This window comes from Afipia birgiae 34632 (genome assembly GCF_000308295.2).
Classification (GTDB): Bacteria; Pseudomonadota; Alphaproteobacteria; order Rhizobiales; family Xanthobacteraceae; genus Afipia; species Afipia birgiae.
Genome location: NZ_HG326652.1, coordinates 93,440 through 151,110, shown reverse-complemented (window position 1 = coordinate 151,110; position 57,671 = coordinate 93,440). Strand labels below are relative to the sequence as shown.

At 60.5% G+C, this 57,671-nt stretch carries 51 protein-coding genes, 2 tRNA genes and 3 pseudogenes (1 of these 56 cut by a window edge); 30 read left to right on the top strand and 26 right to left on the bottom strand.

What is annotated here, in order from left to right:
• Positions 1-407: 407 nt before the first annotated feature.
• Positions 408-1,994, top strand: a complete 1,587-nt coding sequence (locus tag BN32_RS00690) for a DUF3987 domain-containing protein (RefSeq protein ID WP_019195308.1) — start codon at positions 408-410, stop codon at positions 1,992-1,994.
• 583 nt (positions 1,995-2,577) lie between these two features.
• Here BN32_RS00690 and BN32_RS00685 read toward each other — a convergent pair.
• On the bottom strand, positions 2,578-2,889 hold the full coding sequence (locus BN32_RS00685) for a DUF736 domain-containing protein (RefSeq protein WP_019195306.1): 312 nt from the start codon (positions 2,887-2,889) through the stop codon (positions 2,578-2,580).
• A gap of 449 nt (positions 2,890-3,338) precedes the next feature.
• Here BN32_RS00685 and BN32_RS00675 point away from each other — a divergent pair, with 449 nt between their 5' ends.
• A complete protein-coding gene (locus tag BN32_RS00675) occupies positions 3,339-3,644 on the top strand; it encodes a hypothetical protein (protein ID WP_019195304.1) in 306 nt (101 codons plus the stop codon).
• 19 nt (positions 3,645-3,663) lie between these two features.
• Here BN32_RS00675 and BN32_RS00670 read toward each other — a convergent pair whose 3' ends face one another.
• Positions 3,664-5,643, bottom strand: a complete 1,980-nt coding sequence (locus BN32_RS00670) for a ParB/RepB/Spo0J family partition protein (RefSeq protein ID WP_019195303.1) — start codon at positions 5,641-5,643, stop codon at positions 3,664-3,666.
• Between the two features lie 1,020 nt (positions 5,644-6,663).
• Between BN32_RS00670 and BN32_RS00665 the strand changes: the two genes are divergently transcribed.
• The 8 genes and pseudogenes from BN32_RS00665 to BN32_RS28180 form a co-directional block, all read left to right on the top strand.
• Positions 6,664-7,122: a hypothetical protein gene (locus BN32_RS00665; RefSeq protein WP_019195302.1), complete on the top strand. Its 459-nt coding sequence runs from the start codon at positions 6,664-6,666 to the stop codon at positions 7,120-7,122.
• 80 nt (positions 7,123-7,202) lie between these two features.
• Positions 7,203-8,870: a hypothetical protein gene (locus BN32_RS00660; protein ID WP_019195301.1), complete on the top strand. Its 1,668-nt coding sequence runs from the start codon at positions 7,203-7,205 to the stop codon at positions 8,868-8,870.
• 241 nt (positions 8,871-9,111) lie between these two features.
• Entirely contained in the window at positions 9,112-9,900 is a 789-nt protein-coding gene (locus BN32_RS00655; protein WP_156946929.1) for a hypothetical protein, read from the top strand.
• Complete coding sequence (locus BN32_RS00650) at positions 9,887-10,486, top strand: hypothetical protein (RefSeq protein WP_019195299.1); 600 nt, start codon at positions 9,887-9,889, stop codon at positions 10,484-10,486. Before BN32_RS00655 ends, BN32_RS00650 begins: the two co-directional genes overlap by 14 nt.
• Positions 10,487-10,492: 6 nt before the next feature.
• Positions 10,493-12,256 (top strand): type IV secretion system DNA-binding domain-containing protein, encoded by a 1,764-nt coding sequence (locus BN32_RS00645; RefSeq protein ID WP_019195298.1) that lies wholly within the window; start codon positions 10,493-10,495, stop codon positions 12,254-12,256.
• 133 nt (positions 12,257-12,389) lie between these two features.
• Complete coding sequence (gene mobF / locus BN32_RS00640; protein WP_019195297.1) at positions 12,390-15,155, top strand: MobF family relaxase; 2,766 nt, start codon at positions 12,390-12,392, stop codon at positions 15,153-15,155.
• Positions 15,156-15,353: 198 nt separating this feature from the next.
• Positions 15,354-15,788: a hypothetical protein gene (locus BN32_RS00635; RefSeq protein WP_019195296.1), complete on the top strand. Its 435-nt coding sequence runs from the start codon at positions 15,354-15,356 to the stop codon at positions 15,786-15,788.
• A 34-nt stretch (positions 15,789-15,822) separates the two neighbouring features.
• Positions 15,823-16,932 (top strand): annotated as a pseudogene (locus BN32_RS28180) (recombinase family protein); the annotation flags it as partial.
• A 561-nt stretch (positions 16,933-17,493) separates the two neighbouring features.
• On the opposite strand, the gene BN32_RS00620 reads toward BN32_RS28180, so the two are convergent.
• The 14 genes from BN32_RS00620 to BN32_RS00555 form a co-directional block, all read right to left on the bottom strand.
• Positions 17,494-17,569: transfer RNA gene (locus tag BN32_RS00620), tRNA-Phe, on the bottom strand.
• A 164-nt stretch (positions 17,570-17,733) separates the two neighbouring features.
• The gene (gene yacG / locus BN32_RS00615) at positions 17,734-17,928 is read right to left on the bottom strand and encodes a DNA gyrase inhibitor YacG (RefSeq protein WP_019195295.1); all 195 of its coding nucleotides are present in this window, start codon (positions 17,926-17,928) and stop codon (positions 17,734-17,736) included.
• On the bottom strand, positions 17,918-18,541 hold the full coding sequence (locus tag BN32_RS00610) for a Maf-like protein (protein WP_019195294.1): 624 nt from the start codon (positions 18,539-18,541) through the stop codon (positions 17,918-17,920). The genes yacG and BN32_RS00610 overlap by 11 nt, the downstream gene beginning before the upstream one ends.
• A 110-nt stretch (positions 18,542-18,651) precedes the next feature.
• The gene (locus BN32_RS00605) at positions 18,652-19,104 is read right to left on the bottom strand and encodes an arsenate-mycothiol transferase ArsC (protein ID WP_019195293.1); all 453 of its coding nucleotides are present in this window, start codon (positions 19,102-19,104) and stop codon (positions 18,652-18,654) included.
• 95 nt (positions 19,105-19,199) lie between these two features.
• Positions 19,200-19,709, bottom strand: coding sequence for a UPF0262 family protein (locus BN32_RS00600; protein WP_019195292.1), 510 nt, complete (start codon positions 19,707-19,709; stop codon positions 19,200-19,202).
• On the bottom strand, positions 19,706-21,001 hold the full coding sequence (gene hisD / locus BN32_RS00595; RefSeq protein ID WP_019195291.1) for a histidinol dehydrogenase: 1,296 nt from the start codon (positions 20,999-21,001) through the stop codon (positions 19,706-19,708). Before hisD ends, BN32_RS00600 begins: the two co-directional genes overlap by 4 nt.
• Before the next feature lie 311 nt (positions 21,002-21,312).
• Positions 21,313-21,780, bottom strand: a complete 468-nt coding sequence (locus BN32_RS00590; protein WP_019195290.1) for a DUF2948 family protein — start codon at positions 21,778-21,780, stop codon at positions 21,313-21,315.
• Between the two features lie 75 nt (positions 21,781-21,855).
• Positions 21,856-23,145 (bottom strand): UDP-N-acetylglucosamine 1-carboxyvinyltransferase, encoded by a 1,290-nt coding sequence (gene murA / locus BN32_RS00585; protein WP_019195289.1) that lies wholly within the window; start codon positions 23,143-23,145, stop codon positions 21,856-21,858.
• Positions 23,146-23,316: 171 nt separating this feature from the next.
• Positions 23,317-23,982, bottom strand: a complete 666-nt coding sequence (locus BN32_RS00580) for an NAD-dependent epimerase/dehydratase family protein (protein WP_040425768.1) — start codon at positions 23,980-23,982, stop codon at positions 23,317-23,319.
• Between the two features lie 24 nt (positions 23,983-24,006).
• Positions 24,007-24,492, bottom strand: a complete 486-nt coding sequence (locus BN32_RS00575; protein WP_040425278.1) for a hypothetical protein — start codon at positions 24,490-24,492, stop codon at positions 24,007-24,009.
• A 119-nt stretch (positions 24,493-24,611) separates the two neighbouring features.
• On the bottom strand, positions 24,612-25,541 hold the full coding sequence (locus BN32_RS00570) for an alpha/beta fold hydrolase (RefSeq protein WP_040425277.1): 930 nt from the start codon (positions 25,539-25,541) through the stop codon (positions 24,612-24,614).
• Positions 25,542-25,698: 157 nt separating this feature from the next.
• Positions 25,699-26,001 (bottom strand): UBP-type zinc finger domain-containing protein, encoded by a 303-nt coding sequence (locus tag BN32_RS00565; protein ID WP_019195285.1) that lies wholly within the window; start codon positions 25,999-26,001, stop codon positions 25,699-25,701.
• Positions 26,002-26,043: 42 nt separating this feature from the next.
• Entirely contained in the window at positions 26,044-27,756 is a 1,713-nt protein-coding gene (locus BN32_RS00560; RefSeq protein WP_019195284.1) for an FAD-dependent oxidoreductase, read from the bottom strand.
• 118 nt (positions 27,757-27,874) lie between these two features.
• Positions 27,875-28,078, bottom strand: a complete 204-nt coding sequence (locus BN32_RS00555) for a hypothetical protein (RefSeq protein WP_019195283.1) — start codon at positions 28,076-28,078, stop codon at positions 27,875-27,877.
• A gap of 95 nt (positions 28,079-28,173) precedes the next feature.
• Here BN32_RS00555 and BN32_RS00550 point away from each other — a divergent pair, with 95 nt between their 5' ends.
• The 5 genes from BN32_RS00550 (at position 28,174) to BN32_RS00525 (ending at position 33,670) form a co-directional block, all read left to right on the top strand.
• Positions 28,174-28,617: a hypothetical protein gene (locus BN32_RS00550; RefSeq protein WP_019195282.1), complete on the top strand. Its 444-nt coding sequence runs from the start codon at positions 28,174-28,176 to the stop codon at positions 28,615-28,617.
• Positions 28,618-28,757: 140 nt separating this feature from the next.
• Positions 28,758-28,832 (top strand) — tRNA-Thr (locus BN32_RS00545).
• A gap of 80 nt (positions 28,833-28,912) precedes the next feature.
• Positions 28,913-30,514: a DUF6538 domain-containing protein gene (locus BN32_RS25495; protein ID WP_019195281.1), complete on the top strand. Its 1,602-nt coding sequence runs from the start codon at positions 28,913-28,915 to the stop codon at positions 30,512-30,514.
• A 753-nt stretch (positions 30,515-31,267) separates the two neighbouring features.
• Positions 31,268-31,558, top strand: coding sequence for a hypothetical protein (locus tag BN32_RS00535; protein WP_019195280.1), 291 nt, complete (start codon positions 31,268-31,270; stop codon positions 31,556-31,558).
• A 1,359-nt stretch (positions 31,559-32,917) separates the two neighbouring features.
• Complete coding sequence (locus tag BN32_RS00525; RefSeq protein WP_019195278.1) at positions 32,918-33,670, top strand: hypothetical protein; 753 nt, start codon at positions 32,918-32,920, stop codon at positions 33,668-33,670.
• A 142-nt stretch (positions 33,671-33,812) separates the two neighbouring features.
• On the opposite strand, the gene BN32_RS00520 is transcribed toward BN32_RS00525, so the two are convergent.
• Positions 33,813-34,526, bottom strand: coding sequence for a hypothetical protein (locus tag BN32_RS00520; RefSeq protein WP_019195277.1), 714 nt, complete (start codon positions 34,524-34,526; stop codon positions 33,813-33,815).
• 222 nt (positions 34,527-34,748) lie between these two features.
• Here BN32_RS00520 and BN32_RS00515 point away from each other — a divergent pair, with 222 nt between their 5' ends.
• Positions 34,749-35,387 carry a recombinase family protein gene (locus tag BN32_RS00515; protein ID WP_019195276.1) on the top strand — a complete coding sequence of 213 codons (639 nt, stop codon included), beginning with the start codon at positions 34,749-34,751 and terminating at the stop codon, positions 35,385-35,387.
• A gap of 147 nt (positions 35,388-35,534) precedes the next feature.
• Positions 35,535-36,158: a hypothetical protein gene (locus BN32_RS00510; RefSeq protein WP_019195275.1), complete on the top strand. Its 624-nt coding sequence runs from the start codon at positions 35,535-35,537 to the stop codon at positions 36,156-36,158.
• A gap of 1 nt (position 36,159) precedes the next feature.
• Here the strand turns inward: BN32_RS00510 and BN32_RS26615 are convergent, their stop codons facing one another.
• Positions 36,160-36,330 (bottom strand): hypothetical protein, encoded by a 171-nt coding sequence (locus tag BN32_RS26615; protein ID WP_156946928.1) that lies wholly within the window; start codon positions 36,328-36,330, stop codon positions 36,160-36,162.
• Positions 36,331-36,339: 9 nt separating this feature from the next.
• Positions 36,340-36,822: a hypothetical protein gene (locus tag BN32_RS00505; RefSeq protein WP_019195274.1), complete on the bottom strand. Its 483-nt coding sequence runs from the start codon at positions 36,820-36,822 to the stop codon at positions 36,340-36,342.
• Between the two features lie 296 nt (positions 36,823-37,118).
• Here BN32_RS00505 and BN32_RS28175 point away from each other — a divergent pair.
• The 6 genes and pseudogenes from BN32_RS28175 to hemA form a co-directional block, all read left to right on the top strand.
• Positions 37,119-37,343: pseudogene (locus BN32_RS28175) on the top strand (DUF6538 domain-containing protein); the annotation flags it as partial.
• Between the two features lie 515 nt (positions 37,344-37,858).
• A pseudogene (locus BN32_RS27480) lies at positions 37,859-38,013 on the top strand (recombinase family protein); the annotation flags it as partial.
• A gap of 289 nt (positions 38,014-38,302) precedes the next feature.
• The gene (locus BN32_RS00495) at positions 38,303-40,444 is read left to right on the top strand and encodes a methyl-accepting chemotaxis protein (protein ID WP_019195273.1); all 2,142 of its coding nucleotides are present in this window, start codon (positions 38,303-38,305) and stop codon (positions 40,442-40,444) included.
• 366 nt (positions 40,445-40,810) lie between these two features.
• Positions 40,811-41,866, top strand: coding sequence for a biotin synthase BioB (gene bioB, locus BN32_RS00490; protein ID WP_019195272.1), 1,056 nt, complete (start codon positions 40,811-40,813; stop codon positions 41,864-41,866).
• A 146-nt stretch (positions 41,867-42,012) separates the two neighbouring features.
• On the top strand, positions 42,013-43,077 hold the full coding sequence (locus BN32_RS00485) for an MBL fold metallo-hydrolase (protein ID WP_019195271.1): 1,065 nt from the start codon (positions 42,013-42,015) through the stop codon (positions 43,075-43,077).
• Positions 43,078-43,264: 187 nt separating this feature from the next.
• Positions 43,265-44,491 carry a 5-aminolevulinate synthase gene (gene hemA / locus BN32_RS00480; protein WP_019195269.1) on the top strand — a complete coding sequence of 409 codons (1,227 nt, stop codon included), beginning with the start codon at positions 43,265-43,267 and terminating at the stop codon, positions 44,489-44,491.
• Between the two features lie 18 nt (positions 44,492-44,509).
• Here the strand turns inward: hemA and BN32_RS00475 are convergent, their stop codons facing one another.
• A complete protein-coding gene (locus BN32_RS00475; RefSeq protein ID WP_040425273.1) occupies positions 44,510-45,163 on the bottom strand; it encodes a response regulator transcription factor in 654 nt (217 codons plus the stop codon).
• Positions 45,164-45,379: 216 nt separating this feature from the next.
• Between BN32_RS00475 and BN32_RS00470 the strand changes: the two genes are divergently transcribed.
• A complete protein-coding gene (locus tag BN32_RS00470; protein ID WP_019195267.1) occupies positions 45,380-48,889 on the top strand; it encodes a PAS domain-containing hybrid sensor histidine kinase/response regulator in 3,510 nt (1,169 codons plus the stop codon).
• Positions 48,890-48,891: 2 nt separating this feature from the next.
• Here BN32_RS00470 and BN32_RS00465 read toward each other — a convergent pair whose 3' ends face one another.
• Both BN32_RS00465 and BN32_RS00460 read right to left on the bottom strand, forming a co-directional pair.
• Entirely contained in the window at positions 48,892-49,524 is a 633-nt protein-coding gene (locus tag BN32_RS00465) for an HAD-IA family hydrolase (protein ID WP_019195266.1), read from the bottom strand.
• Positions 49,525-49,581: 57 nt separating this feature from the next.
• Positions 49,582-50,256, bottom strand: coding sequence for a response regulator (locus tag BN32_RS00460; RefSeq protein WP_019195265.1), 675 nt, complete (start codon positions 50,254-50,256; stop codon positions 49,582-49,584).
• Between the two features lie 294 nt (positions 50,257-50,550).
• On the opposite strand from BN32_RS00460, the gene BN32_RS00455 reads away from it, so the two are divergent.
• Complete coding sequence (locus tag BN32_RS00455; protein WP_019195264.1) at positions 50,551-52,215, top strand: MFS transporter; 1,665 nt, start codon at positions 50,551-50,553, stop codon at positions 52,213-52,215.
• A gap of 97 nt (positions 52,216-52,312) precedes the next feature.
• Here the strand turns inward: BN32_RS00455 and BN32_RS00450 are convergent, their stop codons facing one another.
• Positions 52,313-52,840, bottom strand: coding sequence for a hypothetical protein (locus tag BN32_RS00450; protein WP_019195263.1), 528 nt, complete (start codon positions 52,838-52,840; stop codon positions 52,313-52,315).
• Positions 52,841-52,892: 52 nt separating this feature from the next.
• The gene (locus tag BN32_RS00445; RefSeq protein WP_019195262.1) at positions 52,893-53,516 is read right to left on the bottom strand and encodes a 2-hydroxychromene-2-carboxylate isomerase; all 624 of its coding nucleotides are present in this window, start codon (positions 53,514-53,516) and stop codon (positions 52,893-52,895) included.
• A gap of 279 nt (positions 53,517-53,795) precedes the next feature.
• On the opposite strand from BN32_RS00445, the gene BN32_RS00440 reads away from it, so the two are divergent.
• From BN32_RS00440 to BN32_RS00420, 5 genes are all read left to right on the top strand, one after another.
• Positions 53,796-54,179: an AtpZ/AtpI family protein gene (locus tag BN32_RS00440; RefSeq protein ID WP_019195261.1), complete on the top strand. Its 384-nt coding sequence runs from the start codon at positions 53,796-53,798 to the stop codon at positions 54,177-54,179.
• Positions 54,180-54,281: 102 nt separating this feature from the next.
• Positions 54,282-55,031, top strand: coding sequence for a F0F1 ATP synthase subunit A (locus BN32_RS00435; protein WP_019195260.1), 750 nt, complete (start codon positions 54,282-54,284; stop codon positions 55,029-55,031).
• 63 nt (positions 55,032-55,094) lie between these two features.
• On the top strand, positions 55,095-55,322 hold the full coding sequence (locus tag BN32_RS00430; protein WP_019195259.1) for a F0F1 ATP synthase subunit C: 228 nt from the start codon (positions 55,095-55,097) through the stop codon (positions 55,320-55,322).
• A gap of 65 nt (positions 55,323-55,387) precedes the next feature.
• Positions 55,388-55,945, top strand: a complete 558-nt coding sequence (locus BN32_RS00425; protein ID WP_019195258.1) for a F0F1 ATP synthase subunit B — start codon at positions 55,388-55,390, stop codon at positions 55,943-55,945.
• Between the two features lie 5 nt (positions 55,946-55,950).
• The gene (locus BN32_RS00420; RefSeq protein WP_019195257.1) at positions 55,951-56,433 is read left to right on the top strand and encodes a F0F1 ATP synthase subunit B family protein; all 483 of its coding nucleotides are present in this window, start codon (positions 55,951-55,953) and stop codon (positions 56,431-56,433) included.
• A 58-nt stretch (positions 56,434-56,491) separates the two neighbouring features.
• Here BN32_RS00420 and BN32_RS00415 read toward each other — a convergent pair whose 3' ends face one another.
• Both BN32_RS00415 and BN32_RS00410 read right to left on the bottom strand, forming a co-directional pair.
• Positions 56,492-57,163, bottom strand: coding sequence for a hypothetical protein (locus tag BN32_RS00415; RefSeq protein WP_173405762.1), 672 nt, complete (start codon positions 57,161-57,163; stop codon positions 56,492-56,494).
• Positions 57,164-57,264: 101 nt separating this feature from the next.
• A protein-coding gene (locus BN32_RS00410; protein WP_040425760.1) for a GNAT family N-acetyltransferase crosses the window boundary here: on the bottom strand, positions 57,265-57,671 show its 3' portion. The gene runs 181 nt beyond the window's last position; only the last 407 of its 588 coding nucleotides appear in the window; its start codon lies off the right edge, out of view; it ends in the stop codon at positions 57,265-57,267.

Sequence of the window (57,671 nt, the reverse complement as noted above, 5' to 3'; positions counted from 1 at the left end):
TTTTGGTCTGATCGAGCTTTGGCATTTTTTGTCATTTTGACAACGTCAACCCAGCTTCGTTGGGGGGCGCCCGCTTGCCTTGAGCAAGAATCCGAATATGCGCCTGGTCCTTTGGAAAAAGTATGCACTCGCCAAAATGCCAATATGCCAGAACCTGCCGGAGGCTGGGCTCAAATCAGTCCCGTTGCTCCACATTAACGGCTTTTGGCATTTTGGCATTTTGGCAGCGGGGGTACCCCTCGGCGATGAAAGAAGGCGAATACAAAATTTTCTCGCCCAATCTTCCTGCCTGAGCCCTTATCTCGGGGTGTTGCCCGGTAGGGTCGGTTTTCAGCCGGGTAGCTGTGAGGTTTGTCGCGCGAACGGCGCGTGACCTCACCAGGGACCGCAGAACTGCGGAAAACAATATGGCCAAACAAGCTACCCCCAAAAAGCAGCAGAAACTCGACCAGGCCAATGTGGACGAATTAGGGGTAGATGACCCCATCGTGATTGGTTCGGCGGAGGCATCGGGCGCGGAGCGTCCCGGTGCCTCCAGCACCGACGAGTGGACGAATTTCGATCCCTCGTTTCTGTTGCCGACGACGTCGCCGGCCCCACGCTTCCCGGTTGACTCATTGCCGGCGAATCTTCGCTCGCTGGTTGTAGATTTCGCGGAGGCCCGCTTGCTCTGCGCCGACTATATCGCTGGCTCCATCTTGACCGCGTGCTCGGGGGCGATCGGCAACCGCGCTCGCCTTCTGACATTCGACGGCGATGCAGAGCCCCTAGCGGTGTTCACCGGCCTTATCGGGCCGCCATCGGTCGGAAAATCGCTGGGGATCAGTGTGGTTGAACGGCCTCTTCTTGCAATCGAGCACGAGATGCAGAAAGCGCACGGGTTGATGCTGAAGGGGGCCGAGCACAAATTCTTGGAGAAATTCGACCAAAAGCTGCGCGAAACCGTCGCGCGGCGCTTGTTGCTCGAAGGCATTCCGCTGGAGAACGAAACTTCCGATGGAGATGGTGTCGTCGCGGCGCCCGGCATCATTCTCTCGGAGTTCAGTGGCGCCGGCCTCCTGGATGAACTTCGCACCGGAATCGATGGCCGCATGATGCTCTCGCACGAACTCAGCGGTGCGCTGGCGTTCGGAGCATCGAATCAAGGTCTCCGGTCGCGCGGCCTCATCCTGAAGGGCTACGATGGCATGCCGCACGTCGTTCGCACCAAGAGCGAAGGAAAGGTTTTCATTCCGGCGCTTCTGGTCTCAATTTTGGGCGCGACGCAGCCGAGCCGTCTTCCTGCGCTGCTGGGCGACGCTCACGATGGATTGGCTGCGCGAACGTGGTGGATCTATCCAGACGTCGAGCCTCGCGTCCAGTTGCCGCGCGCACCCGGGCCTGTCGAACGATTGTCGGCACTCTTGAGCCGTCTTGTCGCGATTGTGCCGGCTTGCACGCAGGAACGCTACTCCGCGCTGGTGCCGATGGCCGCGGAGACGCGCGAGCCGCTGGAAACGGCGGCGCGACGTTGGCTGCAATTGCGGGCCTTGACCGACGGCCTCTACCGCGATTTTGTCGGCCGTGGGGTACAGCATGCAACGCGGCTGGCGGCACTCCTTGCGATCGCCGAGCATATGGCTGCAGGTGGTGAAGGACTGCCGCTGTCTATTGACGCGGGCAGCGTCGAAGCGGCGGTTGACATCGTCGGGAGCTACCTTATGCCGATGGCTGAACGGGTGCTCAACGAAGCGAGCGGGCCGAAAGACGGCGACGCGGCTCGCCTCGCCCGCTTTCTTGCGCGCGGCGGCAAATCCCTTATCAACGTTCGGGCAGACGTTCTGCGGGCGGCCGGCTCGCCCGTGCGGGATGCTCAAACCGCGGTGGAAGCGTTGGAGGAACTCCGCCGGCGCAACGTTATTCGCCCGGTAAAGCGCGGCCCCGCGCAGCTGGGGCGTCCAGCCCAGGTGTTCGAGGTGCATCCCGCTCTGCTGGCCCGCCAGTGGAAGGAGTAGATTTCCGAATTGCCGAGTTTAACACTCGTTGCAGATGCCGAGATAAAGAGAACAAAAGCGCGCCCTTGGGCGCGCTTTTCGTTTGGACGTGCACCACGGCACCGCGGACATCGCGGCTTGCTCGCCACGCATAACACCATGATGATATTTGCCATGCCGAAGGAAAGCCGCTTCAAATTTCTTCCTGTAGTTTGAAGCCTTGAGTTTGGTGATTCTCGCGAGCGGGGCCGAAGGCCCGGCGAGCTCCAGACGCGGATACCCGTCCGCCGCCGACCCGGAAGCCGGATCGGCGGAAATCGAGAAGCCGCGCAACCGGATTTTCGGCCACGCGGCTTCCGTCGTTTAAGCGGCGCGCTCCAGCAACGCTTTGCCTTTAGCTCAAGCCGCGCATCCTGATAAGCCCTACCTCGAGCAGCTTCGCTCCACGCTTCCTCCCCACACTCGGTCGCCCTCATGCAGTTGCACTTCATTTCGCTCGTTGTGGTCAACTCACCTGGGCCTTGCACCCATAAGAGTAGGCCCATGCTGGGCGCTCTGAAGAAGGGCCCCGCCTCCGAAGAGGCGGGGCGGATCGAACTGGCGGCTACTCGCCGTTGCGGCGGGACCAGATCAGTGTGAAGCTGTCGTCGCCCTCACCCTTCACCAGCGAGGCGTAAATCGGGGCGGGGAAGCTCGGATCGTCCAGCTTAACTGAAAGATATTCGCGGTCGCTGTCCCGTGCGGTCTTCTTCCAGGCGGCGCCGAATTCGGTAGAGCCTGCGATGATGCGAAAGTTGGGCGCCTTGTCGTTCTCCGCCTCGGTAGCGACGAACTTCGCCTTGACGTTGAGCGTGAGCGTCTTGACCGATCCGGTGTAGCCGTTGTCCGACGCGGTGAAGGTTCCGATGGTAGCCATGGTGGTCTCCGTTCTGTTGTCGGGCCGCGACCATCGCAGCCTCGATGGCGGTCCTTGGCCCGAGGAGCGATCGGCCCGCAGCCGTCAGGCCCGCAGCGCAGCGAAGGAGGGCGTCAGCCGGCTTATTTGCCTCGCGAGGAATGCCGCTTCCTGGCGGCAGGGGAAATAAGCCGGCGTAGCCCTTGCGGAAAGCGATCGAGGCGCAGCCGTCCCTCGGGCTTGATCCGTCCATTCGAGGTTGCGTGGGACGCGCCCATCAAACTGACCGATGCAGACCACCATGACGATTGGCATCTTCACCGCAAAGGACATGACAGCGCCCGGTCGCAGAAAGACTTGCGCCGCATCAACGGAAGGCGATGGCGCGACCCGAAGAATGACGGCTCACGAATTCGCATTGACGCGCCCGTCCGGGCGAGCTGGACCAAAGACCCACGGAGCCAGTTCGCATGATCGATTTCAGGGATGATCGATACCCGCGCCATCTACGCCTCGCTGGCGGAGGGTGTGGGCATCGACCAACCGGCGCGTATATTGCGACGCCGAGGCACGGTCAGCAGGGACGCGCCGTCCTCCAGGCGGATTTAGCGGTGCTGGCCACGATGCCCTTGCCTGATAGGCTTCAGGTCGGAAAAGTGGACGGCTTTCCAAAAATGAGACCAATCAATGCCGTGTACATCCTGAGATTGGCCGCACGCCATCAGGCGCGCGGCCAAATTTTCGACAGTCGTGCAAAAAAAGCCGGGACCGTGTGAGCGGTCCCGGCCATGCCGATCACTCGGCAGCGACCGAACATACGTCGGGGTCTTTCACTTTCGCTATAGCCGGTTGTTCGGCGGGCTCTCGCTCCGCGTGCGGTGTCCGCATCAACGACGGCAGCCAACCGATCGTTGCGAGCAACTGCTCGGCAGCCTCAGCCATGTCCGGCTTCTTCATGTTCGCCATGCGGTCCGCCGCCTCGGCGCTCACGCTTTCCCGCACCGCTTCGAGAATGCGCGCCTTGGTGATGCGCCCGAAATAGGTTCGAACGGTCGGTCGCCAATAACTGGTCATATCGAGGGAAACGGCTTCGGCCAACCTGTCGGCCGTTGCCAGCGCACGCGGACGATGATCGCGCGGCAATTTGACCGCGTTGATCGTCAGGGCTGTGCAATGGGCGAGGATCGCCATCCGGCTGTTATAGTCGAGAGCGACCACAAAGGCCCAGAGGTCGGCGACATCACGCGGCAACTGGACTGCCCAGCGCGCGTGGCGATCCGACCACGCCCGGCCTGCTTCGGTATCCTCAATCCCGCCCGCATGGGAGCCCAGGAATAAACTTGACGGCCGGATATCGAGGACATTGGCCTCGGCTCCCCGGTAAAAGGTTTGAGCCAGCAATGCATGGGTGATAGCAACCACCGCGACATCGGGTTGCTCGGACAATGCCAGACGGAGGCCAAGGCTACGGTAGGCCGTGAGTTCGGCAACCAGACTGTCCGAAAGTCCGGCATCGGATTCAGTATCGTCGTCTGTGGTGGCCTGATCCTCTCCGTCATCTTGCATGCGGTCCTCGGTCGACACCTTCTGACGATTGTCATCCCCGGGACGAATGAAGCCCCGTTCGACGCGAACTTCACCATCGTGATTGAGAACCACGAATGCGCCGCCGCAAGCGATGTCGTCGGCCTCAAAGGCGTAGCGCAGCGCCTCGTAGCGTTCGATTTCGGTTTCGAGCTCTCCGAAACGGCCATCGACCGCTTCGGTCAGCTCCTCGTCACTTGCATGTTGCTTGGTCAGAATGTCGAACTCCGCCTGCGCGGCTTGGTAAGCAGCTTGATCCTCCGCTGAAAGTTCGACCTCTCGGGGATAGACGCGCCGCAGGCCGTGGCCATGCGGAAAATCAAGGTTGGCTTCCACCCACTTCCAACCCACATCCTTCTGCAACGCCGCCGCAACTTGTTGCAGCTTTTCTATGGCAAGCCGGTCTAGCAGCGTTGCATCCTCGAAATAGCCGCCGCGATCTTCTGTAAAGAGATCGCGCAAAATTGTCCCGCCCGCCTCAGTGTAGGCCTCATGACCGACGAAGATCGCACGACGGTCGGTGGCGGCGACGTTGGTTTCGGTCAGCATCCGGCGGATGGTGACGGGATCGCGGCTGTACGACAGCCGACCATAGATCGTCTCCTGCCGGGCATGATCGTCGATCAGGGCGAACGCGACCAATTGCTCAAAGCCCATCTCGCCACCGCGATAGGCGTCGATCAGGCGGGGTGACACGGTACTGAGCCGCAGCCGTTGCCGTACCACGTGCGGCGTGACGCCGAACCGGGCGGCAATTTCCTCCGCGCCAAAGCCGCGTTCATCGGCGAGCTTCTTGAAGGCCTCGAACTGGTCGGCGGGGTGCATGTTCTCACGCGTGACGTTCTCATCGAGACTGATTTCGAAGGCGTCGTTCGCGGTATCGATGACGCAGCGGATCGGCTCGGTCTTCTTGATCTGCTTGCGCTTGACGCGAAGGAGCTGCGCCAGTCTGCGGCCTTCGCCGATGGTGACAAAATAGAACCCGGTTGCCGCACCATCCGTATCCAGTTCCGGCTCGACGACAAGGTTTTGCAGGACGCCTTTAGTGGCGATGCTGGCCGCGTAGGCTTCGATGGACGCTTCGCTATGCGGCGTCTTGCGGGCATTCTTTGGGGACTTTTTGAGCTTGTTGAGGGGAATTAGAACTTCCGCGCCGCTTGCGGCGGCGGTTTGAACTTTCTTGGCAGACATGATCGATCTCCATTAAGGGCTGGGTGCAGAGCGCACCTCGCGCCTGCAGCCCTGCCCGTCGGCGAGACCGGGGTAGCAAGGGCAGGGGCGGCCGGGGCGGAGGGGGATCACCCGGCCTGCACAAGCGGATTCCGATAGTGGCGGATGTCTGGTCTTGACGTCAGCGCGGAAGGTTGGGGAGACCGCCCCGGCCGGTCCCGAACTTCCGGGACTTCACCCTTGCCCTTGCGAGGGCGGAGCCCTTCCATGTCCTTTTGCAAGTTAAACGACGTGCGAAATCCTCACCGTGCCGGAGGCGCGGCGATTAAGACGATCTATCCCCTGTTGAGTCGAGAGCGAAGCGCCGATGCGACCGTCGATCAATCATCCATTCGCGGATTGGCACCCGGCATGAGCGCTGTTCGTCGCGACCTACCTCTGACTTAGCAGGGGCATCGCATTGACTCGGACCACTGGGCTGTCGTGGATTGCCCGAGCTCTCAAAGAAAGAGAGGGCGTCTGTGCCGAAGCGAAGCGAAGCCCGCAATTCACTCGTTTAGAACTTTCGGATAACCCGGACCGTGCAGTCAAGTGTCTTACGTCGTGCGGCTATCGAGCCCCGACCGGCGAAACCACATGCTTGGGCCGCGCGGGGTGCGTCCGCAAAGGCCCGAACCATCGTAGACCTATGAGGACCCGTTCGGCGGCGCGCGACGCTTCGTGCGGACATCCGAGAGCTTCCTGGACAGCTCCACCAGCTGCGCACGAACGCCGCCCACAACGGGATCTCCAGGCTTTGCCGCTCGATCGGCGACAGTGAAGCAGCGTTGCGCATGATTTTGGCAATTTGGCATTCTGGCGCCGCGCTCAAGCGAAGAGCGCGCTGAACTGATCGCGCGAGTTTACTGATTGAAATCGAAGCGTAGCCACACGAAGCATTTTTCGCGTACTTTGAATCGTGCCAACAACGAGACTGTCAATTGACATCAAATTGATCGTCACTACCTCTGATGCAATCAACGATAGCTGAAGAGCAACATCATGCGCAGCGAGCTACAGCATCTGGTCAAGAACTGGTCGTTCGATATTCCGTTCGAGCGTTCGGTGCGCGCGCACTATTTGGCGCTGCAACAGTTGGAGACGTCCGGATTGACGTGGGTGACCATTGCTGCTGCATTGACGCAGGCAGGAGCACGGCACAAAAATGGTCGACCGATCTCAGCTCGCCAGATGAATTCAGTGTTTCTGCGCATCCGGAAGGCCCACCTAACGAATCTTGCCGGAGCGGCTTGTTTAGAGATCGCGCCTCGTGCGCGATCAATCGAGGACAAGAGCGAGCGTCCCACGCATCAGACGCAAGTCAAATCCGCTGGCGAGACCATCGAGATTGCGACAGCCGCCATCGCGGCGTCGCCTCAGAGCGCTGTGACGGGTTTGGCACAACGGCTGGCCGAAGCTCGCAGGCTGCGTGAGGCGACCCGCATAGAATATGACGACTGATTTCTACTGATCGAAAGTTGCGCGATGAAGAAGGCTAAGTTCGTGTTGCCGCCCAACACCAGCACTTGAATCGGAAGCCCATGACGGACTTTGAAATTCTGCTCCTCATCAACGCGAACGAAACGGCGACGAAGGCCCTGTCTTCCTTTACAGACGCATTCAAGTCTGAATTGACCGACAATGGTTACCGTCCTCACGATAAGGTCGATGGCGTGGCAGCGAACGTGAAACCGTTGATCGCGTTCTATCTGGCGAATGCCCTTGCCTGGGCCACCGATCGTTCCGGCCACGTCAGATATAAGCGGTCGCCCGGCGACGATGCGCAGCCACCTTCGCAGGTCGATAGGAGAGTGATCACGGAGCTGCAATTCCTTGCGGAATTCATGTCCAAGCCCCCGGAGAAATCTCGGGTGAAGGGACGCACCAGCATTTCGCTATATGCCGTCCGCGAACTCCAGAAAGGAGCTGTGCTTGGCTCAGGGGTGGTGTCGCACGCCCAAAAGACTGATCTAGCCGAGCAGATGACTCCCAGCATCACTTCTCTCGGTCTGGGCGGCCAGCTCATGTTGCTGCCTCGCGACGGATCGGTATTCGGCTTCGACGCCCCCGGGATGATCACCGATGACAGTTCCAGTAACGCCCGCCTCGTCGACCGCCTTACGGCCCGCGCAGCGGACGCTGGAGAAACGTCGCTTCTAAAGATTACTCCGGTGAGATGGGAGCTTAGCCCGGCAGTCGCAGAAATATTGCTTAGCAGCACTCGGACTCATCGCGGGAGGCACGTCTGCTTGCGTGATGTGAAACGGCGTCTTGACGACGATGGACGACGAAATCTTGCCTTTTGCGCAGGCCAGGCGATGCAGTTGCTGAAGATTGCATTTCAGATGACGGAGCCCGGCGACGTCCGTCATTCCAACAAGACGGTCGAGCAGTGGCTGCACGCGCCGCCACTGAGCCGATTCATCGTTGGCGTATTCGAGCTTTTGACGCCGACGCTCGGCGTTCCCTTCGATGAGATCAGGCTCGCTCGAAACATTCCACGGACCAAGGATGAGGTCGCGGAAGGGGAAAATTTCGACCGACTCACGAAGTCAGCGTGGGATCTAGCGAGCGCTGGCCATGAGTGCGCCAAGGCGATCGTCAAGGCGATCCCGGAGCTGCACGGAACCGATCTCGATATTGGTGTGGGCCTTATGGAAATCTCCGAAGGGGAGCAAAGAAAGGGTCGCCAGGATCGAAAGGCGAGCGGCCGCCCAGAAACAACCGAAGAGATCGAATCCAGATTGGCGGCTGGACGGGATATCCTCATCGCAAAAATCTGGTCTTTACGACATGACATGCTGACCTTGCGAGGATATGCCGTGTTTTTCGATTGGTATAGCGCCGCTCTGATGGAGCCGCTACCTCCGCTTCTCTTTTGCGAATTTCTGCGTCAGATTTTCAACGAGATTCAGGATTGGCATCGCGAACTCGAGGCGCGCTACAAAGAAGGTATTCTTTACAAGCGCGACATCAAACGTCATGCGGGCGGAATGCCGCTTGACGTTCCCGAACTTGCGCCACTGGTGCAGCGTCACACGCTTGAGATGATGGAATATCCACTTAATCGCGGCTACGGGGCGGCGATGAATCAAGAGATCATTCAATCGCTTTTGACCTCCCTGAGCGCGAAACATCGGAACGTTTTGAACATCTGGGAACAAGTAACAGAACTGGTCGATCCAATTCCGGTGGCTGAGCCAGCATAATTAACTGTTTGGCTGGCCTACGATCTTTTTTGTTTCCTCCGACCTTATCCCGGGATGCTACCCGGTAAGCCCTCCTGCCGATGTTGTTTGCTCCTGATGCGCGCCATTTCCGCGCTTCAGGAGCACAACTATGACGACCAAGACCACTCCCATCATTCAGAGCGGGCCTCGTGCGGACAAGAAGACGATCGCCGCGCATACCGATTTGCTGAAAACCGCTGGTGCGACCGTCATTTATACGATGGGACCGAAGGGCGGTATCGGCAAATCCTTGACTGGACGCCTGGTCATCGACGGCGCGATTGCTGCCGAACAGCAGGTTCGCATCGTCCAGATCGATCGGGCTCCGACCCTGCCGCTTCTCTATCCGGACAAGGCCATCACGATCGAGGCGCCCGGCGTGGAGGAGATGCGGAGCGATTCCCTCGCCGCGATGCGGGTGTTCGAGCCGCTCGAGGAAATGGTGCTGTCGATTGCCAAGTCTGAGGCCGTCGGCGTGATCGACGTCGGCGCCGGCCAGAACCAGCGGGCATTTTTGAATTTCGTTGCCCGGGCCAGGTTCGACCGATTCTTGGTCGACCAGGGCGTCCGTTCGATCGCAATGGTCTTGATGACGGCAGATCCCAGTGCGATGGCGCAGAGCGCGAACCTGATCGGCGAACTTCAGCTGGTCCATCCGGCCGCGGAGATCGTCCCGGTCCTCAACTTGCGTGACGGAGGATTCAAATTCCTCGCGGGCACGCCGGCCCATAAAATCTACAACGATCGAATCGCGCCGCTGTTAAAGGACCGCCGCCGCGTCACGCTGCCCGCCATTGCCGCCGGCGCATGGCCGTTGTTCGAGGCCGCCGGGATGACCTTTACGGAAGCGGTCATGGCGGATGAAGCGGCGCTCATCGCCAGGCTGGGGATGTCCCGCCTGATGGTCACTGCGCTGCAGGGCGACGTCAGCGAATTTCTCTCCGTCGTCTGGCCGCGCCTTGGTGCCATCGTCGGCTTCACCGTGGGAGGGTTCGATGCCGGCCGCTAAGGCAGCGCTCCCGAGCGAGCTCATCAACCGCCTGCGCGAAAACATCGCGCAAGGCAAGGCCTCGCGGGAAACTCTGGGGCTGAAGCTCGCCGAACTGTCGCCGCGCGAGATCTCCAAGCTTCCACGCTCGGTGTTGACGCGGATCGGGCCGGAGGGAGTCGCGACGATGGCACGCGTAGCAGCGGGAACCGACGACGCATTGCCTGCACCAAGGCGGGCTTCGGTACGCATCCAGTCCCGCGAGTCGACCAGCGGGCCGCCGCCGCTATGGCTCGTCTGCAGCGCTGCTTCGTTGCTCGTCATTGCGCTCACGATCCTCGCCGGCACGATCGATCGGCCGCTGCGATGGGGACTCTTCCGATCCGGATATCAGAGCGGTGACGCCATGGGCCTCTGCAACAGGCTTGATCGCTGGACCGAGGACTGCAGCTACATCGTGACCGCTCCAAGTCTCGGTCTAGCCGATATCGAAGCGCGTCTCGCGCGCCACCAAAATTCGTTCAGCATTCCGCACACGATATTGCACGCCGATGGCTCGCTGCCCCTCGGCACCGTCATCCACGTCAACCGCAATTCAGAAAGGTAGTAGATCATGTCGAAACCTACTCATCCGCTCACGCCGGTTTCCTCCCGTTCGGGGGCGATCCTCGCGAGCTTCTCGTTCGGCCTACTCGCGGCTGCAACGGCTTTCCTCGTTCTGTTCGCCGTTGTGCCGGCATTCTATTGGTCCACTCGCGATCAAATTGAGCTGCCGTTCGACCTGACAGCCATATTGCGCTTGATCGCGATGTCGCACCACGCCGCTGCACCTGTATTGATCCTGAGCGGGGAAGCAAGCGCACGGCTGGCAGCATTGGCCACGTATATCGTTGCTTGGTTTGGCTATCCCGTTGCAATTGGAACGGCAAGCTGGGCGTTGCTGACGAGCATCGACATGGCCATCCAGTTGCCGCTTCGCATGATCGGTGCGGTCTTGGCCGGGTGGGTTGTTGCGGTTCACATCTATCGTCAAGTGCTTTCGCGAACCCCGAAACTAAGGAATGCGCGCTGGATCGATGGGCCGAAGACCCTGTGGTTTGGCGCAGCGATCGGCGCGGCGCAAAATCATTTGGCGGCTTTGGTCGCGGAATCCCCCGGCGGAATCGAACTTGCGCCCGGCCTCCGGCTTCCCAAACTGGCCGAGCATGAATCGGTCTTCAGCATCGGCTTACCTGGCTCCGGCAAGACCGCGATTGCCGAAGGGCTGGCCCGCCAAGCGACGTTGCGCGGTGATCACGTTCTCCACCTCGACGTCAAGGGAGCCCTCCACAAGCGGATCACGGCTTTAATCGGCCGAGGGACCAGCAGCGTCATCGGAATCGGACGCGCTTCGTCGGTTTGGGCAATCGGCCGCGACGTCCGGTCACCGGCGGCTGCCAGCCGCGTCCCCACAATCATGATACCGGAATCCCGCGACCCCGTCTGGTCAGCGGCGTCCCGCCTGGTCCTGAAAGGACTTATCCTGAAACTTATCGCCGAGCATAGACAGCAATGGGGTTGGCGAGAGCTGCAGACCGCGATCTCGAAGCCGGTCGAAGAGATCGCCAACGACCTCCGGCCAACAATGCGCCAGGTCGCCGAAATGTTGCGCGGCAAAGGCGACGATCCCACTACCATGTCTCTCTCTGTCGTATTCAACATGATCGCCCACATCGCCGAGATCGTCGATACCTGTGCCGCGATGGAGGCGGACGGGCGCCCGCGCATTTCGCTTCTAGATTGGGCGAGAAAGCGATCCCGCCAGCGCGTCATCATCCTGCGGCATGATCTTTCCAATCGCGACAATTCCGAACTGCTGCTGACCCTGATGTTTCGGGTGTTGGCAAGCGAGCTTCTTGCGCCTGACTTGGCCGACAATGTCGACCACGGCGTCTGGATCTTCGCGGATGAACTTCCCCGTTTTCGTGGAGCGATGAAGGATGTCATGCAGCTCGCTTCGCTGGGACGGTCTCGCGGGATCCGCGTTGTCGCAACAGCGCAGAGCCTCGCACAGATCGAGGACGCCTCAACCAAGGCGGCGGCGGAAGCTCTAACCGAGAACTTTGCGACCATCATCGTCTGCAAAGCAAGGCCCGGCAAAAACGCGACCGAGCTCTCCGAATCCTTGATGGGTATGACAACATTCGGGATTGACCGGCCCGGCAAGCAAGGTGAGACCGAATTGCACAAGGTGCCAGCTCTATCCCCTCACGAGATGTCCACCAGTCTCGGTCTGACGGTCGACTGGCGAGGGAGTAAATCGATCCGTGCATCGATCGTCGGATTCGACAACGTTTACGTGGTTGAATGGCCACTCGATGCTTGGCAGCGGCTTTAGTTCGTCTTCACTGGTCTCACCGAACGCAATGGAAATGCCCGTCACCTCAGTGACGGGCATTTATTTTTAACCGCCCCCGGACTGCAGCCCTTATCTCGGGGAGGTGCCCGGTAAGCCCATCTGCCGAACGCGCATGCTCGCTTGCATCATATTGCAGGTGAGTGAGATGGTCGCAATCGTCGCAGCCGGGACGTCAGCCGAATACTACATTGCCTCGTCCGACTACTATGTCGGCGGCAGCGAACCCGCGGGTCGATGGGTGGCGGTGGGCGTCGACATCGGCGTTCGCGCAGGATCGGTGATCGAGCGCGAACCGTTCGAGCGGCTCCATGCGGCGCTCGACGCCGAAGGTCGCTTTATGCTCTCGAGCAAAAGCGGGAAAAAGCACGTCGGCGGATATGACATCACGTTTTCGGCGCCGAAGACATGTTCGATTCTCTGGGCGCTCGCCGATGCCGAGCTGCGTGCCAAAATCGAAGAGGCTCAGGCCAGCGCCGTCGAAGCAGCGCTCAAGGCGGTTGAGGCCAACGCCGCGTTCTGCCGGTCGGGCAAGGACGGCGTTCGCCGCGAAACGGTCAAGCTGACGGTTGCCGTGTTTCAACACGGCGACGCGCGCCCTGCACTGCATTCCGATGGTCAGGTGTTTTCGGACTGTGCGCTTCATAGTCACGCGGTTACCGTCAATATCGCTCGCAAACTCGACGAAAGCGCGAACGACCGCACCGACGATGAAGCGAGTCGATCTGGGCGCAAGCGCTATGGAGCTCTGGACGGCAAAGCCATCTTCGCCTGGAAAATGGCGGCCGGAGCCGTCTATCACGCCCAACTTTCCAAAAATTTTCAGGATCTTGGCTTTGCGGTCGGCGATATCGGTAAAAATGGAATTTGGGAAGTCGTTGGAATTGCCCCCCAGCTCAAATCCTATTTCTCAGCTCGCCGTACCGAAATAGAGGGCGAGCTCGAAGCTGCCGGTACCGATAGCGCCAACGCTCCGGCGCTGGCCGCGGCAATCACCAAAGCGACCCGCAGGGCCAAACAGGAGCGACACCAAGACCGTTTCGCATTCTGGCAGCAATGCTCCCGCGACATCGGCTTCGAGCGCGACGCCGTCATCGAATCTTGCTTCGCTGCCGGGCGCGAGCAGCACGCATCGATCGAGAAGGCTGACCGTGAACGCATCCTCCGGGCGCGCCTCGCAGCTCTTCCCGGTCAGCTCACCGAGCATGAAAGCACCTTTGAACGCCGGCACCTCTACGCCGCCGTAGCCGCCGCATTCGTCGGAACCGGCGAGGGCGCGGAACGCGTCGAGACGGAGGTCGATAACTTCATCGCGACAAAGGCGGTTGTCACCCTGGATCACGACGTGTGGGGGCATCAGGTTTTCACTACGCCGGACATCCTGCGCATCGAATCTGAAATCGGCGAGATGGCGGCGCGGCTTTCGAGAAAATCTCCAGGCGCGCCGCCCCCATCGATCGTCGACGATCTGATCCGCAAGCACGGCCTCAACAAAGAACAAGCTAATGCCGTCCGCGCGGCGACCAACGGAGCCAAGATCACGATTCTTGAGGGCGCCCCAGGCGCGGGAAAGACGACGGCTTTGGCTGCTATCACCGAGTCCTGGACCCACGCCGGTACAGGGTTTCGTGTGATCGGCGCTTCCACAGCTTGGAAGATTTCGCACGCCCTTCGCGATGATTTGGCGATCGATGCGCGCGCAACAGACTCGTGGCGCGTCGGCGCCGAACACGGCGTTCCATTCCTCGATAAAAACACCGTACTGATCGTTGACGAAGCTGGCCTTCTCTCAAGTCGTCAGATGCATAGTATATTGTCAGCGGTAGAGGCTGCCGATGCAAGCGGTCTCGATCCGCATCTCATCCTCGTGGGTGACCGCAACCAGCTGCAGAGCGTGGGCGCCGGCCCGGGATTGGCGCTCGCAGCAAATTTTTCGTCGGTACAATCGGTCGCCAAGATCGTTCGGCAGCACGAGCAATGGGCGCGAGATGCTGTTACTGCCTTCGGGAGAGGCGGTGCTGGCGAAGCGCTGGAAGCATTTGATAGCCGAGGCTTGCTCCATGAGACCGTTGGCCCCAAGGCCACCGTCCGCGCAATGGTTGATGCCTGGGAAGCTCATGAGAAGACCGCGCCCGGACATTCTCTTCTCATAGCCAAAACCAACACCCAGGTGCGCGCGATTTCGGCGGAGGTTCGCGCCCGGCTGCGCCGACGGAACGTCATTCATGGCGAGGATGTGACGCTCAAAGCCGTTACATCGTCCAATTTGAACGTGCCGTTGCCCTTGGCCGATGGCGATCGCATTCGATTCTTAACCCGTATCAAAGTCGGCGGCATCGAGACGATCAACGGCACCGAAGGAACCGTCGAGTCAATTCACACCGTCGGCGATGAACGTTTTGATATTGCGGTGCGAACCGGCGCAGGTCGCTTTACATTCTCGACCGACGAGATCGCTGACGACAAGGGGCGCGTTAAGCTGACCCACGCTTACGCGACGACCATTTATGGCGCGCAGGGCTGCACCACTGACCGGGCATTCGTGTGGCTATCGCCGGAGATGGATCGCCATTCAATCGTGGTCGCTGCGAGCCGGGCACGCAATACCACCGACCTGTTTTGCGATCGTAAATCGCTCGATTCCAGAATTATAGCGGAGATGCCTCTTTCCGAACGAAGCCACGCGGATGAAATCGACCCGATATCGCGGCGGACTTACCTGGCAGGCCAGCTGGCTCGCTCAGGTTTCAAGCGCTCGTCCCTCGACATTCTGGTAGCCGCACAGGCCCGTACCGACCTCGCTGAGCTTGCGAAGGGCTTTGCGGTCGAGGATTCCAGTGCAAATCGGCGTGTCAAGAAAGAGCTCAGCCATGAGCTCTAGGCGCCTTTCGTTGAAAAAACGACCGTCCGATCCGGAATTTTGGACTGTCGAAAAAGAGCTGCCCGATCCGATCCCAGTCTCAAAGGCCGAATTGGACGCGATCGAGCGATATTTCGGCGAGTTGCTCGACGCCGTTTTCGAACCCAGACCCCGCACACTACCGGCAGCTACCACGGTATATCAAAAAGGAGACAAGCGATGACCATCCGTCCATTTTATGAACCCCGCGTCTTGGAAATGCGCCTGGAGAAATACGCGAAAATCGCGATCGACGGTGGAATCTGGTTGCTCGGCGAACTGTTGGCTCAAGGCCTTCCAGTGAATAATGTCTTCGTCCCTGATACCACCTACGTTTTCAGGCCCCGACATGAAGATACTTCGATCACAGAGCTTTGCCGAGTCAATGAAGATCTGCGCCATCGGATCTTTGTAGCAGGATTTCTGCAGTTGCCGGACAATGGCGCACAGGCAACCTTTCAACGGTTGCTTCCCACCCACACAGAGATGTTGAACGATGCGCTTCGCGTAGATTGGAGACGCCGCACGGGCAAGATGATCAATCTCAGCAAACCGCGCGCGGTCCCTTCAACTGTTGCAAACGAGTTGCTTCACAAGCTCGCGCCGCCTCGTTAGACTCAACGGAAACCTTTTATAGGAGCATATTTCGATGGCACGGAAGCACCTTCGAACGTTGGAGAACGTCGCTGCGGATGTGTCCAAGCGGTCTCGGAATATCTTGATCTACATTCGCGTTTCGACCGAGAAACAAGCCAGCAATGCACTTAGTCTCGGGTCGCAGGAAGAAAATTTGATCGCGCGCTGCAAACGCGACGGCGACAACATCGTTGGAATCTTCCGCGAGGAAGGTGAGACTGCCACGAATATGAGGCGCCCCGCCTTCGAACAGATGATCGCTCGCGCGACGGACGGAACGCGTACCATCGACGCCATCATGGTCTATTCGTTCTCGCGGGCTTTCCGAAACCAAGTCGAGCAGGAGCTAACGGTTCAGACCCTGCGCAAGCATAAGGTCGAACTGATCTCGCACGCCGAGCCGTTGGCGAACGACGACACGGGTGACATGTTCAGAAAATTCATCGGCATCGTGAATGAATACCAGTCCAAGGAGACGTCCCGATCGACCATGCGCACGATGAAGGCCAACGCGAAACTCGGCTACTCCAACGGCGGCATCATTCCCTACGGCTACAAATCCGTTGATGCCGAAGTGATCGGCAACAAGCAGAAGAAGAGACTCGCCATCGAGCCGGTCGAAGCCGAGACGGTCATCCACGCCTTCGACCTTGCCAAGAACGGGGACGGCACCGGCGGCCCGCTGGGAACGAAGAAGATCGCGGAATGGCTCAATGCACGCGGCTATCGCTCACGGAATGGCTCACTGTTCGGGACTGGCACCATTCACGAGATCCTCACGCGTCGCGCCTACACGGGCGTTCGGAACTTCAACGAATTTGCGCGGAAGAGTGACGGAGAACGCAAGGTTCAATCGGAAATCATCGAATATGAAATTCCCACGATTATCGACCAAGCGACATTCGAAGCCGTTCAAACCCTTCTGGTTTCGCGTCATCCAAGATCTCGGGGCCCGCGTCTCAGCGCTGCTCCCTCGTTGCTCGGCGGACTCGTCCGATGTGATTGCGAAAAATCCTGCTCGTTGACCACCGCCACCGGCACGTCGCGCACCGGCGTGATCTACGCGTATTACAAATGCGTCCAGGCCATCAAGCAGGGACGCCACAAAGAAGGCAACGGGGCGACCTGCGTCAACCGAAAGATTCCGCGGCCCGTCATCGAAAAGCTCGTCGTAGACGCTCTGCTCGACCAATTGCTCCAACCAGAGCGCGTAACCTCGATACTGCTGGCCCTCAAAGCCCGCCGGGATGAACGGCAAGCCTCTGCTGACCGCCGGGTCGTCGATCTTGGGCGCCAGGCCTCCGACGCAGAAGAACGCCTCGGGCGGCTTTACGCGGCCATCGAGGCGGGTTCCATCGATGGCACCGATCCAAGTCTCAAAGAACGCGTTGCCGCCTTGAAGAACGCCCGTGACCGGGCCGTGGAGGCCGCCGATTACGCCAGGAAATCCAGTGCGCTTCCCGTCCAGATCGACCCCATCGCCATTGATCGGTTTACCCGTCTGATGCGCGAACAGCTCATTTCGGGCGACGTCGCAGCCCGCAAAGCTTATCTCGCCAGCATCGTCGATGCGGTGATCGTTTCGGAGGACAAAATCCGAATCATCGGCTCGAACGACAATATCCGGTCAACGTTCGGCCCCAAGGGTCAACCCACGCCCGTGGTTCGTAAATCTGTTCAGGAATGGTGCCCAGGGGCGGGATCGAACCACCGACACTGCGATTTTCAGTCGCATGCTCTACCAACTGAGCTACCTGGGCGCCGCCCCGAACGCTGCCCGGGGAGAGCGCCGGTTTATAGTGAGACAGGGCCGCGCTGTCCAGCCATCGGCGGAATTTCCCGGTGGGCAGTGAGCGGCGGGAGCGCCTCGTAAAATTCCATCGGATTCAAGGGCTTCCGGCGCGGCTGGAACGCGCCAAACGGCCTATTTCGGCTCGTCCGGCTCATCCTCGTCGTCGCTCTCCCGGGCCGGAATGGCATAGGAGCCGGACAACCACCGATTCAGGTCGACGTCGCGGCAGCGCGCCGAGCAGAACGGCCTGGAGGCTTCGACCGACGGCTTGCCGCAGATCGGACAGGGTTTCGCGGCGGGCGCGGATTTGGCGCCGTCAGCTGGCATTCAACCAGCCGAACCGGATCGGGAAGCCCTCGCCGCCAAGCAGCGCCGCGGTTTCGTACAAGGGCAATCCTACGACGTTGGTGTAGGAGCCGACCAGCTTCACCACGAACGAACCGGCGATGCCCTGCACGGCATAGCCGCCAGCCTTGCTGCGCCATTCGCCGGAGCCGATGTAGGCTTGGATGTCATCCTCGCTCAGCCGCTTGAAGCGTACCCGGGTTTCCACCAGCCGCTGGCGGAAGGCCTCCTTCGGGGTCACCAGGCAGATCGCGGTATAGACGCGATGGTTGCGGCCCGACAGCAGCCGCAGGCATTGCGACGCCTCGTCCACCAGTTCCGCCTTCGGCAGAATCCGGCGGCCGACCGCGACCACGGTATCGGCGGCAAGAATGTAGGAGCCACGCAGTTCGTCATCGAGCTGCACCGACTTGAGCGCGGCGTCGGCCTTGGCGCGCGCGAGGCGATTGGCGCAGGCGCGCGGCAGCTCGCCGCGCCTCGGGGTCTCATCGACATCGGCCGGACGCAGCGCGTCGGGCTCGATACCGGCCTGATTGAGCAGGCTGAGACGCCGCGGCGAGCCGGAGGCGAGAACAAATTTGGGACTGCCTAGCATGCGGGATTTATCGATTTGCTCGGGGGTCAATGGGCGCGGAAACTATCCGAAGGGCGTGGTCACGACAACAGTATGGCGGCTGATCAGGGTTCGATTTCCGACGATTTCGCCTACTCGTTCTTGATGGCGGCCGGTGCGAAACGCTCGCGGATGCGCTGGCGCAAACTGTCCCGGACATGCCGGTAGGCATCGAGCTGCAGTTCGCGGCGGCCCTCGACGCCGACCGGGTCGGGCGTCGGCCAGTATTCGACCGCGGTCGCCGAGGTCGTGGTCAACTGCAGCGCCTTGTGATGCGCCTCCGGCGACAGCGTCACGATCAGATCGAAATTCAGGCCTTCCCAGTCTTCCAGATCCGCAACCGTCCACGGCTTGTGATTTGAAATATCGAGACCGATCTCCTTCATCACTGCGACGGCGAAGGGATCGAGGTCGGCCTTGCTGACCCCGGCCGACTGCACATAGAGCCCGCGCGGAACCAGATGGCGCAACAGGCACGCAGCGGTCGGAGAGCGGACGCTGTTCTGTCCGCACATGAACAGGACGGCTTGCGGAGAATGCGCCATCTGTCAGGCTCGTCCGTCAGTGATGCACACCAGACTCGTCATGCATTTTGGCTTGCGCATGATCTGATCCGAAAACCGGTTTCCACTTTTCGGGATCATGCGCCGCTACCGTCACCTTTCCAGTGCAGCACCGAGATCAGGGTGAACAGCCGGCGCGAGGTCTCGAAGTCGATCCGCACCTTGCCCTCGAGTCGCTCCATCAGCGTGCGCGAGCCTTCGTCGTGCACGCCGCGGCGGCCCATATCGATGGCTTCAATCTTGTCCGGCGTCGCGGTGCGGATCGCCTGATAGTAGCTGTCGCAGATCATGAAGTAGTCCTTCACGATCCGGCGGAACGGCGTCAGCGACAACAGATGCACGACACAGGGCGTGCCGTCCTCGCGCTTGATATCGAACATCAGGCGATTGCCGGTGATGCCGATATGCAGGGTGAACGGCCCGTGATGCCCCCCTTCCGGCACGAACAGGTTTTTCTCGACGAGATCGTAGATCGCAATCGCGCGCTCATGCTCGATGTCCGGCCCCGATCGCCCGATCGATTCCTCATCGAGCGTCACCGCGACGACGCGGTTGTTGGCATTTTCATCTGGCGGGGGCTTGCTCATGTGAGATTGAGCCGCAACCCGACCGAGCGCGCGTGGGCGTCGAGCCCTTCGGCGTTGCCGAGCGTCATCGCCGCCGGCCCCAAAGCGCGGAGCTGCTCGGGTCCGCATTTCAAAATCGACGTCCGCTTCATGAAATCGAGCACGCCGAGGCCCGACGAGAAACGCGCCGAGCGCGCCGTCGGCAGCACGTGATTTGAGCCGCCAACATAGTCGCCGATCGCTTCCGGCGTGTGCGCACCGAGAAAGATCGCGCCGGCATTGCGGATGCGCGCGCTCAGGCTCTCGGGATCGGCCGTGATGATTTCCAGATGCTCCGCAGCAATGGCGTCGGCAAGCGCGACCGATTCATCGAGCGTCTTGACGACAATAATCGCGCCGAATTCGTTCCACGAGGCGCGTGCAATCGCCGCGCGCGGCAGTGTCGTCAATTGGGCTTCGACCGCACGCTCAACGTCGTTCGCAAGCGTCCCGTCATCGGTTATCAGAATCGATTGCGCGTTGGCGTCGTGTTCGGCCTGCGCCAGCAAATCGGCTGCGATCCAGTCTGGATTCGCGGTGCGATCCGCGATCACCAGCACCTCGGATGGCCCAGCGATCATATCAATGCCGACCTTGCCGAACACCAGCCGCTTGGCTGCAGCAACATAGGCATTGCCAGGGCCAACGATCTTCGCCACCGGCTTGATGGTCGCGGTGCCATAAGCGAGTGCCGCAACGGCCTGCGCGCCGCCAACGCGGTAGATTTCCGACACGCCGCCGAGTTGCGCCGCTGCCAGCACCAGCGGATTGAGCTTGCCATCCGGCGACGGCACCACCATCACCACGCGCCCGACACCGGCGACCTTGGCGGGCACCGCATTCATGAGGACCGACGACGGATAGGCGGCCGTGCCGCCCGGCACATAGAGGCCGACGGCCTCAATGGCGCTCCAGCGCCAGCCGAGTTCGACGCCAGCGGTGTCGGTGAAGCGTTCGTCCTTGGGTATCTGCCGCTGGTGAAACACCGCGATGCGGTCGCGCGCGAACTTCAGGGCATCGAGCGTCGCAGGATCGCAGGCCTTCACCGCAGCTTCGGTTTCCGTCGCCGTAATCCGCAGTCCGCTTGCGGCCACATCCAGCCGGTCGAACTTCTTCGTCGCCGCAACCAGCGCCGCATCGCCATGCTTCGCGACATCGTCGACGATCGCGCGCGCTGCCGCGTCAATATCGGCGGAAACCTCCCGCTTCATGTCGAGAAAGGCGTTGAAGCGCTCGCTGAAGTCGGCGCTGTGGCTGTTGAGGCGGATCGGCATTCCAGGGTCCGGCAGGCTAGTGGTCCGATTCTAACATTCGCATCCCATTTCAGCAGGCATTCTTGCGAATGTTAGAATCGATAGACCACTAGCAAATATAAGTTTCCAGTGGAGTTTGGATTTGACATTCGCTTTGCGAACTCGCCGCCAGAGGGGTAGCGAATGTCAAATCCACTCCACTGGCGCATAATCATTTAGAGGCGTGGTCATTGGCGCGATGCCAGATCACCGTCAACCCATAACATTCCCGGAATGAAACCGCGAGCGGGACCGCCCGGATTGGTTGCTAAATGTCTGTGTCCGCAGGCAGATTAGGTGGCAGCGGCGCCGTCCACCAGATCAGCGTCCAGACCGTCCGGGCCGAGATCGGCCAGTTCGCATTCGAGGCATTCGACATCGAGGCGCAACACCCCACCACTGGCGAACAGCAGCATCACCTGACCGCCCGGTTTCTTGCCCGGATGGAATTCCAGCCCGAGCAGGGTCAACGGAAGTTCCGGGGCGTCCATGTCGATCTCGCGCGATTGGCACGCCAGCACCCGGTCAAAACGAAGCGCTGAGATCAACCGCCGCGGGACACAATCGCCTGCAATGATATCCTCGCAGTCCAGCCGCCTCATGGCGACCACAAGACGCTTCTCGGCTTGGCGCCAGAGGATGTCGCCCGCAACCACCGCCGCATCCTGAATATGCGCGGAGATGACCGCAAGATCGTCGCCGTCCAGCGCGGCGAGCTTGCGTTGAGTAAACTTTTGCTGAGACGCTTTGTTCTGAGACATAGCCCTCGCCTTCACTTCAATTGGGCATGATCTTTTCCGAAAACCGGTTTCCACTTTTCGGGATCACGCCCCTAACTATCCGCTGATACGCTCGATGGTCGCACCGCACGCCGACAATTTTTCCTCAAGCCGCTCGAAGCCGCGGTCAAGATGATAGATGCGGTTGACCATGGTCTCGCCTTCAGCAGCAAGACCTGCAATCACCAGCGACACGGACGCGCGCAGGTCGGTCGCCATCACCGGCGCGCCACGCAGCTTGGCAATGCCGTCGATGATCGCGGTTTCGCCGTCGAGGGAGATTCTGGCACCGAAGCGCGCCAGCTCCTGCACATGCATGAAGCGATTCTCGAAAATCGTCTCGGTGATATGCGACGAGCCCTTCGCGCAGGCCATCAGCGCCATCAACTGCGCCTGCAGATCGGTGGGGAAGCCGGGGAAAGGCGCGGTCGTGACCTTCACCGGACTGATGCCCGCGCCGTTACGCGTGACGCGGATGCCTTCATTGTTCGGCGTAATGGTCGCGCCCGCTTCTGTCAGCACGTCGAGCGCGGATTGCAGCAGTTCCGGACGCGCACCGGCGAGTTGAACGTCGCCGCCGGTCATCGCAACCGCCATGGCATAGGTGCCGGCCTCGATCCGGTCCGGCAGCACCGTATGCCGCGCGCCATGCAGCTTGCTGACGCCCTCGATCACGATACGCGGCGTCCCCGCGCCGGAAATCTTCGCGCCCATCTTGTTGAGACAGTCGGCGACATCGACGATCTCCGGCTCGCAGGCCGCGTTATTGATCGCCGTCGTGCCTCTGGCCAGCGTCGCGGCCATCAGCGCGACGTGAGTGCCGCTGACGGTGACCTTGGGGAAATCGATCTCGGCACCGACAAGGCCGCCGGGTGCTTTCGCGATTACATAGCCGCCATCGATCTGCAATTCCGCGCCGAGTTTCTCGAGCGCCATGATAAGGAGATCCACGGGACGGGTGCCGATGGCGCAGCCGCCGGGCAGTGACACCCTGGCTTCCTTCATGCGCGCGAGCAGCGGTGCGATCACCCAGAAACTGGCGCGCATCTTCGAGACCAGTTCGTAAGGGGCCGTGGTGTCGATAATGTTCGCCGCCGAAATGTGCAACGTCTGCCCCTGATACTCGTGGTCGCCGGGGCGCTTGCCCTTCGACATGATGTCAAGGCCATGATTGCCGAGAATCCGCTGCAACTGGGCGACGTCGGCCAGACGCGGCACGTTGTCGAGAATCAGGGTCTCATCGGTCAGCAGGCTGGCGATCATCAGCGGCAACGCCGCGTTCTTCGCGCCGGAAATCGGAATAGTGCCATTGAGCTTGTTGCCGCCGACAATGCGAATGCGATCCATGCCAAAACCTGCCCTGTTGCGGATAACCGGCTTTTAGCGTGTTTCGTCGGAGGTGGAAACCACGCGCCGGGACGCCTAAAACCCGGCATTTCAGGTTAATACCTGAAAAATCGCTCGAATTGTGTCGGCCGCACGAGGTCGGTCCCTTGCGGAGGCATGGCCGAAACGCGATCAGGCCCCGGCCTTGTGGATGTCTTCCATTTCGAGGATCGGCTTCGGATAGCCGCGCTTGGCGACTTCGAGCATGGCACGGCCGACTTCCTCCGTCGTCGTGACGAACTTCGGCGCAGCCTGATGCAGGAAGCTCAGCAGCGGCCCGGTCGCGACATAGATCGCCTGGACCCACGCCGTCTTCGACCGGACGCCGTGCAGCGGCTGGATCGCGCCGGGGCGGAACATGTAGGCGGCCTTGAACGGCAGCTTGAGCAGGTCGTTCTCGGTCTTGCCTTTAACACGCGCCCACATGACTCGGCCCTGCTCGGTGCTGTCGGTGCTCGCACCGGTGACATAGACGAAGGTCATGCCCGGATTGAGTCGCGCCAGTGGTCGCGCCGCCGCCAGGGTAATGTCGTAGGTCAGACGGCGGTAGCGCTCTTCGTCCAAGCCTAACGAGGACACACCGAGACAGAAGAAGCAGGCGTCATAACCGGTGATGTCTCCTTCGATGGCGGAGAAATCGAGAAAGTCCTTGTGCACGAGCTCGCGCAGCTTCGGATGCTGCTGACCGGTGGCGCTGCGGCCGACGGTCAATACTTCCGCCACATCGGGATCGCGCAGGCATTCGCGCAGAACGCCCTGTCCCACCATGCCAGTCGCGCCGAAGACAATGACTTTCATCGACACTCCGTGGTCAGGCGCGTGTCACACCGTCTTGAAACGCTTGATACCGAGTATGATCAAGCCGATGAAAAACAGCAGTACGATCCCTTGCGTAATCGCAAACGGCGGCTCGGCTCCGGTCGGCGCATAGACGTTCAGCAACGCCACCTTCTGGAAGCCTTGTGCGATCAGGACGAAGACATTGAACCAGAGCGCGAGCATCGCGGTGACCACGTAAACGGCGCGCCAGACACCGGAAAGACCCTTCCCATAGAGGGCGTAGACAGCGACCGCCAGCAGCGCCAGCGAGATGAGCGCAACAATGTGCGACGGCAGCAGCTTGGTGAAGGGAAACAGGAAGCCGGTCGCGCTGGTGAGAATTGTCAGGACGAGAAACCAGAGCGTCCAGCCGGGCAGCCTGCTCGATGCGAGCATCCCGCCCGCCACCACGAAGCCCAAACCGATGGCGATCATGCTGATGATGAGATGAAGGACCGTGAAACCCGCTAACGACATACCTAAAATCATGATGCGCCCCTGTTTAGAATGAATCCAAGGCTACATGATACCTACGACAGTTCAACCGCCGTTCCATTTCCGCACGCAGTGCTCCTGCAGATTTTTCAGGCACGTTTTGGCGTACCCAATCAGCGATTGAGGAAATCCACCAGCTTCGGGATCACCTGTCCCGGCGCTTCCTCGATCAGCCAGTGTCCCGAGCCCTTAATGATGACACCCTCGACATTGGTGGCGACCAGCTTGCCCTGTTCGATCAGGAAGCCGCCTCCCGCCCTTTCGCCTGATAGAACGAGCATCGGCATCGGAAGCTTGGTCTTTGCGAAGCCTGCGAAATCGTCGGCGTCCTTTTCGAAGGCGCGAAACACCTCGAACCCGGCTTTCATACGGCCCGGCTGCGCATAAGCCTTGGCGTAAAACTTGCGGTCTCTTTGAGAGATAGACTTCGCCGGGTTGGCGGCGAAATCATTCCAGAAGTGTTCGAGATAGATCCGCTCGCGGCCCTGAACCAACGCCAGCGGCGTCTTGCCGTAGAAATGGAAATGCCACAGATCGCGCAGCAGCCAAACGCTTTTCCAGTCGCCGACACCGGGCAGGAAGGCATCCATCAGCACGATACGATCGACTTCCGCCGGATACTGCGCCGCATAGGCGTAGGCGACCATCAAACCGATGTCGTGACCGACGATCTTGACCTTGGTGTATCCGAGGCCTTTCACCAGCGCGTGGATATCCTGCGCCATTTCCTTCTTGGTGTAGCCGCCTTCCGGCGCGTCGGATTTACCGAAGCCCCGCAAGTCCGGGGCAATCACGGTGTGCCGGTTCGCAAGTCCGGGAAACAGCGGCCGCCACATGTGGCTGGTCTCCGCATAACCGTGCAGCAGCACGACGGGATCCCCCTCGCCGGCAATCAGGTAATTCAGCTTCACGCCATTGACCACGGCGGACCGGCTCTGCGGCATCGACTGCGCGGCCGCGTGGCCGGATGACACGGCCACGACGAACGCCACCATTATACTGGCGCCGATCGCACCCCGAAGGACCCGTCGAAAATACCGCATGCTGAAATTCCTTTTGAGGATCGGCACGATCCTGACAATGCAGGGGGACTTGGCAACAAAGGGACTTGGCAACAAAGGGACTTGGCAACAAAGGGACTTGGCAACAAGAGAATTTGGCAAAGCGGCTTGGCAAGCTCAGATCATCGGCAGGTGCAATTCAATAATAACGCGGGATCGGGCCGTTGTGCGGAGTCTTGCGCTTCGACAGATCGAACATGACTTCGTCGACGTAACACCAGCCCCAGCCTTCCGGCGGATCATACCCTTCGATAACGGGATGCTGCGTGGCATGGAAATGTTTCGTGGCGTGCTGGTTCGGCGAATCGTCGCAGCAGCCGACGTGACCGCAGGTCCGGCAGATCCGCAGGTGCAGCCAGACGCTGCCGGTCTTGAGGCACTCCTCGCAGCCAAGTGCGCTCGGGGTGACATTCTTGATGTCCGCGATGTGCTTGCAGGGCATGGTCAGGGTCTCTCGATGAGAGCGTCGTCCGGCAATCGCAGGCTAATGAGGCTGCGCCAGTTTGTCGCCAAGAAAACCGTGCAACGCGGCCACGACCTGCGCACCTTCGCCGATCGCCCCGCCCATGCGCTTGACCGAACCGGCACGCACGTCACCGACAGCGAAAACTCCCGGCACCGACGTCTCCAACCCCGAGACCGGCTTGCCTTCCTCACACTGCGAACCGGTCACCACGAAACCGGTACGATCGAGTTCAACGCCGCACCCTTTCAGCCATGAGGTCGCGGGATCGGCGCCGACGAACAGAAACACGTTGCGGATGTCGCCCGCCGTCTCGATGCCGGTCCGGCGATTGCGCCAGTGCACCCGCTCGAGCCCGCCGTCCGCGCCCTCCAGCCTGACGATCTCGGTGTGGATCATCAGTTCGATATTCGGCGTCGCCATAATGCGGTCGATCAGGTAGCGCGACATGCTGTCGGCGAGACCGCCGCTGCGGATCATCATCCGCACCTTGCTGGCATGACCTGACAGAAACACCGCGGCCTGCCCGGCGGAGTTTCCGCCGCCGACCAGAATGATCTCCTGCTGCGCGCAGAGCCGTCCCTCGATCGGCGATGCCCAGTACCAGACGCCGCGCCCTTCGAACTTGTCGAGATTCTCGATGGCGGGACGCCGATAGCGTGCTCCGCTGGCAACAACGATGGATTTCGCCTTCAGGAAGTGACCGCATTCGGTCGTCAGGCCGAATGCGCCGTTGCTCTTCGAGCAGTCCAGCGATTTCGCCTCGACCGGAATCATCAGGTCCGCGCCGAATTTCTGCGCCTGATTGTAGGCGCGTCCTGCAAGCGCCTGACCCGAGATGCCGGTCGGAAATCCGAGATAGTTCTCGATGCGGGCGCTGGCGCCGGCCTGACCGCCGAAATGGCGCGCATCGAGCACCGCCACCGACAATCCTTCGGACGCTGCATACACGGCGGTTGCGAGTCCGGCGGGACCACCGCCGACGACAGCAACATCGTAGAGCTTGTCCCGGATCGGGCCGCCGATCATTCCCATCGCATAGGCGAGATCGACTTCGCTTGGATTGCGCAGCACGGTGCCATCCGGGACCACCACCAATGGAAGATCGGCGGGCGACGGCGAATAGCGCGCAATCAGATCCGCCGCATCCGTGTCGGCGGCGGGATCGAGCACGTGATGGGGAACGCCGTTGCGTGACAAAAAGCTTTGCAGCCGCACCACACCGCCCAGCGATGGCGAGCCGATCAGCACCGGGCCTCCGACGCCCGCCTGGATCAGCGCAACACGGCGCAAAATCAGTGCGCGCATGATGCGCTCGCCGAGATCGGCTTCGGCGACGAGCAGCGCGCGCAGACTGGCCGGCGGAATCAGCAGCGTCTCGACGTCGCCCTCGGCGGTACCATCCACCAGCGCACGACGGCCAGAAAGCTGTCCGATCTCGGCGAGAAACTGGCCCGGTCCCTGCTCGATCACCGGCGTGACATGGCCCAAGCCGTCGCGCTGGGTGATGGCGACATGGCCCGAAAGAATGACGAACATGCCGGGACCGACCTTGCCGGTCTCGAACAGCAGTTCGCCGTCCTTATGCTGACGCACCTCGCCGAACTGGCGCATGCGGCCGATCTCCGCATCCGCCAACTTCGGAAACGTCTGCTCGAACCGGGGAAATGCCGCGCGTGCAGCGTCCGATTGCGGGGCGCCCGTCCCAATTGCTGCTGCCTGGTCCGTCGCCATCACATGTATTCCTTACATTCGAACCGATGGTCAGCGACGTCCCTCGGTGGAGATCGCGTTCATCAAGCTAGATCGTGTCCGCACGCCCAACAATCAAGCGACGGACGAAGCGGCAGGGTCAATGGTCGCCGTCGCGCCGATTTGAACCCACGCCTGATGCATCGTCCCGCGCCCGCACATCGTCGTCCGGCGTCACAATCGCCATGCCGGCGCGGCCGCGCGCCTGCAACTTGCGGCGCTTCAGATTGTCGCGCAACGCCGATTTCAGCCGTTCGTTGCGGGCCGATTTGGCAGTGTGCTCATTTTTGACGTCGTCCGTCATGACAGGCCTGCTTGCAGCTTTCCTTGACCGGGTATCGCCGGTGTGACGCATTATTTTATATCGAATACGGCAGGCAATGTGACGGGGAGAATGTGATGACGGCTGACGCACCGGGACTTGCGCCGTCAGTGCAGGAGACGCTCAAGAGCTGGCATCGCTTCGTTGAGACCAAGAGCGAGGACGTGCTGCGGCCGCTTTTTGCGGAAACCACCGTGTTCCGCTCGCCGTTCGTGCACCTGCCGATTCCCGGACGTCCGGCCAGCCTGCTAATTCTCTGCGCTGTCGTGCAGATTTTCGAGAATTTCCGCTATCACCGCACCTTCGTGTCCGGAACCCACGATGTGGCACTGGAGTTCAGCGCCAATATCGGTGAGCTGAAACTGAAGGGGATCGATCTGGTGAAGTTCGATCCCGCGGGCAAGATCATCGAATTCGAGGTGATGATCAGGCCTTTCAAGGCCCTGGAGGTCCTGAGCACCCGGATGAGCGCCCGGATTGGCCCTGAACTTGCGAAGTACAAGACAGCCCCTCCGGCCTGAGTTCCAGTCCAAAGACCGAAGAACGGGCCGCTCGGCGCTTGCACCATCAGTGGCCTTATGGCAAAGGAACGCGCGCCTTTAGAGGCTTTTCAGCTGATTCACGTACACGGTACGGTTCTGGCTTTTCTCGTCTGGCGTTCGCTGCCGTAGCTCAGTGGTAGAGCACTCCATTGGTAATGGAGAGGTCGACAGTTCAATCCTGTCTGGCAGCACCAGCCCTTCTCCTGAAAAATCAATAGCCTACTGATAGGCTTGAACTTTTCGCGTCGCCCCTGATACACCGGGGTGTTACACGATGGTTTTGAGAATGGCCTGCCCTACCAAGCGTCACGGTTCCGATAACTGGTACTTCCGACGACAAATCCCCGCCGACGTGCGGTCGATCCTTGAGAAACTGCCAAAGGCGCAGCGTCCGCGGAATTGGTATCGCACCCACATCAGTATCTCGCTCAAGACGGCGAACCGGGCGGAGGCCAAGGGTCGATGCCCGGAGATCGCAGCGGAGGTCGAGAAGCAAATCGCGGCGCTGCGTAGCGGCCCAAAGCCCCTCACGACCATGCAGATCAGCGCCCTCGCCGGTGAAATGTACCGGGCATTCGCAGAGAACCTCGAAGGCAACCCGGTGTTGTCGGCTAAGCAGTGGCTGGAGGTCGCTGAGGTGAATGAGGCCGCACGGAAAGGAGCGTTCGCGCTACCGGCGAGGATGTTCTTCAACCGGACAGAGGCCGATCAGCGGCGCGCCTCCATGGAAAAGCGGTTCGGCCCAATGGTCGATGCCTTCTTGAAGGGGCGGGGCATCTTCACAGTTGAGGAGAGCCGACGGAAACTCATTGACCAGTTCTCTGTTGAAGCCTCTGAGGCCGCAAAGAAGCTGGCCCGCAACGCAGATGGTGACTACACGCCAGACACCTACGTGACCAAATTCCCCGAGTTCGAGGAAAGGCAGAAGGACGGCCCACAGAGCAAGTCGCTCAAGGGGCTGATCGAGGCGTGGTACAAGGCTGCTCTGGATCGGGACGTGAGGAAGCGTGATGCCACCCGCATCAAACGGCGCTTTGAGATGCTGATCGACTTCTTAGGACATGATGACGCGAACCGCGTAACAAAGTTGGATATTATTCGCTGGTGTGACCACCGCCTCGCGAACAAGATCGCCACCAAAACCATCCATGACAGCGACATTTCGTCATTCAAGAACGTCTTCACTTGGGGTGTTGATCGTGAATGGCTTGCAGAAAACCCAACAGAGAAAGTGAAGCTCAACCGGAGAAAACGTGCCCCGGTACTGCGAGATGAGTTTTTCACGCCAGAGGAAGCAAAAACCATTCTCCTTGGCGCGGCATCCGTCAGGGCCAGGCACAGGGAGAACCCTAAGACCACCGCAGCAAAACGCTGGGTGCCTTGGCTATGCGCCTATTCTGGTGCCCGTGTCTCGGAGATGATCCAGATCAGAAAGAAAGACATTCGCGAGGATGCGACGCATGGCTGGGTGATGCGGCTCACGCCCGAGGCCGGGAGCATCAAGAACAACAGGTTTTGCGACGTGCCGGTCCACGAGCATCTGATTGCTACTGGTTTCATTGACTTCGTCGGCAGCGCCAAGGAAGGCCACCTGTTCTGCAACTTTGGAAAGGACGGGACAATCGACGGTCCCGCAGAGGGCGTCTACAAACGCATCTATGAAATGGTGCGCGAGGTCGTTTCGGACCCAGCGGTGCAGCCCAATCACGGTTGGAGGTACACCTTCAATTCGTACGGCCTGCAAGCCGACATTCAGCAGTTGGTTCTTCACGCGATCTCAAATCACTCGCCTCGAACAAAGGGCGAGGAGTACATGAAGGTGACACTCAAGACGCGGGCCGATGCTATGGCGAAGTTCCCGCGCTACTGCATTTGATCGGTGCCGCCACAGACCGAGCAACCTAACTTGTGCTCATTCGCCATTGCCACGCGGCCACACCAAACATAGCAATCATCCAAAGATACCCGCCCCGGCCCCCTTCCGCTCGAACGTATTCAAAGACCAAGAACGCAAGCCCGCAAAAGAAAAAGAAACAGGCCGCGACCCTACATCCCCAAAACCTCACATTGCTGTTTTTGGAGGTCATAGCAAAGCTGATCCCCCCCGAACAGCCCGATTGCCGCTGAGAGCAAACCGACGAAGGCAACAATTTCAGTGGCAGTAGGCGTTGGCACTTTCAGTCACCTGCGGTTGATAGCTGACGGAGCATGTAGCCATCGGAGTATCTTTACGGGGAACTACCGGGGGTGCAACAATAGACGCTTGTTGTGAGTACCCCACATGACACGCGCCCAGGCTCTCCCTACCTGCCCCAAGTGTCGAAGGCCGCTGTCCCTGATGCTCGTCGAGGGGAAACGGAAACTGGCTTGCTCGGCTTGCGAACGACCCGACCCGATGCAATCACCGGATGTGGACGCGCTGTTAGACGGGCTCAAACCGCCCCTCGACAAGGCAACTTCATAGCGGTCGAGGAAAGGCCGCGCGACAAACCGAGCGGATAGGCCGGTACTCCGCCAACATCCGCTCTATCGTTGACGCACCAGCCCAACATGTGCGATTCAATGCGAGGTGAAAACCCCCTGCCATTTGTAGACGATCTACAATCGGCAACCATCATCAGGATGAGCAATGGGGACCACCATGCAAGGCACCTTCACCACACCACAGAGCCACATCACAACGCACCTCGGGCGGATCGGAAGAGACCCTGCGCGGCTCATAGCCGTTGGTGATTACTGGGCAGAGTTTGATGCGCCCGTGGAATTGCTGGACGATCCTCAGACCACATTCACGGAAGACGGTCACGAGCTACTCAAGCTGTGCTTGGCTAACGGCATCCCCTATCGGCCAGCGGGTGACGGACAGGCAATTGCCTTCCCGGTGTGGCTGCTGAGGGAGTTCTATCCGGCCAATCCCTGAGATCGGTGGCGTATGGGTTGTCGTCCAACTGAATGGAAACAGACACGAGAGGCGGCTACGTTCGTGCGCATAGAGAACTGGGATAAGGTTGCAGTACAGACTAATGCTTCCCTCCCGGTTACCTACTATAGGGCACTAAGGGCGCAGCCTACGGGTCGTTAGTGGGACCGTAGGTGACATTGAAGTGTCAGCCTAAGTGGCCCCATGACTGGTGAGACCTCGAAGGAGGACCAGTCATAGGGCCGCATAGGGTGCATCGGCCGAATACCCCATCTCATCATCCTCATCAACACATCCAATAGCCCATAGGTAGAACTGGCCATGAAGCCCAAGACGTGCCCCGACACAACCAGTGTCGTCGCGTCCGCAGAATTGACACCACGCACTAAGAGCAACCCCCTCCATCTAATGCAGCCCGGTGCCGTCATCGCTGCCACCATCGACAGCGAGCCCATCGTCCTCGTTGGCACCATTCCCACCGGACATACTGTGATCCTCTGCCCCAAGGGCTGGCGAGAACTCCTGCGATGGAAGCTGACACGCCTCCGCATAGTCCGAGGCACCATACGCGCCTGCGGCGACGGTCACGCCTCCGGCTTTGCAGCCGCCCGCTTCTTGCTGAGCACCTCTCACAACCACATCGTCCGTCACCGAAACGGCAACCCCTTCGACATCCGGCTCTCCAACATCGTGGCAATCTCGCGCGGCCTCGTGAAGCAAGCGAAGATTGAAGCCGAACGAGGACCAGAGTACGGGGCCGATGTCATCCTTCGGGACGGAAGGCGTCGCTCACGCGAGCGTCCCCAGACCCCAAGTGCGAGGCAGAGAATCGCAAGGGCATTGGCCGTCTAAAAGCGCCTTCAAAGAGCCTCAGGAGCCCGCTGGGGAATCCTATCGCCTGCGCAGGGTTACCCCGTGCCCCCGCGAATGGCCCGCCAGCGGAATCCCTAGTGGCATTGAGAGGGTCGGCATTTTCAGACGCAAATCCGAGAAGCCCTCCCTCGATCCGGTTTCGAGGCGGGCTTCCCCCCGGTGGCCCTCGCCGCCCGCTAGCAGCCCCGCCGAATGTCCTTCCACTATGCTGGCAATCATCCCCGCTACTGGACTTGCCCACTTCCAACGCCCTCGATGCTGACGCGACCCTACGCGGCGCAAAGGACGGGGCGGATTGGTCGTCGTGGTGGGAGAACATTCGGAATGGGGGTCAGGGCCACCTGCGCAATAGGTCCAGAAGCAGCGACAGCCGCGCTTCCCGGGCGGACAAGTCCAACTGGCTGTTCGCCTCCGCTGAGCGTGACGATCCCCCTTAGCGATGGCTTGGTTGTCGCAGCATGTAGGCGACTTCACGGGGACATATTGATGCAGCGAATTAGCGACCAGACATGGAATACAGCGGTGGGATACTTGGCCGCATTCGTATTCGCTGGGATCACCGGGTTTGCGCTGGGCGCAACATTCTCAACAGGTTGTGCGCTCGACCCTCAGAACGCCCCGTTCGGCTGTGCGGAGTTTCTTCTATCGCGGTATCAGACGATGATTGCCGCCGTCATAGCAGCGATTGCCGTATTCCCGGTCTGGCGGCAAGTACGTCTGCAAGGAATGCAAACAGACATTCTGAAAGGTGACGCACTTCGTCAGCGCATTTCTACTATCGGTAAGATGCATAATGATCTCGTGAAGAAAGCCCAGCCGCTACGAGAGCAATTGCAGCTGTACCCCGATCACGTCGATTCTGTCAGCTATTGGGCGCACGACGCTGCACAGCACGTCGATAGTTGCTTGGACTTCGTGTCCGGCCAAAAGTCGCTAAAGCTCGACGGAAAGCAGATCGCGATGGCGAGGACCGATCTGATAGCCAAGTTGACGAAACTATCTCGCGCCCTTTGGGCCATGAATTGGGACGTGTACTTAGAGGACGGAGACGGTCTGGATGATGAGGAAAAAGCCAAGTTTCAGGACGAGGCCGCACAAGCAGAAGCAGACTTAGAGATGACGATTGGTGCGGCACTCAAGAGCCTGGGCGCTGTTCGATCAGCAACTTTCGACGACATCACCCATGCTCGAACAAAATTACAAACCCTCAGCGAGAGCCTACTGTCTCGCGGTGAGTAGTTGTGAGTTGAACAACAACGTGTTCGCGATAGTTGGCAAAAATATCTGAAGTACCACTTCCAAGGGGATGGTGGCACGAGTTCCCCCATGGCCCCGTCACTTCACCTAAACACCCAACGCGCGTGGGTCGTACTCTCGGCTCTCACTCATTCTGTAGCGATGCCGGTGTGCCGATGAACTCCAAGAATGTCCTTCCCAGCCGAGTGCTATGTTGGTTCAAGATCGAACTGCCCGACATCATCACCTTCGAGGAGCCCTCAACAAGACGCTCGGCTTCAAGTTCAGCGACGATGACTTCGAGAAGGTCTTCACGATTGGTAAACTCGGGCACGCCAACCAGAAGAACCGGCCAGAACGATCCCATCATCATCCTACTCGCTTGCGCCACCATGACGGGGGAAGCCTTCGGATTGTCCATCGCCTTCAAAACTCGCACATGGGATGTCGAGAACCTGCCGACGTAGTCCATGAACCTGCCGCGTAAGACATCATCAATGGCGATGCCAGCAGCGGTGTTCAGGACCACGTTCTGAAGAGCCTCAAGTCGCTCCTCGTCGTGCGCTCGCATCGCCTGATCAGTAGCCTCGTACACGATGCCGACGAACTCGGGGTTGTCACCAAGTGACCTCGGATCGAAGCCGTCGAGGCGCTCCTCAAGACCTTGTAGGCCCTTGCCGATCTGCCTGAACCAATCCTCTTGCCGCTTCTTCAGCGGTTCGCCGATGGCACGTTCCAGTATCTCCTGCAACGCATCGCCCACGAAAGGGATTGCAGCAAGACTGACCTTGGCAACCGAGTAACCGAACCTCCCCGGCGCTTGTTCCGGGAAGTCTGGTAGCTGCGGTGGCCTGTCCATGCTCGATCTCCGGGTTCGCGTCTGCCGACACTACCAGCATCTCCGCACCCTCTGATCGTGGTCAGCGAGTTGTCCCCCAAGACCGCCCCGGCAAATGTATGTCCGTAGGGGTATAGGCAAGCGTACAGCGAGAATACGCCAAGAAACATGTCCGTAAGGGTTGACTTCTGTCAACGGACATTAGTATCAACGGTCAACACCCTTACGGACAAGGAGCGATCATTGGCTACCATCTTCTACGCACGGGTCTCGACTGCGGACCAGAACATCGAACACCAGCAGGCGCAGGCGGAAACAGCGGGCTTCAAGATCGACCGGGTTGTTGCGGACCATGGCGTGTCCGGCGTGAGTACGCTGTTCGCTGAACGCCCCAACGGCAAGCGGCTCTTCGACATTCTGCGCGAGGGTGACACCCTGCTGGTGCGTTGGGTTGACCGATTGGGTCGCAACTACAGCGACGTTCGGGACACCATTCAGGAGTTCATGCGGCGCGGCGTTGTCGTTCGCACGGTAATCAATGGCCTGACCTTCGACGGAGCAACCAAGGACCCAATGCAGCAGGCCGTCCGAGACGCGCTGATTGGCTTCCTCGCAGCGACGGCGCAAGCCAATGCCGAAGCGATCAAGGAAGCCCAGCGGAGTGGCATCGCCCACGCCAAAGCTAAGGACGGCGAGACGAAGTATCGAGGTCGCAAGCCCAGCTTCACGCGAGATCAGTTCGCGACGGTGTGCAACATGCTGGACCTATCGACCGGCGTGGGTGAGATCGCAGCAGCCACCGGCCTAAGCCGCCAGACCATCTACCGGATCAGAGATGACCGGGCTGCAGCAGAGGCTACGCTGGCGAGTTGGGCAGCGTAAAGGACCACGCGGCATGATGATCTATGCGGCGCGATCAGTGTTTTTTTGCCTTTGACGCTCGAAGGAGGTCTACCATGGCACGGTCGGCACCTGCTTCGTGACAAGGGCTAATGGGATAGTAGAACGAGTGCGGCAACGTAGGACGCTATGGAAGATCTAACGAAGCTGGTGAACTTACCGTGGGCGACGCTGCTTACGCTCGCCAGCGGGTACGCCGCTTACTATGTCGCGAATGTAGGCGTCCGCGATCACCACAAGCCTGTAGACGTTACGTTTTCGACGCTCGTGTTCGGCTTCTTCTCCGCTTTCGTTTACGCCATCTGTCGAAGGCAATTCGGCTCCGGGCTCCTCACCGCCTCGGTACTTTCATTCGGCTCGTCGATTGTATTCGGGGCGTTCTGGAGCCTCCTTGGAAGACGAACCCTTGAGCGAGCCCTGAGACATTCAAACGTCAGCCTTTCCGATGACATCCCGAGCGCATGGGTCGCGCTCTTTCGGGCAAAGACTTACGCCACCCAGCTATCGGTAAAGCTGAAGGATGGAACATGGCTCAAGTGTGAAGACCTCAACGTCTTTGCTGGCCATCCCAACGGGCCGTGCGTCCTCGGTGGCAAGGGCGACGTGCTTATGTACGTCACCCATGTGAAAGGCCCAAAGGACGAAGACTTTGAAGCATGCACCGAATTGACCAATGAGGCTTGGGGTGACGAGATCACCTTTATTCCAGCCGATCAGATCGCGATGGTTGACTATCGCCGAAAGCGACGATGATTCACTTTTTCTTCGGGCTGGGTGCTGGAGTGCTCGGCTTGCTCTCGCTCGTAGTCGGGGTGTGGTTGCCTTGCACTCCATGGCCCGTCTGCGGCACGAAGTTCTTCTTTTCAACTGCAGGCATGTGATTGTCTTTTGTGGTCGTCGGACGTTGCACCGGCTTGTCTGTCACATCGATCTCCTATGGTCGGGATTTGAGGGATTGGAATTCAAAGATCGGATCGAAATGGTCGCCAATCAACAAGCCTACTCGCCATTCCGAAAAGGTAACCGCCGCAGCATCGTGTCTCAGCCGTGCCTTTTCGCCGGTTCTCATATTGAACGTGAAGGAGTTCGTGATGCTCTCCTTCGCTCGAATGTAGACTTCCCCATCGGCGCTGATGATGCCCCCGACATCCGAGTTCCCGTCAAAGGCGGACACACTGGACAGATTTGACCGAACGACCGCCTGCGGGAGGCTGATCAGAACGTCATTCGGCAGCCCGCCCGCCGCGAGCCACAGGGGAGAATGGTGCCGTTCCGAGTAGCTGAAGATGATCGCGCTCTTGATATGGTCGACTGAAACGCAAAGGCCGAACTCAGGCTTCGTTCGCTGAAACATGAAGAAGCTGCCCGGCGGCAGGTCGTCGAAGCTAGAAGCCGCACCGGGCAATTCGATCATCATCGTCGCACCCCACCATATCTCATACTTTCCATCGAGCCGATCCGCCGCCGCCCCACTCCGCGAGTACAAGATCGCCTTTGGCGGAACAGTTCAACAGCACATACCCTTTTCGAGGAGTTCTCCAAAGGCATTGCCCGAGGCCGGTGACACCTGCTTCCAGCACTGATACACGACAGCGTACGGCAACGCGAAAAAGCTCAATCGCTTCAAAGAGGACGGCCGCACTGCCCACAGTTCAATCCTGTCTGGCAGCACCAGCCAACCTCTTGAAATCGCAGGAAACCTTGGTAGACGGCATGTTGTCGTCGCTTCAGTGGTCCACACAGGTGGTCCACATGGTCCTTGCAATGTGCCGTCCCGTCAAACATCCCACAACCGGCGTCTACCTTTTCCGGAAGCGTGTTCCCAAACAGCTGCGGAGCTTGGTCGGTCGCGCTGAGATAAAGCGTTCGCTGGGCACAAAGGACAAAAGCAAAGCCGGACGACTCCACCGCGAGATGGCAGAGGCCATCGAACGAGGATGGGCACTCCTAGCGGCTGCGCCGGTCGCGCTCTCTCATAAAGAGATCATGCGACTAGCCGGTGTCGCCTATCAGGACATCGTTGGCATCCACCCGGATAACCCCGGCCCCGCATCGGTATGGGAGCATCATATCCGGCTCAGTGAAGAAGCCCGCGCAAAGGGGAAATTGGATCAGTGGGTCGGGCCGTATGTCGATACGCTGTTGGTTCGTGAGGGGATCAAGACCACACCGGAGTGTCGCTTAGAGATCATCGAAGAAACCGACAAAGCGGTGGTGCAGGCCGCGCGGCAGCGTCTCAAAGAGGCACAGGGCGACTATCGACCGGACCCAGACGCAGGCCGCTTTCCTCGGCAAGAAACAACTGCCCCTAGCGGAGGGGTTAAAGCTGCCGCAGGCGCAGCGTCCCGGAATTGGCATCGCACCGAGATCATGATTTGCTCAAGACGGCGGATCGGACAAAGGCCAAGGCTCGATGTCCCGAGGTCGCCGCAGAGGTCGAGAACAGATCGCGGGTCGCCGAATTCACCGAGGTGGAGAGCGGCAAGCGCAGTGATCGGCCCGAGCTGGCCAGGGCGTTACAGGCTTGCCGCGTCTATGGTGCCAAACTGTCATTGCCAAGCTGGATCGCCTGTCGCGCGATGCGCACTTCCTGCTCGGGCTGGCCAGGCGTTGGCGCTCTGACTGCGCCCCTCTGACTATGGCGATGCCAATCGTTCGACCTTGCCTGCCAACACCGGCCTACCTTTGTCCGAGAGCCGCAATAGGACCGCGACGCGTCTTTGGTTTCGCCAGCACAAAAAAACTAATTAATTTCAATAACTAAGTGCGGCCGATCAAAGATCATCCGAATGACGCCAGAATTTCGCCAAAATCCCTGAATTTTCGCGAAAATTTTAACCAGGCGTCCCGATACTGCGCCTCACGTAAAATTACGGAATCCGGGGGGATTTGGAATCATGGCTTTGCGGTTCAAGGTCGGAAAGAATTTGTTTCGTTTCAAATTACCGAGCATGAAGCTCGGCGTCCGGGGAAGTCTCTTCCTGGCATTCGCAATCATCGCCGGCATGGCAATCGCGATCAGCGCGGGAGCAAGTCTGCTGCTTGGCCAGCTCGGCGGCATGATGACCGAACTCAGCAACCGCGACATCCCCCGCCTGACGGCGAGCTTGCAGCTATCCGCTCTGAGCCAGAGCCTCGCCTCGCGCGGACCGGCTGTGCTCGCATCGGACGATGAAGGCGTACTTCAAACGCGGGTCAAGGATCTGAAGGACGCTCAGAGCGCCGCCATGGAGAAGCTGAAGGAGATCAAGAATCTCAAAGCCGACCCGACCGTCGTGACGGCGCTGGAAGAAAACGTCAGAATGATCGACGACACCATCACCAGCCTGCAGTCGGCGGCAAAGGAACGGCTCGATCTCGCCGGGCAACATGCCAAGCAGTTCGAAGCCGCCCGCAACGCCCACTCCGCCGTCGTCAATATGATCAATGCCGGCACTGACGAGGCGAAAGCCGTCGTCAACACCGCGCTGACAAATGCGACCATCGATGGCCGCGACGCCCTGAAAGCCATGCAGGGCGTCGATATGCTGGCCAGCCTGCTGGCAGACGTCAACTTTGCAGCAAGCAACATCAGCGCCGCTGCCAGTGCCGCCAACGCCGAGACGCTCAGCGATCAGGAATATGCATTCTCGGTGACGCAGGACAGCATCGATATCTCCCTCAAGGCGCTCGGCCGTGTCGGCGACAAGATGAAGGAAGCCGTCGCGAAAATGATGGCGTTCGGCGACAAGAAGACCGGCGTCTTCAAGCTCCGCCAGAAGGAGCTGGATTCGGCCGATTACGGCCGGCTCATCCTGGAAGAGACCGGCAAGCTCAACCGCGGCCTCGAGATGAGCATCAAGCGGCTGGTCGATGACGTGCAGGTAGCGACGGACACCGCAGCGACCAAGGCGCGCAGCACGATTACGCTGGGAACGATGACGATGCTCGCACTCGGCGCGCTCACGCTGATCGGATCCGCGCTGTTCGTCTGGCTCTATGTCGGCCGCAACATCCTGGGCCGGATCCGCAACCTGCAGGACGTGATGCGGCGGCTGTCAGAGGGTGACCTCAATGCGGAAGTGAAACGCAGCCGCCAGCAGGACGAAATCGCCGTCATGGCCGGCTCGCTCGAGGTATTCCGCGAGAGCATGATCCGCGCGCGCGCGCTGAGCAGCGAGCAGGACCAGGATCGTATCGCCAAGTCCGAGCGCGCGTCGCGCATCGAAACCCAGATCGTGCATTTCGAGGACAAGGTGCGGGTCGCACTCGACGGCCTGATGACCTCGGCCAACGTCATGCAATCGACCGCGGAAAGCATGTCGACATCCGCAGAGCATTCAAGCGCGCTGGTGAGCACCGTCGCGTCCGCCGCCGAGGAAACCTCGGTCAACGTGCAGACGGTTTCGGCCGGCACCGAGGAATTGACCTCGTCGATTCAGGAAATCAGCCGCCAGGTCACGAATTCGACCAAGATCGCCGCCAACGCGGTGAGCGAAGCTGGCAAAACCGACGCCACGATGCAGGGCCTTGCCGACAATGCAGACCGCATCAGCAGTGTGGTCGATCTGATTCAGGAAATCGCGTCGCAGACCAACCTGCTCGCGCTCAACGCCACCATCGAGGCCGCGCGTGCCGGCGAAGCCGGCCGTGGCTTCGCCGTCGTCGCGTCGGAAGTCAAAAGCCTCGCCGAGCAGACGGCAAAGGCGACGGACGAAATCCGCACGCAGATTGCCAACATGCAGACCGTCACCACGTCGGCGGTCGGCGCAATCCGCAGTATCGGCGCCACCATCGGTGAGATCAGTGAAGTAACCACCGCCATCGCGGCTGCAGTCGAAGAGCAAGGCGCTGCGACGCGCGAGATTGCCCGCAACATCCAGCATGCCGCCAGCGGCACCTCAGAAGTGTCGAGCAACATTGTCGGCGTGAGCCGTGCCTCGAGCGAGGCCGGAAACGCTGCGGGCGATGTGCTGAACGCATCGAACGAACTTCGCCGCGAGGCCGATACGCTTCGCGCGGAGGTCGATGCCTTCTTGCTGAATATCCGCGCCGCGTAGCAATTGTGTCTAGTTGCTATGCCGCGTGGCATGGCAGCCTTCTGTTTTGGGGTTCGGCGCCGGGTGCTCCGAACCCCAATTCGTTAATTGCGCGCGCCAGAGCGAAAATACGGGATCAACGTTCCATGGAACGGCATGATTCCACGGTTCTTTTGGCTCCTGAGTCCGCGCACCGAACCACGCATCAGATTGACTCTTCAGGGGCCCCATGATCCTTGCTAGTCTCGATCCGGGGAAATCGCGCGTGCCGTCAAGACATCGCCTTCTGCCCGATTCATTGAGATAGCGGCGTCTGCAGGGCGACGTCTTTTACATGCAAGGGGACAGCGCATGAGCATAGTGCCGGGTTCGGATGTGAATGGCGGGATGTCGGTCGGCCGCGATGCGCTGATCGAACCGCGCAACGACTGGACCCGCGCAGAAGCGCAGACACTCTACGATCTCCCCTTCGCGGATCTGATCTTCCAGGCGCAGAGCATTCACCGCCGCAACTTCGATCCCAATCACGTCGAAACCGCGAGCCTGCTCAGCATCAAGACCGGCGGCTGCCCCGAGGATTGCGGCTACTGCTCGCAGAGCGCCAAGTACGACACGGGCCTCAAGGCCACCAAATTGATGGATCACGACGACGTCGTGGCCACCGCAAAGCGCGCCAAGGAAGCCGGCGCCGAACGCTTCTGCATGGCGGCTGCCTGGCGCAATCCGAAGGACAGGGATCTCGACAAGGTTTGCGACATGGTCAGCGCCGTGAAGGATCTCGGCATGGAAACCTGCGTCACGCTCGGCATGCTGACCGACAAGCAGGCGAAGCGGCTGCACGATGCCGGCCTCGACTTCTACAACCACAATGTCGACTCCTCGCCGGAGTTCTACGACAAAATCATCACCACGCGCACGATGCAGGACCGCATCGACACGCTGGCGCATGCACGCGAAGCCGGATTGAAGGTCTGCTGCGGCGGCATCATCGGCATGGGCGAGCAGGTCGATGATCGTCTCGGCATGCTGGCGCTGCTGGCCAACCTTCCCGAACATCCCGAAAGCGTTCCGATCAACATGTGGAACGAGGTCAAGGGCGTACCCGTCAACGACACCGCCGAACGGCCCGACCCGATCGCGCTGGTCCGGATGATCGCCGTCGCGCGCATCATGATGCCGCGAAGCGTGGTTCGCCTTTCCGCGGGCCGCCAGTACATGACCGATGAGTTGCAGGCGCTGTGCTTCGTCGCCGGCGCGAACTCGATCTTTATCGGCGACGTGCTGCTGACCACGAAAAATCCGCAGACCGAACGCGACGCCAACCTGCTGGACCGCCTCGGCATCAAGTCGAAGCTCGACGACGGGAAGCATGACGGCCATACTCATGCCGGTGAAAAGCCGGCAGCCGCCACTGTCTCGGTCAGCGGCGCAGCAGCGTCCTGACGCTGTTTCAAACGTCCGTCAGCATGGAAGCCTGCATGGCAACCATGCTGACGCAGTCCGTAAAACGCACCTTTTCGGCTGGCCGGACACTAGCGCGGCGGGATTTGCCGCGTTAAGCCGGACCTGAAAACTGCGATTGCGAGACGATGCACACCAAGACCGCCCCATTGCCCGCAGCCCCTGACGGCCTGCGCTACCCAATCGAGACGCCGCCCAGACCGGACGAAGCGATCGAGGTCGCGCCCGGCCTGATTTGGGTGCGCATGACTCTGCCGTTCCGCCTCAACCATGTGAACATCTACCTGCTCGCTGACGGCGACGGCTGGGCCATGGTCGATACCGGCATCGGCAACGACGCCACCATCGCCGCATGGACGGCCTTGTTCGAAGGCCCGCTCAAGGGATTCAAGATCACGCGGCTGATCGTGACGCACGCGCATCCTGACCACGTCGGACTTGCGGGCTGGATTGTCGAACGCTTCGGCTGCCCGCTTCACATGTCGCAGGTGGAATATCTGCAGGCCGCGTATCATCAGCATCGCGGCTCGCCGGAACGCAAACTGGTGCAGCGGCTGTTCTTCCGCCGTCACGGCATGGACGAAGAGATCACCGAAGCACTGCTCGGCAAGGGCCAGGATTACCTGACGCGCGTCTCGATCCTCCCCGCCTCCTATTACCGTTTGTCGAAGGGCGACGAGATCACGATCGGTTCGCGAAAATTTAAGGTCCTCACCGGCGGCGGTCACGCGCTGGACCAGGTGATGCTCTATTGCGAGGCCGACAACATCTTCCTGTCGGCAGATCAGGTGCTAAGCAAGATTTCGCCGAATGTCAGCGTGTGGGCGGTAGAGCCCGATGCCAATTCGCTCGGCGAATACCTCACTTCTTTGGCTGAGCTTGCAAACCTGCTGCCGGACGACGTTCTTGTGCTGCCCGGTCACGGCGTGCCGTTCTACGGCGTGAAGACACGCATCAAGCAGCTCGCCGATCATCACGAAGAGCGCTGCCAGCTGATCGCCGATGCGTGCCGCGTATCGCCAAAGACCTCCGCTGAACTGGTGCCGGTTGTCTTCCACAAGCACGCCCTCGACGCCCACCAGACCGGCTTTGCCGCCGGCGAACTGATTGCCCACGTCAATCACATGCTGGCCGGAGGCCGGCTGACGTCCAATCTGGGCTCCGATGGGGTTCTGCGTTTCACCACCGCCTGACTGGACCCGAACATCCTGATTGCGTGGAATTGATCCCGTGATGATCTGGATCAATTTTTTGCCGCATACGAGCCCGGCGAAAACGGCCTCGACATCAAAGCTGGAAAAGCTCTAAAAAGGCCTCGCGCACGGCAGAAGGCCCTTGGCCCGGCTGCCGTATTCCGGGTTCCCATCCAGGGTTTTTGTGATGGATTACAACAAGTTCTTCGACAATGCCCTCGGGCGGCTTCATGACGAGCGGCGCTACCGCGTTTTCGCGGATCTGGAGCGGATCGCCGGCCGCTTCCCCCACGCGACATGGCACTCGCCCAAAGGCCCGCGCCCGATCGTGATGTGGTGCTCGAATGACTATCTCGGGATGGGTCAACATCCGAAAGTCGTCGGCGCCATGGTGGAGACCGCGACCCGCGCCGGCACCGGCGCCGGAGGAACCCGCAACATTGCCGGAAACAATCACTCTCTGATCCAGCTCGAACACGAGCTCGCCGATCTGCACGGCAAGGAAGCGGCGCTGGTTTTCACGTCGGGCTATGTGTCTAACCAGACCGGCATCGCGACGCTGGCGAAGCTGATTCCGAACTGCCTGATCCTGTCGGACGCTCTGAACCACAATTCGATGATCGAGGGCATCCGTCAGTCCGGCACCCAGTACCTTGTGTTCCGCCATAACGACGTCGCACATCTCGAAGAATTGTTGCGCGCCAATCCGGGCCGCCCGACGCTGATCGTTTGCGAAAGTCTCTACTCGATGGACGGCGACGTCGCACCGCTGGCGAAGATCTGTGATCTCGCGGAGCGTTACAGCGCGATGACCTATGTCGACGAAGTCCATGCGGTCGGCATGTACGGCCCACGTGGCGGCGGCATCGCCGAGCGCGACGGGGTGATGCACCGGATCGATATTCTTGAAGGCACGCTGGCCAAGGCGTTCGGCTGCCTCGGCGGCTACATTGCCGGCAGCGCCAAGATGGTCGATGCGGTGCGTTCCTATGCCCCGGGCTTCATCTTCACCACGGCGCTTCCGCCTGCAATCTGCTCGGCCGCGACCGCCGCGATCAAGCATCTCAAATCATCGTCATGGGAGCGCGAGCGCCATCAGGACCGCGCAGCGCGTCTCAAAGCCATTCTCACCGCCGCCGGCCTGCCGGTGATGTCGAGCGATACGCACATCGTTCCGCTGTTCGTCGGCGATCCGGAGCGCTGCAAGAAGGCATGCGATCTGCTGCTCGAACAGCACGGCATTTATATCCAGCCGATCAACTATCCGACGGTACCCAAGGGGACGGAGCGTCTGCGCATCACCCCGTCGCCGTATCACGAGGACGCGCTGATCGATGGCCTTGCCGATGCGCTGGTCCAGGTCTGGGAACAGCTCGGCCTGCCGCTGCACGCCAAACCCTTGGCTGCTGAGTAGTCGAACGGCGATCTGACGTTAGACGGCTTTGGTGCGCTGCTGCCCCGGCGTGTTCGACAACACGATCCGCATCAGGTCGGCGGCGTTGCGCGCACCCAGCTTGTCCATGATCCGCGCACGGTGAACTTCGACGGTGCGGGGGCTGATGCCGAGCCGTCGTCCAGCCTCCTTGTTCGACGCGCCGTGCGTGACCTGCGCCAGCACATCCCGTTCGCGCCGGGTGAGAAGCTCAAGGCCCGCGAAATCGGCGAGACCATCGATCCGTTCCGTCATCGATCCACGATAGGTCAGAACAGCCCCGCGAACCCGGTCGATCATGACGTCCGCCGAAATCGGCTTTTCGAGAAAATCCACCGCACCGAGCTTCATGGCCTCGACCGCCATCGCGATGTCGGACTGACCGGAGATGACAAATACCGGCGGCGCGAACCGTATGTCAGCCAGTTGCTTTAGCACCACAAGGCCGGAACCACCGGGGAGCTGAAGATCGAGGATCACACAGCACGGCGTGGACGATTGCAGCCATTCAAAGAACGATTCGCCTTCCCCGAACGCCTTTGCCTCGAACCCGTCGATGCGCAGTAACAGCAAGAGGGCGTCGCGAACCAAGGGGTCGTCATCCACGATGACGACCGGGGCATCCCATGTCGCGAAAGGCAGCATCTGACCCATTGCCCAGCCCCCTTCAGTGTATTACATCAATAATACAACTTGTACGTGTGTATGCTGATTCGGCCGTTCTGCCAATGAGAGTCTCCTGGAGTTCGGATGCGTCTGCCCGCGGACCGGGCTAAGGTCGCAACCGGGCGCTGGCCAGGGGCATGATCCCGGAAAGTGGGACCAGGTTTTTGGAGAGGATCATGCCGAAACGAAAACAGGCGACTTTCGATGCTGCATGACTGGGGCGTGATCGCAGCCGCTTTCGGCTACATCGGCCTTCTATTCGTTGTCGCGAGCTACGGTGAGCGGCTGACGCAGCTACAGCGCGGCCGACTCGGCACCATCATCTATCCGCTGTCGCTCGCGATTTACTGCACGTCGTGGACGTTCTTCGGCTCGGTCGGCCTTGCAACGCGAACCAGCGTCGAGTTTCTCGCGATCTATGTGGGCCCGATCCTGATGATCGCGTTCTGCACACCGCTGTTGATGCGTGTCATCCAGCTGGCGAAATCGCAGAATATCACATCGATCGCCGACTTCATCGCCGCGCGTTATGGAAAGAGCCAGGCCGTCGCAGCGACCGCCGCCGCCATCGCGATCATCGGTTCGGTGCCATACATCGCGCTTCAATTGAAGGCCGTCGCGTCATCCCTGGAAACAATCCTCAATCAGGATCAGGATGTTTCCAGCATTCCCTACATCGGGGACATCGCCTTCATCGTCACCATTACCCTCGCTGCCTTCGCCGTGCTGTTCGGCACGCGTCAGACCGACGCCACCGAACACCAGCACGGCCTGATGCTCGCGGTCGCGACGGAATCGCTGGTCAAGCTAATAGCTTTCATCGCCGCGGGCGTGTTCGTGACGTTTTTCATGTTCGGCCCGTCCGATCTCTGGGACCGCGCCATGAAGACGCCAGAGGCGGTGCGCGCGATCGAGGCCGCACCGTCGATCGGAAATTTCCTCGCCATGACGCTGCTGTCGTTTCTGGCGATCATGCTTTTGCCGCGGCAATTCCACGTCAGCGTTGTCGAGAACTCGACCGAGGCCGAGGTTCGCCGCGCGCGCTGGTTGTTTCCGCTCTATCTGATCGCGATCAACCTGTTCGTGATCCCGATTGCCATCGCCGGTCTCGTCACCTTTCCATTTGGTGCGTCGGACAGCGACATGTACGTGCTGGCGCTGCCGATCGAGGCCAAGGCGACGTCGCTCAGCGTGATCGTGTTCATCGGCGGCCTGTCGGCCGCGACCGCCATGGTGATCGTGGAATGCGTGGCGCTCGCCATCATGGTGTCGAACGACATTATTATGCCGCTGGCGCTGAAACGGAAACCGGCTTCGCAGCCCGGCGAAGCGAACTTCGGCAGCTTCCTGCTCAAGGTCCGGCGCGTCGCGATCTTCGTCATCATGGCGATGGCCTATCTGTATTATCACGCGCTGGGAAATGCACAGCTTGCCGCCATCGGCCTGCTGTCATTCGCCGCAGTTGCCCAGCTTGCGCCGGCCTTTTTCGGCGGGCTGTTCTGGCGGCGTGCGACGGCGCGCGGCGCCATGGGCGGCATGCTGATCGGCTTCGCGGTATGGGCCTACACGCTGTTTCTGCCGAGCTTCGCCGATGTCGATCCGCGCGGCGTGATCTGGCTGAACGAAGGACTGTTCGGCATCGCCGCACTTCGGCCCCGCGCGCTGCTCGGCACCGAAATGGCACCGCTGATTCATGGCGTGTTCTGGAGCCTCTCGCTCAACCTCTTGACCTACATTGTGCTGTCACTGCTGCGCCAGCCGACATCGATCGAACGGGTCCAGGCTGATCTGTTCGTGCCGAACGAACTGGCGCCGATCGCGCCGAACTTCAGGCGCTGGCGTACAACAGTGACGGTGCAGGATCTGCTCAGCACCGTCGCGCAGTATCTCGGCCCCGACCGCGCGCTGCTGTCGTTCGAAACCTTCGCCGCGACCCATCACATCAATATCGATCGCGCGGCCCCTGCCGATTTCCGTCTGCTGCGCCACGCCGAACATCTGATCGCGTCGTCGATCGGCGCAGCCTCCTCCCGCCTCGTGCTGTCGCTGTTGCTGCGCAAGCGCGCGGTGTCTGCCAAGGCGGCGCTGAAACTGCTCGACGATGCGCACACCGCGCTGCATTTCAACCGCGAGATGCTGCAGACCGCGCTCAATCACGTCCGGCAGGGCATCGCGGTGTTCAATCCGGAGCTTCAGCTCATCACTTCGAACCAGCAGTTCGGCGAGATTCTGGACCTGCCGGCGCAGTATTCGCAGATCGGCATTCCGCTGGCCGAGATTCTGGAATTCATCGGCGGCAATGGACAGCCGGATTCGACCGCCGATCCCGCCGCCCTGCAGCGGCGGCTCATCGCCTACACCACCGAGGGCGAGCCCTATCTGGAGCGGCTCGCCGATCGCAACATGGTTGTCGAAGTTCGCGCCAATCGCATGCCGGGTGGCGCGCTGGTCATCACCTTTTCCGACATCACGCCGAGCTTCGAGGCGGCGGAAGCGCTGGAGCGCGCGAACGCAACGCTCGAAAGGCGGGTCCGTGAACGCACCGAACAGCTGACCCGACTCAACAGCGAGCTTGCACTGGCCAAGATCACCGCCGAAGAAGCCAATATCTCCAAGACTCGATTTCTCGCAGCGGCCAGCCACGACATCCTGCAGCCGCTCAACGCGGCGCGCCTCTACGTCACAAGTCTTGTCGAGCGCCAGGATGGCGGCGAGGATGCCCGCCTTGTCGGCAACATCGACGATTCGCTGGAGGCCATTGAAGAAATTCTCGGCGCGCTGCTCGACATCTCGCGGCTGGATTCCGGCGCCATGACGCCGTCGATCTCCAGCTTCCGCATGAGCGACCTGATGCGCTCGCTCGAAGTGGAGTTCGCGCCGATCGCGAAAGCGCGAAAGCTCCAACTGACCTTCGTGCCGTGTTCGTTGCCGGTGTCCTCGGATCGCGTGCTGCTGCGCCGGCTGTTACAGAACCTGATTTCGAACGCCATCAAGTACACCCCGAAAGGCCGCGTCCTGGTCGGCTGCCGCCGCAAGGGGACATCGCTGGAGATCGCCATCTACGATACCGGGGTCGGCATTCCGGTTTTGAAGCGCACGGAAATCTTCAAGGAATTTCACCGGCTCGATCAGGGCGCGCGGATCGCGCGCGGGCTGGGGCTGGGGCTCTCGATCGTGGAGCGGCTCGCGCGTGTGTTGAACCACGGCATCGTGGTCGGATCGAACCACAGCGGCGGTTCACATTTCACTGTGACAATGCCGATCGCCAAGACCGTGACGCACGCGGGCGCCATGGCCGGCGCGAGCATCTCTTCGAAGGCGCCGATGAGCGGCACTCTCATTGTCTGCATCGAGAACGATCGCGCCATTCTCGACGGCATGAAGACCTTGCTGACCGGCTGGGATGCCAAGGTCATTGCCGCGGTTGATCCTGTCGCCGCCGCGGAAGCAATCGCGGCGACCGACGAGCGCGTGACCGGCCTCCTGGTCGATTACCATCTCGATCGCGGCAATGGCATCGCCGCGATCCGCGACATCCGCCAGAGGTTTGGCGAGGGAATTCCCGCGATCCTGATCACCGCAGACCGCAGTCCCCATGTCCGCGATGCAGCGCGTGAGGACGGAATCGTGGTGCTCAACAAGCCGCTCAAGCCGGCGGCGTTGCGCGCGTTGCTCGGACAATGGCGGGCGCAGCAGGTGGTGGCGGCGGAATAAGATCAGGCGAGCGTCAGGCCGGTCGCGGCTTCCAGTTCGCGAATGGCCTGAGGACCGTCGATCACCTTGATGGTGGTCATGCCCATGTCGCGCGCGGGCTTCAGGTTGACGCCGAGATCATCGAGATAAACGCAATTGTTGGGATCGACGCCGAGCGCGTCAACCATCATCCGGTAGATCCGCGGATCGGGCTTGCGCAGGCCGATCTTTGCCGATTCGATAACGTGATCGAACAGCGCCATCGTCTCCGCGACGTAGAGTGCGCGGCCACCGGAACTGCCGATGGCGTTCGCGGGAAGATTGTTGGTGATACAGCCGGTCTTGAAGTGCTGCTTCACCCGCCGTAACGCTTCGACCATCTCCGGACGTGGATCGCCCGACAGCAGCGACACAACATCACGGCCCCGCACCTCGGCCCCCAGCACCAGCGATTCGGCGGCGAACAGCGTGTCGAAGGTGTCGAGATCCACTTCGGCACGCTCGAATTTCGCCCATGCGTTCTCGAAGTGGTTGGCGGCATTGGTGCGCCGGATGATATCGACGGGAAGGCCACGCTCCTTCTCGAATCGCGCGAAGGCCTTGAAAGGCGATGTGGTGAGCACGCCGCCAAAGTCCCAAATCACCGCCTCAACCATGATTGACCGCTTCTCACTTTGCTGACTTGCGCATGGCACGTGCGGCCCGCCGCCCCGCTACCTTGCCGGATCGGACTGTTTCCATTCGCCGCCCGCGATCTTGGCAGCGGCGATCACAGCCTGGGTCCGGCTTTCAACACCGAGCTTCTGCAGGATTGCAGAGACATGCGCCTTGATGGTGGCTTCGGAGACGCCGAGCTCGTAGGCGATCTGTTTGTTGAGCAGACCTTCGGACAGCATCATCAGCACCCGAACCTGCTGCGGCGTCAGCGTCACCAAACGATCACGCAGCCTGGTCATGTCGGGATCGGTTGCCACGGAGAGATCGACGTCGGCCGGCACCCAGACGTCTCCGTTCATCACCTTGCCGATGGCCTCGCGGAGGGTCTCGACACCGAACCGTTTCGGGATGAAGCCGGACGCCCCGAAGTCCATCGAGCGGCGGATCGTTCCAGCATCGTCACTGGCGGACACGATGACCACCGGAATCGCCGGGAACTGCGCGCGCAGGTAGATCAAACCGGAAAAGCCGCTGATCCCCGGCATCGACAGATCGAGCAGGATCAGATCGACGTCGGATTCGCGGTCGAGCAACGCCGTCAGTTCCTCGAACGATCCCGCTTCATCGATCCGGGCCGTCGCGACGACGGTCGCGACCGCTTGTCGCAGAGCATCGCGAAAGAGAGGGTGATCGTCGGCGACGACAAGATGCGTACTGGCAGCGCTGGTCATTTATCCCGCTTGCAGAATGCTGAGTAAGCCTGACGGCTCCATTGGATTCCAGTGTTTACTGTAGTGTTTAGTCTTGCAACCCATGGCCTGAAACGAAAAGCGGTCCACGTGCTTAACGCGTCAATTGTGCACTGCAAGGTGCCCACAGCATCGCTGTTTGCTGGGCCAAAAGTCTTATAGGGCGAAGTTTCACGCCGATGTTACCTTGTTTGCGAACTTCTCGCGCTTATGAGCCGGCCAAAGAACGGCGCGCAGGGGCGATTTTTTCAGCAACGTCTTTTGGGGAGCATCGAAATGGCCACCATGACTACAACCTCGCCGCGGGCGGGCGGCATGACGAAGGACGAACGTTTCGTCATCTTCGCATCATCGCTCGGCACCGTCTTTGAATGGTACGATTTTTACCTCTACGGCTCACTGGCCGCGATCATCGGCGCACAGTTCTTCAGTGCCTATCCGCCAGCCACCCGTGACATCTTCGCGCTGCTTGCGTTCGCCGCAGGCTTCCTGGTTCGCCCGTTCGGCGCCATCGTGTTCGGACGCATCGGCGACATCGTCGGTCGCAAATACACCTTCCTCGTCACGATCCTGATTATGGGTCTGTCGACCTTCATCGTCGGCCTGCTCCCGAACGCAGCCACCATCGGCATCGCGGCTCCGATCATCCTGATCATCCTGCGCCTGCTGCAGGGCCTCGCGCTCGGCGGCGAATACGGCGGCGCGGCCACCTACGTCGCGGAACATTCGCCTCCAGGAAAACGCGGTTACTACACCTCGTTTATTCAGACGACGGCGACGCTCGGCCTGTTCCTGTCGCTACTCGTCATTCTCTTCACCCGTACGATACTCGGTGAAGCCGACTTCGCAGCCTGGGGCTGGCGCATTCCGTTCCTGCTCTCGGTCGTGTTGCTCGGCGTCTCCGTCGTGATCCGGCTAAAGTTGAACGAATCGCCGGTCTTCCAGAAGATGAAGGACGAGGGCAAGGGCTCAAAGGCTCCGCTGACCGAATCCTTCGCGCGCTGGAGCAACGCCAAGATCGTGCTGATCGCACTGTTCGGCGGCGTGATGGGCCAGGGCGTGGTCTGGTACACTGGCCAGTTCTACGCGCTGTTCTTCCTGCAATCGATTCTGCAGGTCGACGGTTACACGGCGAACCTGCTGATTGCATGGTCGCTGCTGCTGGGCACCGGCTTCTTCATCGTGTTCGGCGCGCTGTCGGACAAGATCGGCCGTAAGCCGATCATCCTGGCAGGCTGCCTGATCGCGGCGCTGACATTCTTCCCGATCTTCCGCATGATCTCCTCCAACGCCAACCCGCAGTTGGAAAAGGCCATCGAGACCGTGAAGGTGTCGGTTATCGCCGATCCGAAGGGCTGCGGCGATCTGTTCAACCCGGTCGGCACCCGCGTGTTCTCGGCACCTTGCGATCTTGCCCGCGACTTCCTCGCGAAGTCCTCGGTCAAGTATGACACCGTTGCCGGCCCCGCCGGTTCGCCGGTGAAGATCTCAGTTAACGGCACTGAGGTGCCTTACACCAAGCCGGCGGACTCGAATGCCGGCGCGACCGCTGCCCTCCAGGCGGCCGGTTATCCGAAGCGCGGCGCCAACCCGACGCTTGTGAAGATGTCGCATCCATTCGATATCTTCCGGCCGCAAGTGGCTGCCATCATCGGCCTGCTGTTCGTCCTCGTGATTTTCGTCACGATGGTCTACGGCCCGATCGCCGCGATGCTGGTCGAACTGTTCCCGACCAAGATCCGGTACACGTCGATGTCGCTGCCCTATCACATCGGCAACGGCTGGTTCGGCGGTCTGTTGCCCGCGACATCGTTCGCGATCGTGGCATCAACAGGCGATATCTACTCGGGTCTCTGGTACCCGGTGATCTTCGCATTGATCACGGTGGTGGTAGGCTTCTTCTTCCTGCCGGAAACCAAGGACGTCGACATCTCCAAGTAACGATTGAAGGTCAGGCGGCACGCTCCGCCTGATCATCCATCCAAAACATATCGGCCGCGGATCGCTCCGCGGCCGTCTTTTTTGTGTCGCGTAAACTTCAGATCTTCTCGGACAACCGCTTCTGAAGACGAACCGCCATCTCGATCAGGCGATCCCAGACCCGGTCGATCAGCGCCAGCAGCTTTTCATGCTCGGGCGGCAATTGCAGTTCGATCCTCCCGGGCGATGCCTTGCTGTCTGGCGACGCCTGTGCGCTCTTTTTTGAATCTTCCTTGGCGAGCGGCGCATCGGTCTTGCCGGTGACGGTGTCGCGCTGGGCCAGTTGCTCCCGCAAGTTCTTGTTATCGGTTTGGAGCCGACCAATCTCTGTATCGAGCGCGGCTCGCTCGTCCGGCACCAGCCGGCAGATCCAGCCGCTCTTGTTGGTGCAGATCGACATCACCCCATTGCGGGTATCGAGCCGCAGGAATCCATCCGTGACCGGCGACAATGTGTAACGGCCATTCTCGGTGTCAGGCGCGACCTGGGCGCGCGCCTCATGACCGAACATCAACGTCGCCGCCAGCATCATCGCTGCAAGACCGGCCGGACGGATCGCGGCGGTGGCGAAGGCTTCAACAGTCATCTTATCTGGACGCATGGGCTCCGCCCTCCCCGCAATCGTCCCCGTCTTCGTCTCAAACGTCAGAGGTGTAGGCTTTGCGACCAGATTTCAACGCGTCCGCGAGCAATTCGATCCGATCTTGTCCCCAGAAAACCTCGCCGTCGAGAACCCAGGCCGGCGAACCGAACACACCGGCCTCAATCGCATCCTGACGGTTCTGGTCGTAGATCGCCCCGATTTCGTCCGAAGCCGCGTGGGCCACGATCTTGGCGCCCGGCAGCCCCGCCTCGTCGGCCAGCCGCGTCACGGTGGCCCCATCGGAAAGATCGAGTTGCTGTTCCCACACGCCGATATACGCACGGCGCAGAAGCGGTTCGGGATTCAATCCCGCCGCGATCGCAGCGATCACCGCGCCGTCCGCAAGCCGCACATTGAACGGCCAGTGCTTCGGCTGGATATGGAAATTCAGGCCGCGCTTCTCCCGCCAGCGCTGCATCTCCATGAAACGATAGCGTTGCCGTGCCGGATGGCGCTTCGCCAGCGGCAGCCCGCCGGTTTCGGAAAACAGATCGACAAGGACGACCGGCTTGTAGTTGACCTTCAACTGATGCGTGGCGGCCAGGTCCTGAAACAACGCATGCCCGATGTAAGCCCAGGGCGACTGGATGGAAAAATAGTAGTCAATCTGGCGCGACATCGGTCCTCCGGCTGCACGATTTCAGGAAGCTTCGGTCTTATCACAACCGAGCCAAATCGCACCGGGAGGCGCGACATTGTGTGTTACGATTATCGCAGTGCGGCGAGTGCGCGCAGCAGCTGGATTTTTTCTCCAGTTTTGCAAGTTATTTCAAGGCGATACCTGTCAATCTGGCAATCTTGACTTGACCGTAGGCGGTCAGTATGGTCCGCGCGGTTTCCGTGGGTGGCGGGGCGTTTTTCTTTGGAATCGCGCGACGGGGGTGGGGTGTCGACAGCAATGGCGAACGGCACGCACAACAACGGTCGCGGCGAGGGTGAACGAGACAAACCGCCTGCCGACGAAGCTGCGCTCTCCGCAAGGCTCGACCGTCTGAATCATCGGCTTTCCGACATCCGGAAAGATCGCAAGAACCAGACAGATCAGTCAGGAAGCGGGGCAGCCTCGGCCAACGCATCTGCGATGGCCCGGGGGTTTCGCCTCTCCTCCGAATTGATTGCAGGTGTCCTTGTCGGAGCGGTTATTGGCTGGGGCATCGACCGTCTCTTGTCGACTTCCCCCTGGGGTCTGATCGTGTTTTTTCTGCTCGGCTTCACCGCCGGCGTGATCAACGTGATGCGGGCAGCCGGCGTTGCAAACAGCGACGCGTCCGACCGCTCCTGACAGGGTCCCGCGACAGGCCCTGGGAATCGCCTGGAATTTCAAGCCAGTTCGCTGGCGGGTGTTACTGTCCGGCATGCCGGCAAAGATGAAAGACGAACGTGGATGGCCGATCCGATCCATCAATTTGAGATCCACAAGATCTTCTCGCTGGGCCACATCGGCGGTCAGGAGATCGCGTTCACCAATTCGTCAGCCTACATGTTCGGCGCGGTCGCCGTCGTCTCGCTGCTGATGATCGGCGGCAGTGCCGGACGCCACCTGATCCCCACCCGTTTCCAGTCCGTCGCCGAATTGACCTATGAATTCGTCGGGAACACGCTGAGAGAAAGCGTCGGCGACGAAGGCATGAAGTTCTTCCCCCTCGTGTTCTCGCTCTTCATGTTCATCCTGACAGCAAACATGATCGGCATCATTCCCTACACCTTTACAGTGACCAGCCACCTCATCGTGACGGTCGCGCTGGCGCTGATGGTGTTTCTCACGGTTCTGATCTATGGCCTCTACAAGAACGGCCTGAAATTCTTCAAGCTATTCGTCCCGTCAGGCATTCCGCTTTACATCCTGCCGCTGATCATGGTGATCGAGGTCATCTCGTTTCTGTCGCGGCCGGTATCCCATTCGGTGCGTCTGTTCGCCAACATGCTGGCGGGTCACATCACCCTCAAGGTGTTCGCGGGCTTCGTGACGTCGCTGAGCGCGCTCGGAACGCTCGGCATTTTCGGTTCGGTATTGCCGCTGGCGATGACTACCGCACTGACCGGCCTCGACATTCTCGTGGCTTTCCTGCAGGCCTACGTCTTCACCCTCCTGACCTGCATCTACCTCAACGACGCACTTCATCCCGGACACTGACTTCAGACACTGGCCGGATTTCACTCATCTACTGACATCAACACCCCAAGAAGGAGTTTCACCATGGATCCAGTTGCAGCAAAGTACATCGGCGCCGGCATCGCTTGTCTCGGCATGGGCGGCGCAGGTATCGGCGTCGGCATGATCTTCAGCCAGTTCCTGAACGGTGCGCTTCGCAACCCGTCGGCCTCGCAGGGCCAGTTCGCGAACCTGATTTTCGGCTTCGCCGTGACGGAAGCGCTCGGCATCTTCTCGCTGCTGGTTGCGCTGCTGCTGCTGTTCGCCGTCTGATTTCAGATGATGCGTTCGCCGCGGGGCCGTTAACGCGCCGCGGCTGACGCCTACAGGAGAAGCTCATGGCGACGGGTCAGGGCACTGCAAAGGGCACGACCGCCCACACCGAAGCAGACGGCCATGGCAAGGCGGGTTTCCCGCCTTTCCAGAAGGAGACGTTTGCCTCGCAGCTGGTGTCGTTCGCGATCGCCTTTGCGTTGCTTTACTTCATTGTGTCGAAGTTCGCGCTTCCGCGCGTCGGCGGCATTATCTCGAACCGCGAAGGCGTGATCGAAAACGATCTCACCGAGGCGCAGAAGCTGAAGGACGAGTCCGATCAGGCTCTGAAGGCTTATGAAACCGAGCTTGCCGATGCGCGGGCGCGGGCTCAGGCCATCGGATCCGAGACACGCGACAAGCTGAACGCGCAGGCCGAAAGCGACCGCAAGTCGCTGGAGACCAGCCTCGCAGCCAAACTGGCCGATGCCGAAAAGACCATTGCCTCAACGCGCGCAACCGCGATGGGCAACGTCCGCTCGATCGCATCGGACGCGGCAACGGCTATCGTTCAACGTCTCACGGGCGTTGCGCCCGACAGCAAGACTGTCGATAGCGCCGTCGATGCGTCCTTGAAGGGATAACGACGATGTTCCAAGCAGAATTCTGGGTCGCCGTCGCTTTCGTCATCCTGATGGGTGTGTTCGGCTACTTCGGCGTCCACCGCACCATCCTAGAGGCGCTCGATCACCGCCGCGATCGCATCAAAAAGGAACTCGACGACGCACGTCGCCTCAAGGAAGAGGCTACGAAACTGGTTGCCGAGTATCGGGCACGCCGCGCCAGCGCCGAGCGTGAAGCACAGGACATCATCACGAGCGCCAAGGCCGATGCCGAGCGCATCGCGGCCGAAGCCAAGGCGAAGATGGAAGATTTCGTCGCCCGCCGCACCAAGACCGCGGAAAGCAAGATCGCCCAGGCCGAAAGCCAGGCGATTGCCGACGTCCGCGCGGCTGCTGCCGAAGCCGCAGTGACCGCAGCGTCCTCGATCATGACGCAGTCGGTCAAGGGTTCGGTCGCCGACGGCCTGATCGCCAAGGGCATCCAGGACGTTCGCAGCAAGCTGAACTGACGATCTCACGCGATCTCAACAAAAGCCGGCCTCGTTGAGGCCGGCTTTCTTTTTATTGTTATTTCTTCCGCTTGCGCGCAGCGGGTTCAGGCTTTAGTGCCGCCGGGTCGAAGCCGACGTAGAAGATGTACTTGTCGTTCGCAGCCTCAGTGGGCGTCGGATAGACGACGTCTTCGGCAACGATGCTGAACTCGGTGTTTTCGCCTTCCATTGTCACCGTGGTCCGGAACGCCTTGGTGACGATGACCTTCTCCGGCGCGCCTTCCTGCACGACGGCCACACGCATCGGCACGTCGACGGTCGGCGGCGCACCCGCAGGTCCGGCGATAATGCGACCCATGATGCCGATTCGCGCAGTGATCTGACCGCCTTGCAGATTGCAGTCGCGCGCAGTGCGCGTGATCGATCCCTGATAGCGCAGATCGTTGCCGGATGCGGGCTTGCCTGGCGAGCCGACCGCGAGCGTGGAAGCGCCGAAACGGATCGCAACGCTGGGGCAGCTCAGATCGCTGTTCTCGGTCGCCTGCGACGATGGCGTGGATGACGTGGTGGCTTCCTGCGATTTCGAACCGAACAACTGGCTGAACCTGCTGCCGATCGACGAACTCGTCGATGAGCTCCCGGATGAACCGCCGAACATGCTGCCACCGCCGCAGCCGGACAGCGCCGTGCTCGCTGCCACGGCCAGCGCAGCCATCGCTGCGCGCTTCAATCGCCTGCCACCCGCCATCATTGCTTCCAGTTGGCCGAAAAGATCGGAAAGGAACTGGGGGCCTTATAGCAGGGCAAAGACGGCGAACCAAAGGCACAAGGCGCGCTTCGGCACGCTGGTTAACCGCGGAAATCCTCGTCCAGCAGGCCATACAGACAATGGTCCTGCCAGACCCCGTTGATGCAGAGATAACGCCGGGCCAGTCCCTCGCGAGCGAAGCCGCATTTCTCGAGAACCCGGATTGAGGACTGATTGGTCGGGATACAGGCCGCCTCGATGCGGTGCAGGTTGAGTTCACCGAACAGGGTCGGCAACAGCACCCGGAGCGCTGCGGTCATATAGCCCTTGCCTGCATGGGGCTGGCCGATCCAGTAGCCGAGGGTCCCTGCCTGAACGATTCCGCGCCGCACATTGGCAAGCGTGACTCCCCCGACCAGCGCTCCGTCGTCCTCGCGAATCACCAGAAAGGGATAAGCCCTGTCCTCGGCGATATCCTCGGCGTAGCGCCGCAGCCGGCGGCGGAATC

Coding starts and splice junctions, on each gene's coding strand:
- BN32_RS00505 (WP_019195274.1), bottom strand. CDS start 36,822: ATGATGATCGAATTGCCCGGTGCGGCTTCTAGCTTCGACGACCTGCCG.
- BN32_RS00470 (WP_019195267.1), top strand. CDS start 45,380: ATGCTGCATGACTGGGGCGTGATCGCAGCCGCTTTCGGCTACATCGGC.
- BN32_RS00450 (WP_019195263.1), bottom strand. CDS start 52,840: ATGACTGTTGAAGCCTTCGCCACCGCCGCGATCCGTCCGGCCGGTCTT.
- BN32_RS00430 (WP_019195259.1), top strand. CDS start 55,095: ATGGATCCAGTTGCAGCAAAGTACATCGGCGCCGGCATCGCTTGTCTC.
- BN32_RS00445 (WP_019195262.1), bottom strand. CDS start 53,516: ATGTCGCGCCAGATTGACTACTATTTTTCCATCCAGTCGCCCTGGGCT.
- BN32_RS00660 (WP_019195301.1), top strand. CDS start 7,203: ATGACGGACTTTGAAATTCTGCTCCTCATCAACGCGAACGAAACGGCG.
- BN32_RS00465 (WP_019195266.1), bottom strand. CDS start 49,524: ATGGTTGAGGCGGTGATTTGGGACTTTGGCGGCGTGCTCACCACATCG.
- BN32_RS00555 (WP_019195283.1), bottom strand. CDS start 28,078: ATGACGGACGACGTCAAAAATGAGCACACTGCCAAATCGGCCCGCAAC.
- bioB (WP_019195272.1), top strand. CDS start 40,811: ATGTCGGTCGGCCGCGATGCGCTGATCGAACCGCGCAACGACTGGACC.
- BN32_RS00485 (WP_019195271.1), top strand. CDS start 42,013: ATGCACACCAAGACCGCCCCATTGCCCGCAGCCCCTGACGGCCTGCGC.
- BN32_RS00565 (WP_019195285.1), bottom strand. CDS start 26,001: ATGCCCTGCAAGCACATCGCGGACATCAAGAATGTCACCCCGAGCGCA.
- BN32_RS25495 (WP_019195281.1), top strand. CDS start 28,913: ATGGTTTTGAGAATGGCCTGCCCTACCAAGCGTCACGGTTCCGATAAC.
- hisD (WP_019195291.1), bottom strand. CDS start 21,001: ATGCCGATCCGCCTCAACAGCCACAGCGCCGACTTCAGCGAGCGCTTC.
- BN32_RS00610 (WP_019195294.1), bottom strand. CDS start 18,541: ATGCTAGGCAGTCCCAAATTTGTTCTCGCCTCCGGCTCGCCGCGGCGT.
- BN32_RS00665 (WP_019195302.1), top strand. CDS start 6,664: ATGCGCAGCGAGCTACAGCATCTGGTCAAGAACTGGTCGTTCGATATT.
- BN32_RS00655 (WP_156946929.1), top strand. CDS start 9,112: ATGGGACCGAAGGGCGGTATCGGCAAATCCTTGACTGGACGCCTGGTC.
- BN32_RS00690 (WP_019195308.1), top strand. CDS start 408: ATGGCCAAACAAGCTACCCCCAAAAAGCAGCAGAAACTCGACCAGGCC.
- BN32_RS00590 (WP_019195290.1), bottom strand. CDS start 21,780: ATGTCTCAGAACAAAGCGTCTCAGCAAAAGTTTACTCAACGCAAGCTC.
- BN32_RS00420 (WP_019195257.1), top strand. CDS start 55,951: ATGTTCCAAGCAGAATTCTGGGTCGCCGTCGCTTTCGTCATCCTGATG.
- BN32_RS00670 (WP_019195303.1), bottom strand. CDS start 5,643: ATGTCTGCCAAGAAAGTTCAAACCGCCGCCGCAAGCGGCGCGGAAGTT.
- yacG (WP_019195295.1), bottom strand. CDS start 17,928: ATGCCAGCTGACGGCGCCAAATCCGCGCCCGCCGCGAAACCCTGTCCG.
- hemA (WP_019195269.1), top strand. CDS start 43,265: ATGGATTACAACAAGTTCTTCGACAATGCCCTCGGGCGGCTTCATGAC.
- BN32_RS00575 (WP_040425278.1), bottom strand. CDS start 24,492: ATGATTTTAGGTATGTCGTTAGCGGGTTTCACGGTCCTTCATCTCATC.
- BN32_RS00510 (WP_019195275.1), top strand. CDS start 35,535: ATGGAAGATCTAACGAAGCTGGTGAACTTACCGTGGGCGACGCTGCTT.
- BN32_RS00605 (WP_019195293.1), bottom strand. CDS start 19,104: ATGGCGCATTCTCCGCAAGCCGTCCTGTTCATGTGCGGACAGAACAGC.
- BN32_RS00440 (WP_019195261.1), top strand. CDS start 53,796: ATGGCGAACGGCACGCACAACAACGGTCGCGGCGAGGGTGAACGAGAC.
- BN32_RS00435 (WP_019195260.1), top strand. CDS start 54,282: ATGGCCGATCCGATCCATCAATTTGAGATCCACAAGATCTTCTCGCTG.
- BN32_RS00550 (WP_019195282.1), top strand. CDS start 28,174: ATGACGGCTGACGCACCGGGACTTGCGCCGTCAGTGCAGGAGACGCTC.
- BN32_RS00600 (WP_019195292.1), bottom strand. CDS start 19,709: ATGAGCAAGCCCCCGCCAGATGAAAATGCCAACAACCGCGTCGTCGCG.
- BN32_RS00685 (WP_019195306.1), bottom strand. CDS start 2,889: ATGGCTACCATCGGAACCTTCACCGCGTCGGACAACGGCTACACCGGA.
- BN32_RS00425 (WP_019195258.1), top strand. CDS start 55,388: ATGGCGACGGGTCAGGGCACTGCAAAGGGCACGACCGCCCACACCGAA.
- BN32_RS00455 (WP_019195264.1), top strand. CDS start 50,551: ATGGCCACCATGACTACAACCTCGCCGCGGGCGGGCGGCATGACGAAG.
- BN32_RS00495 (WP_019195273.1), top strand. CDS start 38,303: ATGGCTTTGCGGTTCAAGGTCGGAAAGAATTTGTTTCGTTTCAAATTA.
- BN32_RS00650 (WP_019195299.1), top strand. CDS start 9,887: ATGCCGGCCGCTAAGGCAGCGCTCCCGAGCGAGCTCATCAACCGCCTG.
- BN32_RS00560 (WP_019195284.1), bottom strand. CDS start 27,756: ATGGCGACGGACCAGGCAGCAGCAATTGGGACGGGCGCCCCGCAATCG.
- BN32_RS00525 (WP_019195278.1), top strand. CDS start 32,918: ATGCAGCGAATTAGCGACCAGACATGGAATACAGCGGTGGGATACTTG.
- BN32_RS00535 (WP_019195280.1), top strand. CDS start 31,268: ATGGGGACCACCATGCAAGGCACCTTCACCACACCACAGAGCCACATC.
- BN32_RS00570 (WP_040425277.1), bottom strand. CDS start 25,541: ATGCGGTATTTTCGACGGGTCCTTCGGGGTGCGATCGGCGCCAGTATA.
- BN32_RS00675 (WP_019195304.1), top strand. CDS start 3,339: ATGATCGATTTCAGGGATGATCGATACCCGCGCCATCTACGCCTCGCT.
- mobF (WP_019195297.1), top strand. CDS start 12,390: ATGCTCGCTTGCATCATATTGCAGGTGAGTGAGATGGTCGCAATCGTC.
- BN32_RS00475 (WP_040425273.1), bottom strand. CDS start 45,163: ATGGGTCAGATGCTGCCTTTCGCGACATGGGATGCCCCGGTCGTCATC.
- BN32_RS00415 (WP_173405762.1), bottom strand. CDS start 57,163: ATGGCGGGTGGCAGGCGATTGAAGCGCGCAGCGATGGCTGCGCTGGCC.
- BN32_RS00635 (WP_019195296.1), top strand. CDS start 15,354: ATGACCATCCGTCCATTTTATGAACCCCGCGTCTTGGAAATGCGCCTG.
- BN32_RS00580 (WP_040425768.1), bottom strand. CDS start 23,982: ATGAAAGTCATTGTCTTCGGCGCGACTGGCATGGTGGGACAGGGCGTT.
- murA (WP_019195289.1), bottom strand. CDS start 23,145: ATGGATCGCATTCGCATTGTCGGCGGCAACAAGCTCAATGGCACTATT.
- BN32_RS00520 (WP_019195277.1), bottom strand. CDS start 34,526: ATGGACAGGCCACCGCAGCTACCAGACTTCCCGGAACAAGCGCCGGGG.
- BN32_RS00645 (WP_019195298.1), top strand. CDS start 10,493: ATGTCGAAACCTACTCATCCGCTCACGCCGGTTTCCTCCCGTTCGGGG.
- BN32_RS00460 (WP_019195265.1), bottom strand. CDS start 50,256: ATGACCAGCGCTGCCAGTACGCATCTTGTCGTCGCCGACGATCACCCT.